Annotated in this window: 52 protein-coding genes and 1 pseudogene (2 of these 53 only partly in view); 29 read left to right on the forward strand and 24 right to left on the reverse strand. The window is 64.2% G+C overall.

Going from position 1 to position 55,918, the window contains the following annotated elements; translation table 11 throughout:
- Positions 1-450, reverse strand: the beginning of a protein-coding gene (locus J4D28_RS08435; protein ID WP_016702744.1) for a glucan biosynthesis protein D. 1,170 nt of this gene lie to the left of the window's left edge; 450 of the gene's 1,620 nt are visible here — the first part of the coding sequence; it begins with the start codon at positions 448-450; its stop codon lies off the left edge, out of view.
- A gap of 192 nt (positions 451-642) precedes the next feature.
- On the opposite strand from J4D28_RS08435, the gene J4D28_RS08440 reads away from it, so the two are divergent.
- A complete protein-coding gene (locus J4D28_RS08440; RefSeq protein WP_009047158.1) occupies positions 643-1,176 on the forward strand; it encodes a GNAT family N-acetyltransferase in 534 nt (177 codons plus the stop codon).
- 58 nt (positions 1,177-1,234) lie between these two features.
- On the opposite strand, the gene J4D28_RS08445 is transcribed toward J4D28_RS08440, so the two are convergent.
- Positions 1,235-1,546: a hypothetical protein gene (locus J4D28_RS08445; RefSeq protein WP_009047159.1), complete on the reverse strand. Its 312-nt coding sequence runs from the start codon at positions 1,544-1,546 to the stop codon at positions 1,235-1,237.
- Between the two features lie 166 nt (positions 1,547-1,712).
- On the opposite strand from J4D28_RS08445, the gene J4D28_RS08450 reads away from it, so the two are divergent.
- Complete coding sequence (locus tag J4D28_RS08450; RefSeq protein WP_223815552.1) at positions 1,713-2,141, forward strand: hypothetical protein; 429 nt, start codon at positions 1,713-1,715, stop codon at positions 2,139-2,141.
- 115 nt (positions 2,142-2,256) lie between these two features.
- Here the strand turns inward: J4D28_RS08450 and J4D28_RS08455 are convergent, their stop codons facing one another.
- The 7 genes from J4D28_RS08455 to J4D28_RS08485 all read right to left on the reverse strand — a co-directional run bounded on the left by J4D28_RS08455 (position 2,257) and on the right by J4D28_RS08485 (position 10,512).
- The gene (locus J4D28_RS08455) at positions 2,257-3,681 is read right to left on the reverse strand and encodes a gamma-aminobutyraldehyde dehydrogenase (protein ID WP_009047161.1); all 1,425 of its coding nucleotides are present in this window, start codon (positions 3,679-3,681) and stop codon (positions 2,257-2,259) included.
- A 77-nt stretch (positions 3,682-3,758) separates the two neighbouring features.
- Positions 3,759-4,586 (reverse strand): ABC transporter permease, encoded by an 828-nt coding sequence (locus J4D28_RS08460; protein ID WP_016702747.1) that lies wholly within the window; start codon positions 4,584-4,586, stop codon positions 3,759-3,761.
- On the reverse strand, positions 4,576-5,523 hold the full coding sequence (locus tag J4D28_RS08465) for an ABC transporter permease (protein WP_028681736.1): 948 nt from the start codon (positions 5,521-5,523) through the stop codon (positions 4,576-4,578). Before J4D28_RS08465 ends, J4D28_RS08460 begins: the two co-directional genes overlap by 11 nt.
- Position 5,524: 1 nt before the next feature.
- Positions 5,525-6,562, reverse strand: a complete 1,038-nt coding sequence (locus tag J4D28_RS08470) for an ABC transporter ATP-binding protein (protein ID WP_103330502.1) — start codon at positions 6,560-6,562, stop codon at positions 5,525-5,527.
- Positions 6,563-6,763: 201 nt separating this feature from the next.
- A complete protein-coding gene (gene ydcS / locus J4D28_RS08475; protein WP_009047165.1) occupies positions 6,764-7,915 on the reverse strand; it encodes a putative ABC transporter substrate-binding protein YdcS in 1,152 nt (383 codons plus the stop codon).
- Between the two features lie 87 nt (positions 7,916-8,002).
- The gene (locus J4D28_RS08480) at positions 8,003-9,493 is read right to left on the reverse strand and encodes a gamma-aminobutyraldehyde dehydrogenase (RefSeq protein WP_028681738.1); all 1,491 of its coding nucleotides are present in this window, start codon (positions 9,491-9,493) and stop codon (positions 8,003-8,005) included.
- Between the two features lie 104 nt (positions 9,494-9,597).
- Positions 9,598-10,512: a LysR family transcriptional regulator gene (locus tag J4D28_RS08485; RefSeq protein ID WP_016705278.1), complete on the reverse strand. Its 915-nt coding sequence runs from the start codon at positions 10,510-10,512 to the stop codon at positions 9,598-9,600.
- Positions 10,513-10,702: 190 nt separating this feature from the next.
- Between J4D28_RS08485 and J4D28_RS08490 the strand changes: the two genes are divergently transcribed.
- The 15 genes and pseudogenes from J4D28_RS08490 (at position 10,703) to J4D28_RS08560 (ending at position 27,080) form a co-directional block, all read left to right on the forward strand.
- Positions 10,703-11,428 carry a tellurite resistance TerB family protein gene (locus J4D28_RS08490; protein ID WP_103330500.1) on the forward strand — a complete coding sequence of 242 codons (726 nt, stop codon included), beginning with the start codon at positions 10,703-10,705 and terminating at the stop codon, positions 11,426-11,428.
- Positions 11,429-11,660: 232 nt separating this feature from the next.
- Positions 11,661-13,283, forward strand: coding sequence for a methyl-accepting chemotaxis protein (locus tag J4D28_RS08495; protein ID WP_016705280.1), 1,623 nt, complete (start codon positions 11,661-11,663; stop codon positions 13,281-13,283).
- Positions 13,283-13,819: a chemotaxis protein CheW gene (locus J4D28_RS08500; protein WP_028681739.1), complete on the forward strand. Its 537-nt coding sequence runs from the start codon at positions 13,283-13,285 to the stop codon at positions 13,817-13,819. The genes J4D28_RS08495 and J4D28_RS08500 overlap by 1 nt, the downstream gene beginning before the upstream one ends.
- Complete coding sequence (locus J4D28_RS08505) at positions 13,816-15,090, forward strand: protein-glutamate O-methyltransferase CheR (protein ID WP_028681740.1); 1,275 nt, start codon at positions 13,816-13,818, stop codon at positions 15,088-15,090. The genes J4D28_RS08500 and J4D28_RS08505 overlap by 4 nt, the downstream gene beginning before the upstream one ends.
- Positions 15,087-15,767, forward strand: a complete 681-nt coding sequence (locus tag J4D28_RS08510; RefSeq protein WP_009047172.1) for a chemotaxis protein CheW — start codon at positions 15,087-15,089, stop codon at positions 15,765-15,767. Before J4D28_RS08505 ends, J4D28_RS08510 begins: the two co-directional genes overlap by 4 nt.
- Positions 15,764-18,100 (forward strand): hybrid sensor histidine kinase/response regulator, encoded by a 2,337-nt coding sequence (locus J4D28_RS08515; RefSeq protein ID WP_103330498.1) that lies wholly within the window; start codon positions 15,764-15,766, stop codon positions 18,098-18,100. Before J4D28_RS08510 ends, J4D28_RS08515 begins: the two co-directional genes overlap by 4 nt.
- A pseudogene (locus tag J4D28_RS08520) lies at positions 18,097-19,009 on the forward strand (chemotaxis response regulator protein-glutamate methylesterase). Before J4D28_RS08515 ends, J4D28_RS08520 begins: the two are co-directional and overlap by 4 nt.
- A gap of 48 nt (positions 19,010-19,057) precedes the next feature.
- Complete coding sequence (locus tag J4D28_RS08525) at positions 19,058-20,059, forward strand: PleD family two-component system response regulator (protein WP_007927977.1); 1,002 nt, start codon at positions 19,058-19,060, stop codon at positions 20,057-20,059.
- Between the two features lie 108 nt (positions 20,060-20,167).
- Positions 20,168-21,263, forward strand: a protein-coding gene (gene prfB, locus J4D28_RS08530; protein ID WP_097305473.1) for a peptide chain release factor 2 whose coding sequence is annotated in 2 segments (ribosomal slippage) — positions 20,168-20,239 and positions 20,241-21,263 — 1,095 coding nt in all. Because the reading frame shifts where the segments join, the coding sequence is not laid out codon by codon here.
- A gap of 110 nt (positions 21,264-21,373) precedes the next feature.
- Positions 21,374-22,873, forward strand: coding sequence for a lysine--tRNA ligase (lysS, locus tag J4D28_RS08535; protein ID WP_103330496.1), 1,500 nt, complete (start codon positions 21,374-21,376; stop codon positions 22,871-22,873).
- A 101-nt stretch (positions 22,874-22,974) separates the two neighbouring features.
- Complete coding sequence (locus J4D28_RS08540) at positions 22,975-23,691, forward strand: TetR/AcrR family transcriptional regulator (RefSeq protein ID WP_009047176.1); 717 nt, start codon at positions 22,975-22,977, stop codon at positions 23,689-23,691.
- Between the two features lie 137 nt (positions 23,692-23,828).
- Positions 23,829-24,374 (forward strand): hypothetical protein, encoded by a 546-nt coding sequence (locus J4D28_RS08545; RefSeq protein WP_009047177.1) that lies wholly within the window; start codon positions 23,829-23,831, stop codon positions 24,372-24,374.
- Positions 24,375-24,407: 33 nt separating this feature from the next.
- Entirely contained in the window at positions 24,408-25,685 is a 1,278-nt protein-coding gene (locus J4D28_RS08550) for a flavohemoglobin expression-modulating QEGLA motif protein (RefSeq protein ID WP_009047178.1), read from the forward strand.
- Between the two features lie 154 nt (positions 25,686-25,839).
- On the forward strand, positions 25,840-26,757 hold the full coding sequence (locus tag J4D28_RS08555) for an alpha/beta hydrolase (RefSeq protein WP_103330494.1): 918 nt from the start codon (positions 25,840-25,842) through the stop codon (positions 26,755-26,757).
- On the forward strand, positions 26,754-27,080 hold the full coding sequence (locus J4D28_RS08560) for a hypothetical protein (protein ID WP_009047180.1): 327 nt from the start codon (positions 26,754-26,756) through the stop codon (positions 27,078-27,080). The genes J4D28_RS08555 and J4D28_RS08560 overlap by 4 nt, the downstream gene beginning before the upstream one ends.
- Before the next feature lie 108 nt (positions 27,081-27,188).
- On the opposite strand, the gene J4D28_RS08565 is transcribed toward J4D28_RS08560, so the two are convergent.
- From J4D28_RS08565 to J4D28_RS08575, 3 genes are all read right to left on the reverse strand, one after another.
- A complete protein-coding gene (locus J4D28_RS08565; protein WP_103330491.1) occupies positions 27,189-27,977 on the reverse strand; it encodes an OmpA family protein in 789 nt (262 codons plus the stop codon).
- Between the two features lie 53 nt (positions 27,978-28,030).
- Positions 28,031-28,444 (reverse strand): DUF4398 domain-containing protein, encoded by a 414-nt coding sequence (locus tag J4D28_RS08570; protein ID WP_009047182.1) that lies wholly within the window; start codon positions 28,442-28,444, stop codon positions 28,031-28,033.
- A 285-nt stretch (positions 28,445-28,729) separates the two neighbouring features.
- Positions 28,730-29,074 carry a hypothetical protein gene (locus tag J4D28_RS08575; protein WP_009047183.1) on the reverse strand — a complete coding sequence of 115 codons (345 nt, stop codon included), beginning with the start codon at positions 29,072-29,074 and terminating at the stop codon, positions 28,730-28,732.
- Between the two features lie 240 nt (positions 29,075-29,314).
- Here J4D28_RS08575 and ppc point away from each other — a divergent pair, with 240 nt between their 5' ends.
- The 7 genes from ppc (at position 29,315) to J4D28_RS08610 (ending at position 36,578) form a co-directional block, all read left to right on the forward strand.
- Complete coding sequence (ppc, locus tag J4D28_RS08580) at positions 29,315-31,945, forward strand: phosphoenolpyruvate carboxylase (protein ID WP_009047184.1); 2,631 nt, start codon at positions 29,315-29,317, stop codon at positions 31,943-31,945.
- 289 nt (positions 31,946-32,234) lie between these two features.
- Positions 32,235-32,882: an adenylate kinase gene (gene adk, locus J4D28_RS08585; protein WP_009047185.1), complete on the forward strand. Its 648-nt coding sequence runs from the start codon at positions 32,235-32,237 to the stop codon at positions 32,880-32,882.
- A gap of 98 nt (positions 32,883-32,980) precedes the next feature.
- Positions 32,981-33,655 (forward strand): tRNA (adenosine(37)-N6)-threonylcarbamoyltransferase complex dimerization subunit type 1 TsaB, encoded by a 675-nt coding sequence (tsaB, locus tag J4D28_RS08590; RefSeq protein ID WP_016705289.1) that lies wholly within the window; start codon positions 32,981-32,983, stop codon positions 33,653-33,655.
- 184 nt (positions 33,656-33,839) lie between these two features.
- Positions 33,840-34,142, forward strand: coding sequence for a hypothetical protein (locus J4D28_RS30410; RefSeq protein WP_009047187.1), 303 nt, complete (start codon positions 33,840-33,842; stop codon positions 34,140-34,142).
- Positions 34,142-35,002, forward strand: coding sequence for a DUF72 domain-containing protein (locus tag J4D28_RS08600; protein ID WP_016705290.1), 861 nt, complete (start codon positions 34,142-34,144; stop codon positions 35,000-35,002). The genes J4D28_RS30410 and J4D28_RS08600 overlap by 1 nt, the downstream gene beginning before the upstream one ends.
- Before the next feature lie 33 nt (positions 35,003-35,035).
- Complete coding sequence (locus tag J4D28_RS08605; RefSeq protein WP_016705291.1) at positions 35,036-35,863, forward strand: oxaloacetate decarboxylase; 828 nt, start codon at positions 35,036-35,038, stop codon at positions 35,861-35,863.
- Between the two features lie 16 nt (positions 35,864-35,879).
- Complete coding sequence (locus J4D28_RS08610) at positions 35,880-36,578, forward strand: extensin family protein (RefSeq protein ID WP_041985761.1); 699 nt, start codon at positions 35,880-35,882, stop codon at positions 36,576-36,578.
- Positions 36,579-36,592: 14 nt separating this feature from the next.
- Here J4D28_RS08610 and J4D28_RS08615 read toward each other — a convergent pair whose 3' ends face one another.
- Positions 36,593-37,213: a hypothetical protein gene (locus J4D28_RS08615; protein ID WP_028681751.1), complete on the reverse strand. Its 621-nt coding sequence runs from the start codon at positions 37,211-37,213 to the stop codon at positions 36,593-36,595.
- A 94-nt stretch (positions 37,214-37,307) separates the two neighbouring features.
- On the opposite strand from J4D28_RS08615, the gene J4D28_RS08620 reads away from it, so the two are divergent.
- A complete protein-coding gene (locus J4D28_RS08620; RefSeq protein WP_103330489.1) occupies positions 37,308-38,090 on the forward strand; it encodes a class I SAM-dependent methyltransferase in 783 nt (260 codons plus the stop codon).
- A 73-nt stretch (positions 38,091-38,163) separates the two neighbouring features.
- Here J4D28_RS08620 and J4D28_RS08625 read toward each other — a convergent pair whose 3' ends face one another.
- Positions 38,164-38,808, reverse strand: coding sequence for a TetR/AcrR family transcriptional regulator (locus J4D28_RS08625; RefSeq protein WP_009047193.1), 645 nt, complete (start codon positions 38,806-38,808; stop codon positions 38,164-38,166).
- A gap of 93 nt (positions 38,809-38,901) precedes the next feature.
- Here J4D28_RS08625 and J4D28_RS08630 point away from each other — a divergent pair, with 93 nt between their 5' ends.
- Both J4D28_RS08630 and J4D28_RS08635 read left to right on the forward strand, forming a co-directional pair.
- Entirely contained in the window at positions 38,902-40,002 is a 1,101-nt protein-coding gene (locus J4D28_RS08630) for an efflux RND transporter periplasmic adaptor subunit (protein WP_038630702.1), read from the forward strand.
- A 6-nt stretch (positions 40,003-40,008) separates the two neighbouring features.
- Entirely contained in the window at positions 40,009-43,074 is a 3,066-nt protein-coding gene (locus tag J4D28_RS08635) for an efflux RND transporter permease subunit (protein ID WP_038630704.1), read from the forward strand.
- Between the two features lie 115 nt (positions 43,075-43,189).
- Here J4D28_RS08635 and J4D28_RS08640 read toward each other — a convergent pair whose 3' ends face one another.
- From J4D28_RS08640 to plsB, 3 genes are read right to left on the reverse strand one after another with little or no spacing between them, the layout of a single operon-like run.
- Positions 43,190-43,879: a DUF4197 domain-containing protein gene (locus tag J4D28_RS08640; RefSeq protein ID WP_009047196.1), complete on the reverse strand. Its 690-nt coding sequence runs from the start codon at positions 43,877-43,879 to the stop codon at positions 43,190-43,192.
- A 27-nt stretch (positions 43,880-43,906) separates the two neighbouring features.
- Positions 43,907-44,305, reverse strand: a complete 399-nt coding sequence (locus J4D28_RS08645) for a YbaY family lipoprotein (RefSeq protein ID WP_038630706.1) — start codon at positions 44,303-44,305, stop codon at positions 43,907-43,909.
- A gap of 52 nt (positions 44,306-44,357) precedes the next feature.
- Positions 44,358-46,862, reverse strand: a complete 2,505-nt coding sequence (gene plsB, locus J4D28_RS08650) for a glycerol-3-phosphate 1-O-acyltransferase PlsB (protein ID WP_038630708.1) — start codon at positions 46,860-46,862, stop codon at positions 44,358-44,360.
- A 244-nt stretch (positions 46,863-47,106) separates the two neighbouring features.
- Between plsB and J4D28_RS08655 the strand changes: the two genes are divergently transcribed.
- Positions 47,107-47,316 (forward strand): cold-shock protein, encoded by a 210-nt coding sequence (locus J4D28_RS08655; protein ID WP_007927922.1) that lies wholly within the window; start codon positions 47,107-47,109, stop codon positions 47,314-47,316.
- Positions 47,317-47,410: 94 nt separating this feature from the next.
- Here J4D28_RS08655 and J4D28_RS08660 read toward each other — a convergent pair whose 3' ends face one another.
- From J4D28_RS08660 to J4D28_RS08675, 4 genes are all read right to left on the reverse strand, one after another.
- On the reverse strand, positions 47,411-47,788 hold the full coding sequence (locus J4D28_RS08660; RefSeq protein WP_007927921.1) for a hypothetical protein: 378 nt from the start codon (positions 47,786-47,788) through the stop codon (positions 47,411-47,413).
- 83 nt (positions 47,789-47,871) lie between these two features.
- Positions 47,872-48,681 carry a putative RNA methyltransferase gene (locus J4D28_RS08665; protein WP_038630709.1) on the reverse strand — a complete coding sequence of 270 codons (810 nt, stop codon included), beginning with the start codon at positions 48,679-48,681 and terminating at the stop codon, positions 47,872-47,874.
- On the reverse strand, positions 48,681-49,832 hold the full coding sequence (gene dapE, locus J4D28_RS08670; RefSeq protein WP_103330635.1) for a succinyl-diaminopimelate desuccinylase: 1,152 nt from the start codon (positions 49,830-49,832) through the stop codon (positions 48,681-48,683). Before dapE ends, J4D28_RS08665 begins: the two co-directional genes overlap by 1 nt.
- Before the next feature lie 233 nt (positions 49,833-50,065).
- On the reverse strand, positions 50,066-52,660 hold the full coding sequence (locus J4D28_RS08675) for a glycosyltransferase (protein WP_053268333.1): 2,595 nt from the start codon (positions 52,658-52,660) through the stop codon (positions 50,066-50,068).
- A gap of 263 nt (positions 52,661-52,923) precedes the next feature.
- Here J4D28_RS08675 and tcdA point away from each other — a divergent pair, with 263 nt between their 5' ends.
- Positions 52,924-53,739, forward strand: coding sequence for a tRNA cyclic N6-threonylcarbamoyladenosine(37) synthase TcdA (gene tcdA / locus J4D28_RS08680; protein WP_162098622.1), 816 nt, complete (start codon positions 52,924-52,926; stop codon positions 53,737-53,739).
- 99 nt (positions 53,740-53,838) lie between these two features.
- Here the strand turns inward: tcdA and J4D28_RS08685 are convergent, their stop codons facing one another.
- The 3 genes from J4D28_RS08685 to dapD form a co-directional block, all read right to left on the reverse strand.
- On the reverse strand, positions 53,839-54,243 hold the full coding sequence (locus J4D28_RS08685) for a SufE family protein (RefSeq protein WP_009047204.1): 405 nt from the start codon (positions 54,241-54,243) through the stop codon (positions 53,839-53,841).
- Positions 54,240-55,445: an aminotransferase class V-fold PLP-dependent enzyme gene (locus J4D28_RS08690; protein ID WP_103330486.1), complete on the reverse strand. Its 1,206-nt coding sequence runs from the start codon at positions 55,443-55,445 to the stop codon at positions 54,240-54,242. Before J4D28_RS08690 ends, J4D28_RS08685 begins: the two co-directional genes overlap by 4 nt.
- Positions 55,446-55,521: 76 nt before the next feature.
- Positions 55,522-55,918, reverse strand: the end of a protein-coding gene (gene dapD, locus J4D28_RS08695) for a 2,3,4,5-tetrahydropyridine-2,6-dicarboxylate N-succinyltransferase (protein WP_009047206.1). The gene runs 638 nt beyond the window's last position; 397 of the gene's 1,035 nt are visible here — the last part of the coding sequence; its start codon lies beyond the right edge, outside the window; its stop codon occupies positions 55,522-55,524.

The following is a 55,918-nucleotide window of genomic DNA, read 5'->3' on the forward strand; positions in this document are numbered from 1 at the left end:
GCCCAGGTCGCCCTTGAGCTGCGCGGTGTCGACGCTGGTGTTCTGGTAGTTGAACAGCGACGGGCGGAAATGCACTTCCCGCGCCTGACGGCTCTTGGCGTCGACGCTGTACATGCGCACCGGCTGCTTGAAGCCCATGCCGACATGGAAGAACTGCACGTCCAGCTGGCCGTTCAGCTCCTTCCACAGCGAGTGGTTGCCGTCGTACTGGATCGCGTTGAAGTTCTGCGGGGTCATGGTCGCCAGGGTCGGCGGCAGCACTTGCTTGGTATCCACGTAGGGCTTGCCGGCCAACTGCTTGGCCTGGGCCTTTAGAATCTCGAAATCGAAGGCCTGCGCTTCGCCGTCGGCGGCGCCCGCCCAGGCCCGGGTGGCCAACAGACCCGTGGCCGACAGGCCGGTGTAGGCTGCCAGCGCCATGGATGCTTTCAGAAGATGCCTGCGATGCATAAGTGAACCTTGTCAGGAGATCCCGAGCCCTTCCTGGCTGCGCTGGATCGGAAAATGGAGGTTCGGTCATGCCTTCGGCCAAACACAACGGACTTTTAACAGCTGGCGGATAGAATAATCGGTTCGCCCGGGGCAAAAAATGCCCCGCGTGTATCGATACGTAAAACCACGGACGGCTTCAGGAAACCCAAGATGCTCAATGAACGCCCTTTGACCCCGCAAGACATCCCGCTGTTCAAACTGATTGACCGCGCGGAACTGATCGAAGCGTTCTACCGCCTGCAGGACGGGCAACTGCTGTGTTATCCCCAGCGCGAAGTGGTGACCGGCTGGCCGCCTGGCGAAGCCGAGCATGACGCGCAGGTCTTGCAGGCGTGTGGACAGCGCGGCGGCTGGCTGTACGGGGTGTTCGACGAGCACCGGCTGGTGGCCGCGGCGGTGGTCGATTGCCTGGTTATCCACAGCGCCGGCTTGCAACTGCGGCAACTGAAGTTCCTGCATGTCAGCCAGGCTTATCGCGGGCGCGGCCTGGGCCAGCGGCTGTTCGGCCTGGCCGCCGAGCAGGCGCGGCGCATGGGCGGCGAAGGGCTCTATGTCTCGGCCACGCCATCGCGCAACACCGTGGATTTCTACCGCCGCCTGGGCTGCGAGCTGTTGTCGGCCCCCGATCCAGAGCTGCATCGCCTGGAGCCCGAGGACATCCATCTTTACCTCAGGCTGGCCTGATCTTCAGCGGGTTTTGCACCAGGTGAAGATCACCAACAGGCTGAACAGCCTCTGTGATTCATGGGCTGCTACTGATCAACGGCATGAGCCTCGGCACGGCATACAGCACCAGTACGCAACCCAGCCACAGGCCCAGCCAGCGATAGTGGGTAGGCATGCCGCAGGCGTGCCAGCCTTTGGCGGCGGCATACACCAGGGTGATCTGGATCAGCACCAGGGACAGGACCCCGGTGGGAGCCGCCACCGCCGAGACAAAGGGCGCGGCGACGGCGTGGGTCAGTACCAGGCCCAGTTGCAGGGCGGCGAACGGCAGCACCAGCCAGACGGCCACTTGCAGCATCAGGCTGACGATTCGGGAATGACGAGGCATGGGCGCATCCTTGCTGCCGGAGAAGTTTCCGCGCCGCGGGCGGGGAAACCAGGCGTTTTGTGGCGGCGGATGGTGCCGCAACTTGATCGGCTTGGCCAGGCCTCGTTCAATAGCCGCCTTTCAAGGAGATCGGGCAAATGAATTGCGGTTTTTCGGCGTGCGCGCGATGAAGTACAAGAAGACCCTGGCGGTCGTGGGGGGCCTGCTGGGAGCCTGTGTACTGGTGTTCGCCAGCGCGCTCTACACAGTGCTCGAACGCGAGCCCTATTCGGCGACCAGCCCCTCCGGTCGTTACCTGTTGCAGCATGCCTCGGCCGGCGGGCTGCTGGTGCCTTTCGGCGGCAAGGGCTATCTGCAGGTCATCGACCTTGAGGACCCGGAGCGGGTCTACCGCACGCCCTTGATCCGGGACTGGTCGCTGGACCTGCGGATGTACGAGGACGACAACAGCATCAGCATCTTTGGCCTGGAGTTCATCAAGGCCACCAAGACCTACATCATTCAGTGGCCGGATTGGCAGCATCACTGGCTCGATTGGTTCATCAGCAACACGCCCTATGAGTTCTGCGCTGAAACCGACGGTAATTGCTATTAGCAGGGCAGGCGGCCTTGCCACATCGTTCTCTGATTCGTGTCGCGACCATCGCGGGCAAGCCTCGCTCCTACGGATTTATACAGTCCGTAGGAGCGAGGCTTGCCCGCGATGCGGGTCAGTGCTTGAACATCACATGGCGCACGACGGTGTAGTCCTCCAGGCCGTACATGGACATGTCCTTGCCGTAGCCGGAGAGTTTCTGCCCGCCGTGGGGCATTTCGCTGACCAGCATGAAGTGGGTGTTGACCCAGGTGCAGCCATATTGCAGGCGCGCCGAGAGGCGGTGGGCGCGGCCGACATCGGCGGTCCACACCGAGGACGCCAGGCCGTAGTCCGAGTCGTTGGCCCAGCCCAGGACCTGGGCTTCGTCGGCGAAACGGGTGACCGAGACCACCGGTCCGAACACTTCGCGGCGGACGATTTCGTCGTCCTGCTGGGCGTCGGCCAGCACCGTCGGTTCGAAGAAGAAACCGTCGCCGTCCACCGTCTTGCCGCCGGTGACCAGACGGATATGCGGCTGGGCGATGGCGCGCTCGACGAAGCCGGCCACGCGGTCGCGGTGCTGGGCGCTGATCAGCGGGCCCAGCTCGGTGTCCGGGTCGCCCTGCAGGCCGTACTTGATGCTGGCGACCGCTGCGCCGAGCTTCTCGACGAAGCGTTCGTAGATGCCCTCCTGCGCATAGATGCGGCAGGCGGCGGTGCAGTCCTGGCCGGCGTTGTAGAAGCCGAAGGTGCGGATGCCGTCCACGGCGGCGTCGATGTCGGCATCGTCGAAGATGATCACCGGCGCCTTGCCGCCCAGTTCCATGTGCATGCGTTTGACGCTGTCGGCGGTGCTGGAAATGATGTTCGAGCCGGTGGCGATGGAGCCAGTGAGCGATACCATGCGCACCTTCGGATGGGTCACCAGCGGCTGGCCCACCGTGGCGCCGCGGCCGAAGACCAGGTTGAGCACGCCGGCGGGAAAGATCCCGGCTGCCAGTTCGGCCAGGCGCAGGGCGGTCAGCGGGGTCTGCTCCGAGGGCTTGAGCACCACGGTGTTGCCGGCGGCCAGGGCCGGGGCGATTTTCCAGGCGACCATCATCAGTGGGTAGTTCCACGGCGCGATGGAGGCGATTACCCCCACCGGGTCGCGACGGATCATCGACGTGTGGCCCGGCAGGTATTCGCCGCCGGCCGAACTGCTGAGGCAACGGCTGGCGCCGGCGAAGAAGCGGAACACGTCGGCAATCGCCGGGATCTCGTCGTTCAAGGCCGCGCTCAGCGGCTTGCCGCAGTTGTCCGACTCCAGCCGGGCCAGCTCTTCGCCGTGGGCTTCGATGCTGTCGGCCAGCTTGAGCAACAGCAGCGAGCGTTCTTTCGGCACGGTTTGCGACCAGCTCTGGAACGCCGCGTCGGCGGCGCGCACCGCGGCATCGACCTGGGCTTCGCTGGCCTCGTTGATGTCCACCAGCACCTTGCCCAGTGCCGGGTTGAATACCGGCTGGGCAGGGCCTTCACCAGTGACCAGTTGGCCGTTGATCAAGAGTTTGGTTTGCATGTTCGTGTCCTCTTCGAAGCTATTGTTTTTCTATGGAAACGAGCCTCGCTCCTACAGGCCCGGGTTCCAAGCCGGTTTTATTTGCCGCCGCTGCCCGCCACGCTCTCGCCGCCGCGGGTCAGGTAATAGGCGCCGAGGATCGGCAGCATGGTCACCAGCATCACCAGCATGGCGACGACGTTGGTCACCGGTACGTCCCGCGGCCGGCTGAGCTGGTTGAGCAGCCACAGCGGCAGGGTGCGTTCATGGCCGGCGGTGAAGGTGGTGACGATGATTTCGTCGAACGACAGGGCGAACGCCAGCATGCCGCCGGCCAGCAACGCCGAGCCGAGGTTCGGCAGGATGATGTAGCGGAAGGTCTGCCAGCCGTCGGCGCCCAGGTCCATCGAGGCTTCGATCAGGCTGTGGGAGGTGCGGCGCAAACGGGCGATCACGTTGTTGTAGACAATCACCACGCAGAAGGTCGCGTGGCCAACGATGATGGTGAACATCCCCGGCTCGATCCCCAAGGTCTTGAAGGTCGCCAGCAGGGCGATGCCGGTGATGATCCCCGGCAGGGCGATGGGCAGGATCAGCATCAGCGAAATGCCCTGCTTGCCGAAGAAGTCCCGCCGGTACAGCGCCGCCGAGGCCAGGGTGCCGAGGATCAGGGCGATCAGGGTGGCGATGGCGGCGATCTGCAGCGACAGCTTGATGGCCTCGAGCACGTCGGGGCGGGCGAAGGCCACGCTGAACCACTTCAGGGTGAAGCCCCGGGGCGGAAAGCTGAAGGCCGCGTCTTCGGTGTTGAAGGCGTAGAGGAAGATGATCAGGATCGGGAAATGCAGGAACAGCAACCCACCCCACGCGGCAAGGCGCAGGCCCAGTGAAGCTTGTTCTCCGTGCGTGGCTGAATCAGAGCGCATCGAAGGCCCCCAGGCGTTTGACGATGGACAGGTAAATGGCGATCAGCACGATCGGCACCAGGGTGAAGGCGGCGGCCATCGGCATGTTGCCGATCGCCCCTTGCTGGGCGTAGACCATGCTGCCGACGAAGTAGCCGGGCGGGCCCACCAGCTGCGGCACGATGAAATCGCCCAGGGTCAGGGAGAAGGTGAAGATCGAGCCGGCGGCGATGCCCGGCACCGACAGCGGCAGGATCACCTGCATGAAGGTCTGGCGCGGCTTGGCGCCGAGGTCGGCGGAGGCTTGCAGCAAGGACGGCGGCAGGCGCTCCAGGGACGCCTGGATCGGCAGGATCATGAACGGCAGCCAGATATAGACGAACACCATGAAGCGTCCCAGGTGCGAGGTCGACAGGGTGCTGCCGCCGACCCCGGGAATCCCCAGGATGAACTGCAATAGCGGCTCCAGCCCCAGGTGTTGGACGAACCACTGGGCCACGCCGCCCTTGGCCAGCAGCAGGGTCCAGGCGTAGGCCTTGACGATATAGCTGGCCCACATCGGCAGCATCACCGCGATATAGAAGAACGCCTTGGTCTTGCCGCTGGTGTAGCGCGCCATGTAGTAGGCGATGGGGAAGGCGACCACGGCGCTGGCAAGCGAGACGGCGATGGCCATGCTCAGGGTGCGCAGGATGATGTCGAAGTTCGACGGCTGGAACAGCGCGGCGAAGTTGGCCAGGGTCAGGTCCGGGGTGACCGCCATGGTGAAGTCGTCGAAGGTGTAGAAGCCTTGCCAGAGCAGGACCAGCAAGGAGCCCAGGTAGATCGCGCCGAACCAGAGCAGCGGTGGTACCAGCAGCAGCGCCAGGTACAGGTTCGGCCGCCGGTACAGCAGGTTGGAAAAGCGCCGCAGCGGCGAGCCGCCGGCGCTTTGGGGAGTGATTGCCAGGGTGTTCATGTCACACCCCGCTCGCCAGGGTATCGGCCAGCGGGATCATCGCCTCGCGGGCCCAGCGCGCGCTGATGCGTTGCCCGGTCTGGTGCTGGGCGCTGCTGTCCAGCCATTGGTCGTTGGCCTGGCTGATGCTGAGGGTCTGGCCGTTGTCCAGCTGCAGCTCGTAGCGGGTGGCGCTGCCCTGGTACTGGATATCGTGCAGCAGGCCGCTGACTTCGATCTCGTGGCTGGACAGCGGGCCTTCGGCGAAGCGCACGTGTTCCGGGCGGATCGAAAAGGGCCGCTGGCTGCCGCTCAGGCGCTCGGCCAGCTCGCCGCGAATCACGTTGGAGGTACCGACGAACTCGGCGACGAAGGTGGTGGCCGGTTTCATGTACAGGTTACGCGGGCTGTCGACCTGCTCGATGCGGCCCTTGTTGAACACCGCCACGCGGTCGGACATCGACAGGGCTTCGGTCTGGTCGTGGGTGACGAAGATGAAGGTGATGCCGAGCTGGCGCTGCAGCTTCTTCAGTTCGCCCTGCATCTGTTCGCGCAGCTTCAGGTCCAGCGCTCCCAGGGGTTCGTCCAGCAGCAGGACCCGCGGCCGATTGACCAGCGCCCGGGCCAGGGCCACGCGCTGGCGCTGGCCGCCGGACAGCTGCACCGGCTTGCGCTCGCCGTAGCCTTCCAGGGCGACCATGGCCAGGGCTTCCTCGGCGCGTTTGAGGCGCTCGGCCTTGACGACGCCTTTGACTTTCAGGCCGTAGGCCACGTTGTCGCGCACGTTCATATGGGGGAACAGCGCGTAATCCTGGAACACGGTGTTGACGTCGCGCTGGTAGGGCGGCAACCCAGTGGCTTCGGCCCCGTGGATGTGGATCGAACCGGCACTCGGCTGTTCGAAACCGGCGATCAGGCGCAGGCAGGTGGTCTTGCCCGAGCCGGAAGGGCCGAGCATGGAAAAGAACTCGCCGTCCTGGATATCGATGGAAACCCGGTCAACGGCCTTCACCTCGCCAAACTGCCGGGAAACGTTGGTGAACTGGACTGCAAGCGTCATGGTGCGGTGCTCCGGAAAAGCGCGCTGTCGAAATATGCGGGATCAGGTCTGGCGGCGAAGGCCGCTCCTGCCGGAGCGAACCTGGCGCAGGAACCTGTAGCCGCTGCCGCAGGCTGCGATCGCCCCGCAAGGGCGCGGCGATCCTCAGGGCGCACAAGGTCCTGCGGACTTGGCGCAGCCTGCGGCAGCGGCTACAGGGGCTCACCTGCCTCCCATGATCGCGATGTAATCCTGGGTCCAGCGGCTGTACGGCACGAACTTGCCGCCCTCGGCCTGCGGGGTTTTCCAGAAGGCGATCTTGTCGAACTGGTCGAAGCCGTTGGTCTTGCAGCCCTCGGCGCCCAGCAGTTCGCTTTCCTTGCAGGCCGCCGGCACGGCCGGCAGCGAGCCGAACCAGGCGGCGACGTCACCCTGGACCTTCGGCGTGAGCGACCAGTCCATCCACTTGTAGGCACAGTTGGGGTGCTTGGCCTCGCTGTGCAGCATGGTGGTGTCGGCCCAGCCGGTGGCCCCTTCCTTGGGAATGGTCGAGGCGATCGGCTGTTTCTCGTTGATCAGGCCGTTGACCTGATACGGCCAGGAGCTGGCGGCGACCACGCCTTCGTTCTTGAAGTCGCTCATCTGCACCGTGGTGTCGTGCCAGTAGCGGTGGATCAGCGGCTGCTGGGCGCGCAGCAGGTCGAGCACCGCCTTGTACTGGGCCTCGGTCAGTTCGTAAGGGTTCTGGATCCCCAGTTCCGGTTTCGCGCTCTTGAGGTACAGCGCGGCGTCGGCGATGTAGATCGGCCCGTCATAGGCTTGCACGCGGCCCTTGTTGGGCTTGCCGTCCGGCAGGTTCTGCGCATCGAACAGTACGCTCCAGCTGGTCGGCGCCTGCTTGAAGACGGTGGTGTTGTACATCAGCACGTTCGGGCCCCACTGGTAGGGCGTGCCGTAGGTCTGCTTGTCGACCACGTACCAGGGCGCGTCCTTGAGGCGTGGATCGAGGTTTTTCCAGTTGGGAATCAGCGCGGTGTTGATCGGCTGCACGCGCTTGCCGACGATCAGCCGCAGGGAGGCGTCGCCGGATGCGGTGACCAGGTCGTAGCCGCCCTTGGCCATCAGGCTGACCATCTCGTCGGAGGTGCCCGCGGTCTTGACGTTGACCTTGCAACCAGTCTCTTTCTCGAAGCCGGTGACCCAGTCGTAACTCTTGTCGCTTTCGCCACGTTCGATGTAGCCGGGCCAGGCCACGATATCCAGCTGACCTTCGCCGGCGCCGACGGCCTTGAGCGGTTCGGCGGCCTGGAGGCTGGCGCTGGCCAGCAGGGCGGTGGTGATTGCACTGAGCAGTGCGGTCTTGTGCACGAACATGGGGAAACCCTCTTCTTCAAATTATGGTCGGGGCAGTTGTGAACGTGGTGGAGCGCGCCCTAAGGGCTTGTTATTAGCTTAGTGCCGTTATTCCAGGTCATTGCCGTGGCGGGCCATGATGTGCCGCACCACGCTGTAGTCCTGCAGCGAATCGCTGGACAGGTCCTTGCCGTAGCCGGAGCGTTTCAAGCCGCCGTGGGGCATTTCGCTGGCCAGCATGAAATGGCTGTTGATCCAGGTGCAGCCGTATTGCAGGCGGGCCGCCACCTGCATGGCCTTGTCCAGGTTCTGGGTCCAGACCGACGAGGCCAGGCCGTATTCCGAGTCGTTGGCCCACTCCACCGCCTGCGCCAGCTCGTCGAAACGGGTGACGGTGACCACCGGGCCAAACACTTCGCGCTGGACGATTTCATCCTGCTGCCGGCAGCCGGCCAGCAGGGTCGGCTGATAATAGAAGCCGGCGCCCGAATGCACTGCGGCACCGGTCACCCTCTCGATATGCGGCTGGCCCAGGGCGCGTTCGACGAAGCTGGCCACGCGGTCACGCTGGCGGGTGCTGATCAGCGGGCCGATCTCGTTATCGGCATCGCGTTTGCCGGCGAACCGCAGGCTGCTCACGGCGGCGCCCAGCTCGGCCACCAGGCGGTCATGGATTCCGCCCTGGGCGTAGATCCGGCAGGCCGCGGTGCAGTCCTGGCCGGCGTTGTAGTAGCCATAGTTGCGCACGCCTTCGACCACGGCCTGCAGGTCGGCATCGTTGCAGACGATCACCGGGGCCTTGCCGCCCAGCTCCAGGTGCGTGCGTTTCAGGGTTTTCGAGGCGGCCTGGAGGATCTTCTGCCCGGTGACGATATCGCCGGTCAGCGACACCATGCGCACCTTGGGATGGCTGACCAGGTGGCTGCCGACGCCTTCGCCACCGCCGCAGACAATGTTCAGCACGCCGCGCGGCAGCAGTTCGGCCAGGGTCGGCGCCAGGGCCAGGATCGACAGCGGGGTGTGCTCCGACGGCTTGAACACCAGGGTGTTGCCGGCGGCCAGGGCCGGAGCGATCTTCCAGGCGGCCATCATGATCGGGTAGTTCCACGGCGCGATGGACGCCACCACACCGATGGGGTCGCGCCGCACCATGCTGGTGTAGCCCGGCAGGTACTCGCCGGCCAACTGGCCGGTCTGGCAGCGCACCGCGCCGGCAAAAAAACGGAACACGTCGACGGTGGCGCCCAGATCATCCTGGCGCGCCAGGTGCAGCGGTTTGCCGCAATTCAGCGATTCCAGGCGGGCCAGGTGGTCGGCCTGCTTTTCCACGGCATCGGCAATCGCCAGGAGGATGTTCGAGCGTTGCTGGGGCGTGGTGCGCGACCAGTCGGTAAAGGCGCGGTGGGCGGCGAGGATCGCGCCTTCCACCTGTTCGCTGCTGGCCTCGGCGATCTGGGTCAGCACTTCGCCGGTGGCCGGGTTGAGGATCGGCTCGACAAGCCCCTGGCCGGCGACCAATTCGCCATCGATCAACAAAGCGGTGGACAACGGAGTCTGCGCGCCAGCCATTTTCCGGGTTCTCTTTTCTTGTATGGCCATGGTGCTCTCCAGTGACGGAGGCCCGGCCCTCTCTGGACGGATGATCAGAGACTAGTGGCGGGGCCGGTGCTCGACAAATACTAAATACTGAATGCAGCGTTCGATTAAATAGATGGCTTGCGCCCGCCGTGGGGCTGTTCGCGGGCCACGGTCAGGAACGGGTCCACCAGCGTCGGGCGCGCCGCGCCACGGCGCCAGGCCAGGCCGACGTCGAGGGTCTGGCTGAGGTCGGCGATGGGCCGGGCTTCGATGATGTCGCCCTCCAGCGACCAGGGGCGATAGGTCATGTCCGGCTGGATCGACACCCCAAGCCCGGCCGCCACCAGGCTGCGCACCGCTTCGGTGGAGGCGGTGCGCAAGGTGATGCGCGGTTGCAGGCCGGCGCCGGACCACAGGCGCTGGGCGTTGCGGTCCATTTCATCGACGTTGAGCTGGATCAGCGGCTCGCGCGCGACATCCGCCAGGTTGATGCTGTCGTGTTCCAGCAGCGGATGCTGGGCGGGCAGCCACAGGCGGTGAGGGGAGTGGGTCAGCACTTCGGTCTGCAGGGCGTGGCGGTCCTCTAGGTTGGAGAGGATCAACACCCCGACGTCGATTTCGCCGCTGACCAGCAAGTGCTCGATGTACGGGCGCTCATCCTCCATCACGCGGATTTCCACATTGGGGTAGGCGCGCTGGAAACGCGTGAGCAAGTCCGCCAGGTAGTAACCGGCAACCAGGCTGGTCACGCCGACGATCAACTGGCCGGCCACCTGGTCGGTGCTCTGTTGCAGGCTGCGCTTGGCGTTGTCGACCGTGGCCAGGATCAGGTGCGCCTGGCGCAGGAACTGGTGGCCCTGGTGGGTCAGGGTCATGCCCTTGGCATGGCGGTTGAACAGGCTGACGCCGATTTCCTGTTCGAGCTGCTGGATCGCCAGGGTCAGGGTCGACTGGGAAATGAACACTGCCTGGGCGGCGGCCGAGATCGATCCGGTCTCGGCCACGGCGATGAAGTGACGGATCTGGCGCAGGGTCATCATGGGCAATCACCGGTCAGGCGTTTTTATCGACTTTTTCGAGTGTATATCTTTTTAATCGAACGACTGCCCAGGCGCATGGCCGAGTCCGGCGAAGCAACATCTGGAAGCACACTCGAGCCCAAGCGCTGGGCACTTCGATCTAGGCTGGTGGCCTTATTGATTCGATCAACTCAAATTGCTGGAGGTTTGGATGAACACCCGTGGATTGCTCGATCAATTGCTCAAGTCCGGCCAGGAGCTGTTGCAGAACAAGGCCGGGGCCCAGCAGAACAAGGCATCCGCTGCCGACAAGGGCGCGCTGGGCGGGTTGCTCGGTGGCGGGTCCGGTGGGCTCGGCAGCCTGTTATCCGGTGCTGGTGGCGGGGCGTTGGCGGCCGGCGCCATGGGCTTGCTGCTGGGCAATAAAAAAGCCCGCAAGTTCGGGGGCAAGGCGTTGACCTACGGCGGCCTGGCGGCATTGGGCGTGATCGCCTACAAGGCCTACGGCAACTGGCAGGCGCAGCAGGCCGGTGCGCCGAAAAGCGAGCCGCAGACCCTCGACCGCCTGCCCGCGCAGCAGGTCGAGCAGCACAGCCAGGCGATTCTCAAGGCGCTGGTGGCCGCAGCCAAGGCCGATGGCCATATCGACGAGCGTGAGCGCGCCCTGATCGAAGGTGAGTTCACCAGGCTGGACAACGACCAGGAGCTGCAGCACTGGTTGCACGCCGAACTCAACAAACCCTTGGACCCGGCGGATGTCGCGCGGGCCGCCGGCACGCCGGAAATGGCCGCCGAAATGTACGTCGCCAGCGTGATGCTGGTGGACGAGGAAAACTTCATGGAGAAGGCCTACCTGGATGAGCTGTCGCGTCAGCTCAAGCTGGAGCCGGGGTTGAAGCTCGAACTGGAAAAACAGGTGCGCCAGGCCAGTCTTTGACGCCAATCGGGCGTGCGCTGGAGAAAGCTTCGCACGCCCTCTTTGATGGCTGAAATACCCTCTGCTTGTGCCGGATCATCACTGGCGGCGCTCGAGCCATCTGGCGGAAAGTAGCCCTCCAGAGCGGACCCTGCCTTTCGCTCTGAGTGAGACGTGGTGCGCAACACGCTGATAAATGATGGTACGCCCTCGGCTATACTCCCCACCATTTGAATGGCCCCGAGGACTGACTGTGAAGAACTGGACGTTGCGCCAACGCATTTTGGCGAGCTTTGCGGTGATTATCACCATCATGCTGCTGATGGTCATAGCCTCGTACTCCCGCTTGTTGAAGATCGAGGCCGGCGAAGATCGCATGCGTTCCGATGCCATTCCCGGGGTCTATTTCAGTTCGATGATTCGCGGTTCATGGGTCGACAGTTTCCTGCATACCCAGGAAATCATCGGCCTGAACGAAGGCAAGGGCGTCAGTGCCAAGGATGAGGCGGACTTCAAAAGCTTCGAGCAACGCCTGCAGAAATACATGGCCAGCTACCAGGGAACGCTTCGCGGCGAGACAGACCGGCAGGAGTTCGACGAGTTTGAAAAGCGCCATCAGGAATTTCTCAGGATTCAGGCCACGGTCCTGGATCTGCATCGGCGTAATCAGGAAGCCGAGGCTGTCCGCGTATTCCATGAGCAGTTGACGCCCACCTGGATCGCCGGTCGGATGAAACTCAACGACATCATCGACGAGAACAAGGGGGTCGCCGATTCGGCCGCCTCGCAGATCGACGATGCGGTGGCCGAGGCCAAGGTCACCATGGGCGTTTCCCTCCTGGTGGCGGTGCTGGCGGCGGGCCTGTGCGGCCTGTTGCTGATGCGCGCGATCATGGCGCCGATGAACCGTATCGTGAAGATCCTCGACGTCATGCGCACGGGCGATCTGACCAGCCGCCTGAACCTGGAGCGCAAGGACGAATTCGGCGCCGTGGAAACCGGCTTCAACGACATGATGACCGAACTCAACTCCCTGGTGTCCCAGGCGCAGCGCTCCTCGGTCCAGGTCACCACCTCGGTCACCGAGATTGCCGCCACCTCCAAGCAGCAACAGGCCACCGCCACCGAGACCGCGGCAACCACCACCGAAATTGGCGCGACCTCCCGGGAAATCGCGGCCACCTCGCGCGATCTGGTGCGCACCATGACCGAAGTCTCCACCGCCGCCGACCAGGCTTCGGTGCTGGCCGGCTCCGGCCAGCAAGGCCTGGCGCGGATGGAAGAAACCATGCATTCGGTGATGGGCGCGGCCGACCTGGTCAACGCCAAGCTGGCGATCCTCAATGAGAAGGCCGGCAACATCAACCAGGTGGTGGTGACCATCGTCAAGGTCGCCGACCAGACCAACCTGCTGTCGCTCAACGCCGCAATCGAAGCCGAGAAGGCCGGCGAATACGGGCGCGGTTTTGCCGTGGTGGCCACCGAAGTGCGGCGTCTGGCGGACCAGACCGCGGTCGCCACCTACGACATCGAGCAAATGGTCCGGGAGATCCAGTCGGCGGTCTCGGCCGGGGTCATGGGCATGGACAAGTTCTCCGAAGAAGTGCGCCGCGGCATGGCCGAGGTGCAGCAGGTCGGCGAGCAGCTGTCGCAGATCATCCATCAGGTCCAGGCCCTGGCGCCGCGGGTGTTGATGGTCAACGAGGGCATGCAGGCCCAGGCCACCGGTGCCGAGCAGATCAACCACGCCCTGGTGCAACTGGGCGATGCCAGCAGCCAGACTGTCGAGTCGCTGCGCCAGGCCAGTTTCGCCATCGATGAACTGAGCCAGGTGGCGGTGGGGCTGCGCAGCGGCGTCTCGCGTTTCAAAGTCTGATGAACGAGCTCGCAGCGAAAGGCGGCGCAGGGACGGCGACCAAAGACGCGCTGTTCCTGGTGTTCCGCATCGGCATCGAACGTTACGCCTTGCAGGCCGTCGAGGTGGTCGAGGTATTGCCGCGCCTGCAACTCAAGCCGATTCCCCGGGCGCCGTCCTGGGTGGCCGGGGTCTTTGCCCATCGCGGCGCGGTGGTGCCGGTGCTCGACCTGAGCGCCCTGACCTTTGGCCAGCCGGCGCAGGAGCGCACCAGCACCCGCCTGGTGCTGGTGCATTACCGCCCGCAGGCGGCACAGCCCGCGCGGTTGCTGGGGCTGATCCTCGAGCAGGCCACCGACACCCTGCGGTGCAACCCGCAGGACTTCAAGGCCTACGGCCTGGATAACCGCAATGCGCCGTACCTGGGGCCGGTCCATGAAGACGCCCAGGGCCTGCTGCAATGGGTGCGGGTCGACGATCTGCTGGATGCCGAGGTGCGCGCGCTGCTGTTTCCCTCGCCGCCACTGGATCCGGCGTTGCTCGGGGAGTCGTCATGAGCAGCGACCAGCGATTTTTCGATTTTCTCAAGGAGCGCATCGGCCTCGACGTGGCCTCGGTGGGGCCGGCGATCATCGAGCGCGCGGTGCGCCAGCGCAGCATCGCCCAGCAGGCGCCCAGCACCGACCATTACTGGCAGACCCTGCAAGGCTCGCGCGATGAACAGCAGGCCCTGATCGAGGCGGTGATCGTCCCGGAAACCTGGTTTTTCCGGTACCCGGAGTCCTTCGCGACCCTGGCCAAACTCGCCCTCTCGCGCCTTGCCCAACTCAAGGGCATGCGCGCATTGCGCATCCTCAGCCTGCCGTGCTCCACCGGCGAAGAGCCGTACTCGATCGCCATGGCCCTGTTCGACGCCGGGCTCGCCCCCCATCAATTCAAGGTCGATGGCTTCGATGTCAGCCCGCTGTCGGTCGAGCGGGCCAGGCAGGCGGTGTACGGCAAGAACTCCTTTCGCGGCCAGCACAGCGATTTTCGCGAGCGGCACTTCACCGCCGAAGATGAGCGCTACAGCCTCAGCGAGCGGGTGCGCGAGCAAGTGCGCCTGCAGGTCGGCAACCTGCTGGACCCGACCTTGCTGGCCCATGAACCGCCCTACGATTTTGTCTTCTGTCGCAACCTGCTGATCTATTTCGATCAGCCGACCCAGCGCCAGGTGTTCGAAGTGCTCAAGCGCCTGACTCACGTTGAAGGCGTGCTGTTCATCGGCCCGGCCGAAGGCAGCCTGCTGGGCCGTTTGGGCATGCGTTCGATCGGTATTGCCCAGTCCTTTGCCTTCAGCCGGCATAACGAACCCGAGCCCGAACCCGCGCCGGCCTTCGTACCGAGCGCATTGCCGGCACGCCAGCCGGTGCGCAGCATCGCGCCGCCCGTGCGCAGCCGGCCGTTTTCCAGTGCCGCCGTGGCGAGCCAGCGCCCGGCGCCGACCAGGCCGGTCAGCGACGCCACGACCCTGCTGGCGAGCATCGCGGCCCTGGCCAACGAAGGTAAAAGCGCCGAGGCCCGGGCGGCCTGCGAGCACTACCTGGATACCCACGAGCCGGTGGCGCAGGTGTTCTATTGGCTAGGGCTGCTCAGCGACGTGGCGGGCAGCGCCCTGGAAGCCCAGGGTTTCTATCGCAAGGCCCTGTACCTGGACCCGCAACATGCCGAAGCGCTGGCGCACCTGGCCGCCTTGCTGGCTTCCCAGGGCGACGTCGCCGGTGCCCGTCGATTGCAGGAGCGTGCGGCCCGTAGCGGCCGTGCAGCAGACAGTGAGCGTAAATCATGAGCGGCTCTGTTTCGTTGAACGTGACCCACGAAGATGCGCAGGCCATCGACGATTGCTGGAACCGCATCGGTATCCATGGCGACAAGAGTTGCCCGTTGCTGGCCGGGCATGTGCATTGCCGCAACTGCTCGGTGTATTCCGCCGCGGCCACCCGTCTGCTCGACCGCTATGCGTTGCAGCAGGAGCGTCCTGAGCACACGGCCGAGGCCGATACGGATGTCGTCACCCGTTCGCTGTTGATGTTCCGCCTGGGCGAGGAGTGGCTGGGCATTGCCACCCGTTGCCTGGTGGAAGTGGCGCCGCTGCAACCGATCCATTCCTTGCCGCACCAGCGCTCGCGGGCCTTGCTGGGCGTGGCGAATGTGCGTGGTGCGCTGGTGGCCTGCCTGTCGTTGGTGGAACTGCTGGGGCTGGACACCAGCGGCACGGTCGTGTCGGGCGCGCGGGTCATTCCGCGCATGCTGATCATCGCCGCCCAGGGCGGCCCGGTGGTGGTGCCGGTGGACGAGGTGGAGGGTATCCATGCCATCGACGAGCGCACCCTGGACGCCGCCGCGGTTTCCGGCCAGCAGGCCAGTGCCAAGTACACCCGTGGCGTCCTGCAATGGAAGGGCCGCAGCCTGCGTTGGCTGGATGAAGAGCAGTTGCTGTCTGCCGTGACCCGGAGCCTGACATGACCCCCGATCAAATGCGCGACGCCTCGCTGCTCGAACTCTTCAGCCTGGAAGCCGAAACCCAGACCCAGGTGCTCAGTGCCGGCCTGCTGGCGCTGGAACGCAATCCGATCCAGGCCGACCAGTTGGAAGCCTGCATGCGCGCCGCTCACTCGCTCAAGGGCGCGGCGCGGATTGTCGGGGTCGACGCTGGCGTCAGCGTGGCCCATGTGATGGAAGATTGCCTGGTCAGCGCCCAGGAAGGGCGGCTGTACCTGCATCCCGAGCATATCGATGCGCTGCTGCAGGGCACCGATTTCCTGATGCGCATTGCCACGCCGGGCAGCCAGGTCGGTGATCAGGACATTGCCGCCTATGTGGCGCTCATGGAGCAGTTGATCGGCTCGTCGGGTGCGCCGGCTGCAGGCGCTGTCCTGCCCAGGGTCGAGCCAGGCCTGTTGCCTATGGCCGAGCTGCAGCTGGAGGCCCCGCGGGTCGAACCCGAACCGCCGGTCCCGCCGTTCGAGATGCCGCAGGAGGTACTGCAGGAAACCCTGCAAGAGACGGCCGCGGCGCTTGCGCAGAAGGGCAAGAAGCTCGCCGAGGGTGGCGAGCGGGTGCTGCGGGTCACGGCCGAACGTTTGAACAGCCTGCTCGATCTGTCGAGCAAGTCGCTGGTGGAAACCCAGCGCCTGAAGCCGTACCTGGCGGCCCTGCAGCGCCTCAAGCGCATGCAGAGCAACGGGCTGCGCGCCCTGGAAAACCTCAATGGGCATCTCAAGGAGCAGGTGTTGGGCCTGGAGGCCCTCGAAGCCCTGGAGGATGCGCGGCGCCTGCTGGCGGAGTCCCAGCAACTGCTGACCGAGAAAACCGCCGAGCTGGATGAGTTCGGCTGGCAGGCCAGCCAGCGTGCCCAGGTGCTCTACGACACCGCGCTGGCCTGCCGCATGCGGCCGTTCGCCGATGTGCTGATGGGCCAGGTACGGATGGTCCGCGACCTGGGGCGCAGCCTGGGCAAGCAGGTCCGCCTGGAAGTCGAAGGCGAGAAGACCCAGGTCGATCGCGACGTGCTGGAAAAACTTGAAGCGCCATTGACCCACCTGCTGCGCAACGCGGTCGATCACGGCATCGAAATGCCCGAGCAGCGACTGCTGGCGGGCAAGCCGGCCGAGGGCCTGATTCGCCTGCGCGCTTCCCACCAGGCCGGATTGCTGGTGCTGGAACTCAGCGACGACGGCAATGGCGTCGACCTGGAACGGGTGCGCCAGAGCATTGTCGAGCGCCAGCTGTCCCCGGCCGAGACCGCTGCCCAGTTGAGCGAGGAAGAACTGCTGACCTTCCTGTTCCTGCCGGGCTTCAGCCTGCGGGACAAGGTCACCGAGGTCTCCGGGCGCGGTGTCGGCCTGGATGCGGTGCAGCACATGGTGCGCCAGCTGCGCGGCGCGGTGCAGATGGAGCAGGTGGCGGGGCAGGGCAGTCGTTTCCACCTCGAAGTGCCGCTGACCCTGTCGGTGGTGCGCAGCCTGGTGGTGGAGGTCGGCGAAGAGGCCTACGCCTTCCCGCTGGCGCATATCGAACGCATGTGCGACCTGGAGCCCGATGACATTGTCCAGCTGGAAGGGCGCCAGCATTTCTGGCACGAAGGCCGCCATGTCGGCCTGGTCGCGGCCAGCCAGCTGTTGCAACGCCCGGCGGGGCAGAGCAACGACTCCACACTCAAGGTGGTGGTGATTCGCGAGCGCGACGCGGTCTATGGCGTGGCGGTCGAGCGTTTCATCGGCGAACGGACCCTGGTGGTGCTGCCGCTGGACGACCGCCTGGGCAAGGTCCAGGACATTTCCGCCGGGGCCTTGCTCGATGACGGCTCCGTGGTGCTGATCGTCGACGTCGAGGACATGCTGCGTTCGGTGGACAAGCTGCTCAATACCGGCCGGCTGGAGCGCATCGCCCGTCACAACCGCCATCAGGCCGAGACGGCGCGCAAGCGCATCCTGGTGGTCGACGATTCGCTCACTGTGCGTGAGCTGCAACGCAAGCTTTTGCTCAACCGTGGTTATGACGTAGCGGTCGCCGTCGACGGCATGGATGGCTGGAACGCCCTGCGTTCGGAAGACTTCGACCTGCTGATCACTGACATCGATATGCCCCGAATGGATGGGATTGAATTGGTCACACTCCTGCGCCGTGACAATCGCCTGCAGTCGTTGCCGGTGATGGTGGTTTCCTACAAGGATCGCGAAGAGGACCGGCGCCGTGGACTGGATGCCGGAGCCGACTATTATCTAGCCAAAGCCAGTTTCCATGACGACGCCCTGCTGGATGCGGTGGTGGAGCTGATTGGAGGAGCGCGGGCATGAAAATCGCGATCGTCAATGACATGCCCATGGCCGTGGAGGCCCTGCGTCGGGCCCTGGCCTTCGAACCCGCGCATGAAGTGGTGTGGGTCGCGACCAATGGTGCCGAAGCGGTCGAGTACTGCGCGCAGCTGACGCCCGACCTGATCCTGATGGACCTGATCATGCCGGTGATGGACGGCGTGGAGGCGACCCGCCGGATCATGGCCGAAACCCCTTGCGCCATCGTGATCGTCACGGTGGACCGCCAGCAGAACGTGCATCGGGTGTTCGAGGCCATGGGCCATGGCGCGCTGGACGTGGTCGATACACCGGCCCTGGGGGCCGGCAATGCGCACCATGGCGCAACGCCAGGGCCTGGTGGCGATCGGCTCGTCCGCCGGTGGCCCGGCGGCGCTGGAAGTGCTGCTCAAGGGGCTGCCCGCCCATTTTCCGGCCGCCATCGTGCTGGTGCAGCACGTCGACCAGGTATTCGCCGCGGGCATGGCCGAATGGCTCAGCAGCGCTTCCGGGCTGAAGGTGCGCCTGGCCCGCGAAGGCGAGCCACCGCAGAGCGGCACGGTGCTGCTGGCCGGGACCAACCACCATATCCGGCTGTTGAAGAACGGCACCCTGGCCTACACCGCCGAGCCGGTAAACGAGATCTATCGGCCATCGATCGATGTGTTTTTTGAAAGTGTCGCCAGTTACTGGAATGGCGATGCGGTCGGCGTACTGCTGACCGGCATGGGCCGCGACGGCGCCCAGGGCCTGAAGCTGATGCGCGATCAGGGTTACCTGACCATCGCCCAGGACCAGAATAGTAGCGCGGTGTATGGCATGCCCAAGGCGGCGGCTGCCATCGACGCTGCCACAGAGATTCGCCCACTGGACAAGATCGCTCCACGATTGCTGGAGATATTTGCCAAATGACCGACAAACGCAGCTGTCCTGGCCAGGTAGCAACTCAGGTGACAACCCATGAATGATTTACAGCTCGACGATTTTAAAACCGATGAAAATGCTGCGATGGTGCTGCTGGTCGACGACCAGGCAATGATCGGTGAGGCTGTGCGGCGTGGGTTGGCGAATGAAGAAAACATCGACTTCCATTTTTGTGCCGACCCGCACCAGGCCATTGCCCAGGCGATCCGCATCAAGCCGACGGTGATCCTGCAGGACCTGGTGATGCCGGGCCTGGACGGGTTGACGCTGGTGCGCGAGTACCGCAACCACCCGGCGACCCAGAATATTCCGATCATCGTGCTTTCGACCAAGGAAGACCCGCTGATCAAGAGTGCGGCCTTCGCGGCCGGGGCCAACGATTACCTGGTCAAGCTGCCGGATAATATCGAGCTGGTGGCGCGCATCCGTTACCACTCGCGCTCCTACATGACCCTGTTGCAGCGGGACGCGGCCTATCGCGCGCTGCGGGTCAGCCAGCAGCAGTTGCTCGATACCAACCTGGTGCTGCAGCGCCTGATGAACTCCGATGGCCTGACCGGCCTGTCCAACCGCCGGCATTTCGACGAGTACCTGGAGCTGGAATGGCGCCGGGCAATGCGCGACCAGACCCAGTTGTCGCTGCTGATGATCGATGTCGACTACTTCAAGTCCTACAACGACAACTTCGGCCACCTGGAGGGCGATGAAGCCCTGCGCAAGGTGGCGACGGCGATCCGCGAGGCCAGCAGCCGACCGTCGGATTTACCGGCGCGTTATGGCGGGGAGGAGTTTGCCCTGGTGCTGCCGAACACCTCGCCCGGCGGGGCGCGGCTGGTGGCCGAGAAGCTGCGCCAGACCGTGGCCGCGTTGAAGATTCCGCATATCGCGCCAACCGAAGGGGCCAGCCTGACCATCAGCATCGGTCTGTCGACCATGACGCCGCAGCCGAGCACCAGTTGCCGGCAATTGATCTCGGCCGCCGACAAAGGCCTGTATCTGGCCAAGCACAATGGTCGCAATCAGGTAGGGATCGAGTGAAAAAAACCGCCACCGCGGGGGCCTAAAGCCGCCAGGCGGGCTGCCGCGCCAGCTTGATTACGTTATACTCGCCGGCTTTCAAAAGTTCGCCAACGAGTGCTGCCTGCCATGGAAATCAACCCGATCCTTAACACTATCAAGGACCTGTCCGAGCGCTCCGAAACTATTCGGGGGTATCTTTGACTACGATCAAAAGCATGAGCGTCTGACCGAAGTCAATCGCGAGCTTGAAGATCCGAACGTCTGGAACAAGCCTGAATATGCCCAGGAACTGGGCCGCGAACGCGCTGCGTTGGCGCAGATCGTCGAGACCCTGGACGAGTTGTCCGGTGGCCTGGCCGATTGCCGCGATCTGCTGGACATGGCCGTCGAAGAGAACGATGAAGGCACAGTGGGCGACGTGGTCGCCGAACTGACCCGTCTCGACGAAGCCCTGGCCAAGCTGGAATTCCGTCGCATGTTCAGCGGCGAGATGGACATGAACAACGCCTACCTGGATATCCAGGCCGGCTCCGGCGGCACCGAAGCCCAGGACTGGGCCAACATCCTGCTGCGCATGTACCTGCGCTGGGCCTCCAAGCGTGGCTTCGACGCCACCATCATGGAACTGTCCGAAGGCGAAGTCGCCGGCATCAAGGGCGCCACCGTGCACATCAAGGGCGAGTACGCCTTTGGCTGGCTGCGCACCGAGATCGGCGTGCACCGCCTGGTGCGCAAGAGCCCGTTCGACTCCGGCGCCCGCCGCCACACCTCGTTCTCGGCCGTGTTCGTATCGCCCGAGATCGACGACAAGGTGGAAATCGAGATCAACCCGGCGGACCTGCGGATCGACACTTACCGTTCTTCCGGTGCCGGTGGTCAGCACGTAAACACCACCGACTCGGCCGTACGTATCACCCACGTACCGACCAACACCGTGGTCAGCTGCCAGAACGAACGGTCCCAGCACGCCAACAAGGACACCGCCATGAAGATGCTGCGGGCCCGGTTGTACGAGCAGGAGATCCAGAAGCGCAACGCCGCTTCCCAGGCGCTGGAAGACAGCAAGTCCGACATCGGCTGGGGCCACCAGATCCGTTCCTACGTGCTCGATGCTTCGCGGATCAAGGATCTGCGTACCAACATCGAACGCAGTGACTGCGACAAGGTGCTCGACGGCGACATCGACGAATACCTGGTGGCCAGCCTGAAGTCGGGGCTGTAAGCCGCGACACCCATGCCGCGGGCACGGCGCGCTTCTGTAGGAGCGCGGCCGGCCCGCGATCCCTTGCCACAGGCAAGGGGCAACGAACCTGTGATGGAAATTTTAAAGACATGAGCGACCTACAACTCGACCAGGCCCTGCAACAGGAAGAAAACACCCTGATCGCCCTGCGCAAGGAAAAGCTTGCTGCCGAGCGCGCCAAGGGTCAGGCCTTCCCCAACGACTTCCGCCGCGACAACTACTGCAACGACCTGCAGAAACAGTACGCGGACAAGACCAAGGAAGAGCTGGCCGAGGCGGCGATTCCGGTCAAGGTTGCCGGTCGCATCATGCTCAACCGTGGCTCGTTCATGGTGATCCAGGACATGACCGGGCGTATCCAGGTCTACGTCAATCGCAAGACCTTGCCGGAAGACACCCTTAATGCGGTCAAGACCTGGGACCTGGGCGACATCATCGCCGCCGAAGGCACCCTGGCCCGTTCCGGCAAGGGCGACCTGTACGTCGAGATGACCAACGTGCGCCTGCTGACCAAGTCGCTGCGCCCGCTGCCGGACAAGCATCACGGCCTGACCGATACCGAGCAGCGTTATCGCCAGCGCTATGTCGACCTGATCGTCAACGAAGACGTGCGCGAAACCTTCCGCGTGCGTTCCCAGGTCATCGCCCACATCCGCAGCTTCCTGATGAAGCGTGACTTCCTGGAAGTGGAAACGCCGATGCTGCAGACCATTCCTGGCGGCGCGGCGGCCAAGCCGTTCGAGACCCACCACAACGCCCTGGACATGGAAATGTTCCTGCGTATCGCGCCGGAGCTGTATCTGAAGCGTCTGGTGGTCGGTGGCTTCGAGAAAGTGTTCGAGATCAACCGCAACTTCCGTAACGAAGGTGTTTCGACCCGGCACAACCCTGAATTCACCATGTTGGAGTTCTACCAGGCCTACGCCGACTACGAAGACAACATGGACCTGACCGAAGAACTGTTCCGCGAGCTGGCGCAGCTGGTCCTGGGCAGCACCGACGTGCCGTACGGCGACAAGGTGTTCCACTTCGGCGAGCCGTTCGTCCGTCTGTCGGTGTTCGACTCGATCCTCAAGTACAACCCCGAGCTGACCTTTGAGGACCTGAACGACATCGACAAGGCCCGTGCCATCGCCAAGAAGGCCGGTGCCAAGGTGCTCGGCTTCGAAGGCCTGGGCAAGCTGCAGGTGATGATTTTCGAAGAGCTGGTCGAGCACAAGCTGGAACAGCCGCACTTCATTACCCAGTACCCGTTCGAAGTCTCGCCGCTGGCCCGTCGCAACGACGAGAACCCGAACGTGACCGATCGTTTCGAGCTGTTCATCGGTGGTCGCGAAATCGCCAACGCCTACTCCGAGTTGAACGACGCGGAAGACCAGGCCGAGCGTTTCATGGCCCAGGTGGCCGACAAGGACGCCGGTGACGACGAAGCCATGCACTACGATGCCGACTTCGTTCGTGCCCTGGAGTACGGCATGCCGCCGACCGCCGGTGAAGGTATCGGCATCGACCGCCTGGTGATGCTGCTGACCAACTCCCCGTCGATCCGCGACGTGATCCTGTTCCCGCACATGCGGCCGCAAGCGTAAATATGTTGAATAAAAAGCCGCCGCTAACAGGCGGCTTTTTATTGTCTGTGTGGCACTGACGTACTGCTTTTTTCATTTTTTATGTGAGAGGAATACCTGTCGTGAACCGTGCAATTGCTCAAGAAGGTGCAGCTGGCATCGCCACTGCGGTCGCTGAAAGTGTTCAGTACCAGGGCCGCAAGGCCAGCCGACAGGGCAGTGAGCAACGTCGCCAGGATATTCTCGACGCGGCCATGCGCATCGTCGTGCGCGATGGCGTGCGCGCCGTGCGTCATCGCGCGGTCGCCGCCGAAGCCGGTGTGCCGCTGTCGGCCACCACCTATTACTTCAAGGATATCGATGACCTGCTCACCGATACCTTCGCCCAATACGTCGAGCGCAGCGCCGCCTTCATGGCCAAGCTCTGGGCCAACAACGAAGGCCTGCTGCGGGAGATGGTCGCCTATGGCGACGGCAGCCCGGAGTCCCGCGCGCAACTGGCCGATGACATTGCCCGCCTGACCGCCGACTACGTGCAGCGGCAACTGCATAACCGCCGCGAGCATCTGATGGCCGAGCAGGCGTTTCGCCAGGAGGCGCTGCTCAACCCGCGCCTGGCGGTGCTGGTGCGCTCCCACCAGCAGATCCTGCTGCACGGCACCTGCCAGTTTTTCCAGGTATTGGGTTCCCGCGAGCCGCAACAGGATGCCAAAGTGTTGACGTCTATAATCGGACGGATGGAATATCAGGGCCTGCTCAACGGGGCAGAGCCGTTGGCCGACGAAGACATGCTGGGCATTCTTACCCGGTACATGCACCTGGTTCTGGCCTCGGTGTGATGCGTTCCCTGTAGCTGCTGCCGCAGGCTGCGATAAGGTCCGAAGGGCCTTCCTGCGGATTCCATGGGCGCTGGAGCGAACGCGGGCTTCATCAGCTGCTACGCGTGTTTGAGTCGACTGCCGATAGGGAGTGTTGAATGAAAGCCTGGCGCGTTGTGATCGCCTTGTCGTTCCTGCTGCTCAGTGGCTGCCTGGTGTCCTTCAAGGAACCCTTGCCGGCCGATCAGGCAGCGCCTGCGGCGTTGCTGGGCAAATGGACCAGCAAGAATGCCTGGGGCGAACCGCTCACCCTGCAGTTGAGCCGCATCGGCAACAACCGCTACAAGGCCGTCACTTCCGTCAAGGCCAGGCCGCAACAGCACGACACCTACGAGTTCACCGTTTCCCGCCATGGCAGCCGCTGGTATCTCTCGGCGGCGGTGCCCCAGGCGCTGGGTGGGCACTTCACCATCGCCGGTTTCGAGTTGACCGACGACCACGAACTGGTGCTCTACCAGCTCGATCTCGAGCAGATCAATCAGGCCCGCGGGCAGAATGCCCTGCGAGGCGAGCCGTTCGACACCAAGGACGGCGAGGGCGTGCTGATCGACAGCGCGCTACCACAGGTTTTCGCCTATCTGGACGACCCCGCCAACTCCGACGTGTTCGTCGAGGCGGCGCGCTTCCAGCGGGCGGGCAAGTAAACGCAGTACAGACGTTTTAACGGGAGTTTTGGGGTGGACGATTACCAGCAGACGATACGCACCTTGTCCGATCGCATTGTGCTGGCACAGACGCCGATCCGCGTACTGGATGCGGTGAAGTGGGACGACAACATCCGCAAAGGTTTCCTCAAGGCCAACGGTAAGGAAATGCCGGCGGTGGACCGCGCCTATTACGAAGGCCGGCCGCTGTCTTTCGACTCCAGCGCGGTGAAGCTGGAGTTCCAGAACATCGAGCGTGACATCACCCGGCAACTGGGCCAGTTCAACCCGGTGGGGCAGATCATGCGGCGCATGTGCAAGGAGTACCGCATGGTGGTGCGGATGCTCGAGGCCCGTGGCACCGAGGATTTCGGGCTGATATCCCAGGAGCTCTACGGCGCGGCCTCCGACGCTTTTCATGCCGGCGACCCGACCCTGGCCGACCTGGGCCTGATGCTCTCGGATTACCTGAACAACATCGACGGCCGTGGCGACCTCAAGGACGAACCCAAGACCCTGAGCGCCAAGGAAGCCGTGAGCCTGCTGCAAAGCCGGCTGAACAAGGTGTTCGGCGAGGCAGAGGAAACCATCCGGGTCTTCGAGTCCGACGGCATTGTCGCCGACGCGGCGGCCGGCGCCGACTACATCAAGATCCGCGCCGACGCCATGTTCAACGAGCGCGATGTGCGGGCCCTGGAAGTCCACGAAGGCTTGGTGCACGTGGGCACCACCCTCAATGGCCTGAACCAGCCGATCTGCACCTTCCTGTCCAAGGGCCCACCCTCGTCGACCGTGACCCAGGAAGGCCTGGCGATCCTGATGGAAATCATCACCTTTGCCTCCTACCCGAGCCGTCTGCGCAAGCTGACCAACCGCACCCGCGCCATTCACATGGTGGAAGAGGGCGCGGACTTCATGCAGGTGTTCGCGTTCTTCCGCGAGCAGGGTTTCGAAATGGCCGAAAGCTATGGCAACGCCAGCCGGGTGTTCCGTGGTTCGGTGCCGACGGGCCTGCCATTCACCAAAGACTTGTCCTATCTCAAGGGCTTCATCATGGTTTACAACTACATTCAGTTGGCCGTGCGCAAGGGCAAGCTCGAGCAGATCCCGCTGATGTTCTGCGGCAAGACCACCCTGGAGGACATGCGTACCCTGCGCCAGTTGGTCGACGAAGGCCTGGTGGTGCCGCCCAAGTACCTGCCGGACCAGTTCCGCGACATGAACGCGCTGTCAGCCTGGATGTGTTTCTCCAACTTCCTCAACCACCTGAGCCTGGACCGGATCGAGGCGGACTACTCCAACATCCTTTGACGCATACCCATGTAGGAGCGGCCGGTCGACGTTCGATTGCCCGCGATAAAGGCGCCGCGGTTTTTCTGAGTCACCGCGCCATCGGTTATCGCGGGCAAGCCTCGCTCCTGCAGAAGTATCCCTTTCCACCCCCCTGTCGTGAGGCTTCAAACGGATGCGAGTCCTCAGCATTGTCTGCGTGCTACTGGCCTTGAGCGGTTGCAGCTCGCTGCTGTTCTATCCCGAGCGCGGTTTGCCGTTCACCCCGGACAAGGCCCGGCTCGACTACCGCGACGTCACCCTGACCGCCGCCGACGGCACGCGCCTGCACGGCTGGTGGCTGCCGGCCAAGGCCGGGGTGCCGGTCAAGGGCACGGTGCTGCACCTGCACGGCAATGGCGGCAACCTGTCCGGGCACCTCGGCGGCAGTTGGTGGTTGCCGGAGCAGGGTTACCAGGTACTGCTGGTGGACTACCGTGGCTACGGGGTGTCGCAAGGCAAACCGAGCCTGCCGGCGATCTACCAGGACGTCGACGCGGCCTTCCAGTGGCTGGACCGGGCGCCCGAGGTCCAGGGCAAGCCGCTGATTGTCCTGGGCCAGAGCCTGGGCGGCGCCCTGGCCATCCACTATCTGGTGGAACAGCACCCGGAACGCCAGCGCCAGCTCAAGGCCATTGTCTTCGACGGGGTGCCGGCCAGTTACCGCGAGGTGGGTCGTTTTGCCCTGAGCACGTCCTGGATGACCTGGCCGTTCCAGGTGCCGCTGTCCTGGCTGGTGCCGGATGGCGACAGTGCGATCAAGGCCATCGCGCGCCTGGATGGCGTGCCCAAGCTGATCTACCACAGCATCGACGATCCCCTCGTACCGCTTTCCAACGGCATCCGTCTGTATCAAGCTGCGCCCCCGCCCAGGGTGCTGCAGCTGACCCGTGGCGGGCATGTGCAGACCTTCGCCGACCCGGTCTGGCGCCAGGTGATGTTGCGTTACCTTGAGGACCCGCAGCACTTCAACGGCCTGCGCCGCCTGGGCGAAATCCCGAATTACCCTGCACCTTTGAATCCAGTCGTAGAACCTCCAGAGAGTCCGCAATGAGCGAAGAACGTAACGCCATCCCCATGATCATCACCGGTATCTGCAGCATCCTCGGCACCGTGGCGTGCCTGTGGTACTACGGCTACCTGCATTTCGCCAAGCCGGAGGATGCGTTGCTGCTCAACGATTTCACCATGCTCAAGACCGTGCCCGGCGAGGACTACAAGGTGTCCCTGGAGCCGGCGGCCGAGGTGGCGCAGTGCATCGATGGCGTGTTGGTGCTGTTCGACACCGAGCAGAAAGGCCTGACCGGCGTACTGGTCAACAACAAGAAGCGCGCCGTGCGCTGCATGGGCCAGGAAACCCCGAAGCTGGAGCAGTGACCGAACGGCTTGCCAGCGCAAGCCGCGATCCGTTTGCCGCAATAAAAAAGCCCCGCCGATCAAGGCGGGGCTTTTTATTGGCTGCGCGGTTGAGTGCGCGGCCCGGGCTTAGTTGACGCTGACGGCCGAACGTGGCGCGACCGGCTGGTTGTCGTTGGAAATGGTGACTTCCACACGACGGTTCATGGCGCGCCCGGAAACGCTGCCGTTGTCGGCAACCGGGTATTGCTTGCCATAACCCTGGGCGACGATGCGTGCCGGATCGACACCCATCTTGATCAGGGCGACCTGTACCGAAGTGGCGCGACGCTCGGACAGCGACTGGTTGTAAGCCGCGCTGCCGGTGCTGTCGGTGTAGCCTTCGACAATCACCTTGCGGTCAGGGTTGTCGCGCAGGAACTGCGCCAGCTTGTTGATGTTGACCAGGCCGCTGGACTTCAGGTCGGCCTTGTTGGTGGCGAACAGCACGTCACCGAAGGTCACCAGGGTACCGCGGTCGGTCTGCTTGGCATTGAGGCTCGATTGCAGTTGCTTGATCTGCGCGTCGCGGGCATCGAGAAGCGCCTTGGCGCGCTGGTCGCCGGCGTCCTTGAGCTGGGTTTCCGCGGTGCGCAGGGCGATGGTCTGCTTGGCCACTTCAATCCGCTGGTTGGTCAGGTAGGCCAGTTGGTCGACCTGCTTTTCGTCCTCCTTGTTCAGGTAGGCCTTGTCGGCCTTGTCCAGCCATTCGCTGGCATCCTTGGTTTCCAGGGCCGCCACCTTGGTGGCCTGCGGATTGGCCTGCAGGGCGGAGTAGTTGGTCCGGGCGTTTTCCAGGTTGGCGTTAGGCGGGGTGGAGCATGCCGCCAGCGCCACGCTCAGGGCCAACAGGGCAGGGATCATCAGTTGTTTACGCATAATGGTTTCGTCCTTTTATCGATTGCGAATACGTGGGAATCGGCGCCCGCGGCTCATTGCACGCTGCGCATGCCTTCCTGACGTAGTTCCTGAACACCTTTCTGAGAGTCCTTCAATGCCTGTTCGGCCTTGGCTGCCTGAGCCTTGCGCTCGGCGACGCGGGCGTCCCATTCGGCCTGCTCGGCCAGGCGCCGGGCTTCGTCGTAGTTCTTGTCGTGCATGGCGAGCTCGGCTTGCTTGAGCTTGTCCTGAGCCGATTTCATTTCCACGGCGGCAAATTCGGTACCGCCTGCGCTGACTGCGCTGTTGACCGCAGATTGCGTCACCGCGTATTGCTCGCTTGGCGGATTACCGGCGCAACCGGCCAGGACCAGGCTGCTACCGAGAGCCAGCGCGGCCAGTTTCAGCCCGCGCAGAGGGGTGGACGAGGATTTGGCAGTGCTGATCTTCATGGTCTTCAACTCCATTGGATAACTCCTGAAAAACATCAAAATCCATCCCGGTTCCGACGCCGTAACGCTGAGTGACGACATGCTGAGGGCGTTGAAAATGAAACGGCCGTTCCAGTGATGGTTATTGGCTGTGACCCGAGGCTTTTTTGAATAGTTCAGAGAAGATGGCCAATCGCCCGGAAATTTTCTGACTGCGCGGACAAGGCTCTAAATAAGGAACTTTTGCCGTGCGCAGGGGTACTCCTGACCCGATCCGGGGTCAGGAATAACGCTTTTATCGGGGAAAAATGCGGGGATGGATCAGTGTTTCTGCTCGTCCGCCTGGGCCGACATATCGTGCAGATAACGCCGCGACAGGGCGAGAAAACGCGGGGTAGGGCCGATGTCTTCGTAGAGCGGATCGCCTTCCTCGTCGGTGGCGACCACATGCTGGCCCTGGACATAAGGGAAGCTGGTTTCGAGTTCCTCCAGGGCAGCCCCGATCAGTTCGCCGAGCAGTTCCTCGGTCCGGCGCTTGGGGTACATCTCGGAAATCGCCGCCAGGCGTGCGGCGGCTTCGACATCCAGGTAGATCGTGTAGCCGGTCTTGGTCAGGCGACCCTTGGCGTTTTCTTCCCAGTGTTGCGCGAGCTCACGGATTTTCATGGCAACCTCAATGAACACCTGCTTGTGGCAGGGCCTGGTGAGTGACCGGCCTGTGCCGGCGCTAAGCCGTTGTGCGGCTTACTCTTGAGACTAGCTCCATCGCGCAAGGTTTAAAGGCGCTTCGTCGTGCGCCGGCCTTGCCCGGAGCCGTTCGCGCCAAGACCGCCCTTGCTAATAGCCATGTGCTGGCGGCACTCTTGGGGCTTAGCAGGAGCCCCGAGTCCGCTGGAGAACAGGTAGATGACCGATATTGATGCGCGCTTGCGCGAAGATGTTCACCTGCTGGGTGAGCTGTTGGGCAACACCATTCGTGAACAGTATGGCGAGGGTTTCCTCGACAAGATCGAACAGATTCGCAAGGGCGCCAAGGCCGACCGGCGCGGTTCGCTGGATGCCGAACTCAGCGCCAGCCTCAACCAGCTCAGCGAGGACGAATTGCTGCCGGTGGCGCGGGCGTTCAACCAGTTCCTCAACCTGGCCAACATTGCCGAGCAGTACCAGTTGATTCACCGGCGCGAGGAGTCGCAGCCGGCGCCGTTCGAGTCGCGGGTGCTGCCGGAACTGCTGGCGCGCCTGCGGGCCGAAGGCCATGGCGCCGAGGCGCTGGCCCGGCAATTGGGGCGGCTGGAAATCGAACTGGTGCTGACCGCCCACCCCACCGAAGTCGCGCGCCGCACGCTGATCCAGAAATACGATGCCATCGCCGCGCAACTGGCCGCCCAGGACCATCGCGACCTGACCTCGGCCGAACGCGCGCAGATCCAGACCCGCTTGCAGCGCCTGATCGCCGAAGCCTGGCACACCGAAGAAATCCGCCGTACCCGGCCGACCCCGGTGGACGAAGCCAAGTGGGGCTTCGCGGTGATCGAACATTCGCTGTGGCAGGCCATCCCCAACTATTTGCGCAAGGCCGACCAGGCCCTGCATGCGGCCACCGGCATGCACTTGCCGCTGGAGGCGGCGCCGATCCGCTTCGCTTCGTGGATGGGCGGCGACCGTGACGGCAACCCCAATGTCACCGCGGCGGTGACCCGCGAGGTGCTGTTGCTGGCGCGCTGGATGGCCGCCGACCTGTACCTGCGCGATGTCGATCAACTGGCTGCCGACCTGTCCATGCAGCAGGCCAACGCAGCGTTGCGGACCCTGGCCGGCGACAGCGCCGAACCCTATCGCGCGGTGCTCAAGCAGTTGCGCGAGCGCCTGCGGGCCACCCGCAACTGGGCCCAGGCCTCGTTGAGCGGTAGCGTGCCGGCGACAGCCCAGGTCTTGCAGAACAACCGCGAGCTGCTGGACCCGCTGGAGCTCTGCTACGAGTCCCTGCACGAATGCGGCATGGGCGTGATCGCTGATGGACCGTTGCTCGACTGCCTGCGCCGCGCGGTGACCTTCGGCCTGTTCCTGGTGCGCCTGGACGTGCGTCAGGATTCCTCGCGGCACACCGCGGCCATGACCGAGATCACCGATTACCTGGGGCTGGGCCGCTACGGCGACTGGAGCGAGAAAGAGCGCATCGATTTCCTGATGCGCGAACTGGGCAGCCGCCGTCCGCTGCTGCCCGGTTACTTCAAGCCATCGGCCGATACCGCCGAAGTGCTGGCGACCTGCCGGGAAGTCGCCGCGGCCCCGGCGGCTTCGCTGGGTTCCTATGTCATCTCCATGGCCGGCGCCGCTTCCGATGTGCTCGCCGTGCAACTGCTGCTCAAGGAAGCCGGTGTGCTGCGGCCGATGCGCGTGGTGCCGCTGTTCGAAACCCTGGCCGACCTGGACAACGCCGGCCCGGTGATCGAGCAGTTGCTGCTTTTGCCGGGCTATCGCTCGCGCTTGCAGGGCCCGCAGGAAGTGATGATTGGTTATTCCGACTCGGCCAAGGATGCTGGCACCACGGCTGCTGCCTGGGCGCAGTACCGGGCCCAGGAAAAGCTGGTGGATATCTGCCGCGAGCAGCAGGTCGAGTTGCTGCTGTTCCACGGTCGCGGTGGCACCGTGGGGCGTGGCGGCGGCCCGGCCCACGCGGCGATCCTGTCGCAGCCGCCGGGATCGGTGGCGGGGCGCTTCCGCACCACCGAGCAAGGGGAAATGATTCGTTTCAAATTCGGCCTGCCGGACATCGCCGAGCAGAACCTCAATCTCTACCTGGCGGCGGTACTGGAAGCGACCTTGTTGCCACCGCCGTTGCCGCAGCCAGCCTGGCGCGACCTGATGGACGAGTTGGCCGACGATGGGGTGAAGGCCTATCGCGCGGTGGTGCGGGAGAACCCGCAGTTCGTCGAGTATTTTCGCCAGTCCACGCCGGAGCAGGAACTGGGGCGCCTGCCATTGGGCAGCCGGCCGGCCAAGCGCCGCGCCGGCGGCATCGAAAGCTTGCGGGCCATTCCGTGGATTTTCGGCTGGACCCAGACGCGCCTGATGCTGCCGGCCTGGCTGGGCTGGGAAACCGCCTTGAGCAAGGCCCTGGAGCGCGGGGAGGGTGAGTTGCTGGGGCAGATGCGCGAACAGTGGCCATTTTTCCGCACGCGCATCGACATGCTGGAGATGGTGCTGGCCAAGGCCGACGCGGATATCGCCCGTTCCTACGACGAGCGATTGGTCGAACCGGCGCTGCTGCCATTGGGTGCGCATTTACGCGACTTATTGTCGCAGGCGTGTTCGGTGGTCTTGGGGCTGACCGGCCAGTCGCAGTTACTGGCACATAGCCCTGACACCCTGGAGTTCATTCGCCTGCGCAATACCTACCTGGACCCGCTGCATCTATTGCAGGCCGAACTGCTGGCCCGTTCGCGGCGCCAGGACGGCGCGCAGGACAGCCCGGTGGAACAGGCGCTGCTGGTGTCTGTGGCGGGGATTGCCGCCGGTTTGCGCAATACCGGCTAAGGTAATTGCCGGGGTTTTCAGTGGCTTGGCGCGGTACTTCGAGCGCTGGCCCGAAAGGGCTGGCGACCGTCGCCAGGCGACACTTTGTTATGGGGTTGCGACCAGCAACACCCTGTCGCCAGGGCATAAAGTCGGCGGGTTGCTCCGACTTTCGGCTGCTTGTGTGCGCTGTGTCGGCTGTGTATCTTGATCAGCCTTTGGCCGTTTGGGCGGCCACTATCCCATTTCCGAGATTGGCCCCACGAGGCGAATCCGAGCGTTTCTAAATAAAAAATTGAGGAGCACATCGATGCGCGTAATTCTGCTGGGAGCTCCCGGGGCCGGTAAAGGTACTCAGGCAAAGTTCATCACCGAAAAATTCGGCATTCCGCAAATCTCCACCGGCGACATGCTGCGCGCAGCGGTCAAGGCCGGCACCGAGCTGGGCCTGAAAGCCAAGAGTGTGATGGACGCCGGTGGCCTGGTCTCCGATGACCTGATCATCAACCTGGTCAAGGAACGCATCAGCCAGGCCGATTGCGCCAAGGGTTTCCTGTTCGACGGCTTCCCGCGCACCATTCCTCAGGCCGAAGCGCTGGTCAAGGCCGGCGTCGAGCTGGATAACGTGGTCGAAATCGCCGTCGACGACGAAGAGATCGTCCAGCGTATCGCCGGTCGCCGTGTACACGAAGCCTCGGGCCGCGTTTACCACACTGTCTACAATCCGCCGAAAATCGCCGGTAAAGACGACATCACCGGTGAAGACCTGGTCCAGCGTAAAGACGACACCGAAGAAACCGTGCGTCATCGTCTGTCGGTCTACCACTCCCAGACCAAGCCGCTGGTGGAGTTCTACCAAGGCCTGGCCGCCAATCAGGGCAAGCCGAAATACAGCCACATCGCGGGCGTCGGTTCGGTCGAGTCGATCACCAGCAAGGTGCTCGAAGCACTGAGCTGACCAGTCGTACCGGCTTCATCTTCAACGGCCCGCTTGCGGGCCGTTGCTGTTTATAATGCGTCACTTTTTTCAACTCCCTCTGCCTTATGGAAACATCGATGAGCACCTTGCTGGCCCTGGACACCGCGACTGAAGCCTGCTCGGTTGCCTTGCTGCACGACGGCAAGGTGACGAGCCATTACGAGGTGATCCCGCGCCTGCATGCGCAGAAGCTGCTGCCGATGATCCAGACGCTGCTGGCCGATGCCGGCATCAGCCTGCAGGCCGTCGATGCCATTGCCTTCGGTCGTGGGCCGGGGGCCTTTACCGGGGTGCGGATCGCCATTGGCGTGGTGCAGGGCCTGGCCTTCGCCCTCGAGCGCCCGGTGCTGCCGGTGTCGAACCTGGCGGTGCTGGCGCAGCGGGCCTTGCGCGAACACGGTGCGACCCAGGTGGCCGCTGCCATCGATGCGCGGATGGATGAGGTCTACTGGGGCTGCTACCGCGAAGTGGCTGGCGAGATGCGCCTGGCCGGGGCCGAAGCGGTGTTGCCGCCGGAAGCCGCCGCATTGCCGGCGGACGCCAGCGGCGCCTGGTTCGGCGCGGGCACCGGCTGGGGCTATGCCGAGCGTATCGGCGTCGAACTCAGCGGCCAGGATGCGGGTATGCTGCCCCATGCCGAAGATTTGCTGACCCTGGCGCGCTTTGCCTGGGAACGCGGCGAGGCGATCCCGGCGGACGAGGCGCAACCGGTGTACCTGCGGGACAAGGTGGCGACGCCCAAGGCGCGCTGACCGCGCTCCAGGGCCGTCTGCCAGCATGAGTCCGGGCGATGAGCGTGCCAATCGTCAGGTTTTCGCGGCAGTTTCCGGCGGCTTTTAAACCTTTTGCATTTTCTGTGTTCTAGTTATCACTCGGGCATTTGCGTAGTCGGCTAGGTGCCGCTAAATTGCCATCATTGATATCGGGCATGTATTTATGCGCATAGACGGCATTTCCTCTCAGTCCTACCCCATCAAGCGCAAGCCTCGCAAAGGCAGTGTGCTGCTGGACGACTCCCTCGAGGACGCAGATGCCGTTGAAGTCCAACCCGAGACTCCTGCCCAGGCGCGCTCCCAGGCTTCTGCCGGGCGCACCAGCAATCTTCCCGCCCGTCCACAGGACATGATCTTCCAGCGCGCCATGAAAAGAAGCGTCGCCAACGCCCTGGCCAGCTACCTGACCACCGCCGGTTTCGTCGATTGGGATATGGAAGTGGTGGGTCTCGACCTGCACATCTGATGTTGTTGCCTTATTACCTCGGTTGTCCTTCCTGGAGCGAAAACGCCTGGCGTGAGTACCTGTACCCGGAAAGCGCGCGGCCGACGGATTTTCTCAGCCTGTATTGCCAGGTCTTCAATGCCGTGGAAGGCAACACCACCTTCTACGCGCGCCCCGCCGAGGCCACGGTGCAGCGCTGGGCGCAGACCATGCCGGAACATTTCCGCTTCACCGCCAAGTTTCCCGGCGACATCAGCCATGGCGGCGACCTGCGCGAGCAACTGGGCGCGGCCGAGAGCTTCCTGCAATTGCTCAGCCCGCTGGGCGAACGGGTTTCGCCGTTGTGGCTGCAACTGCCCGCGAGCTTCACGCCACAACGCCTGGCCGAGCTGTCGGGCTTTATCGACGGCCTGGAGCGGCCGTTGGCGGTGGAAGTCCGGCATCGGGACTTCTTCGCCAAGGGCGATGCCGAGCGCATGCTCAATCGCCTGCTGCTGGATCGCGGCGTGGAGCGCATCTGCCTCGACCCGCGCGCCTTGTTCAGTTGCACTTCCAGCGAGCCGTCGGTGCTCCATGCGCAATCGAAGAAACCCAAGGTGCCGCCGCGCCCGGCCGCCTTCACCCAGTTTCCCCAGGTGCGCTTTATCGGCCATCCACAGCTCGAGGCCAACGATCCGTTCCTGGTGCCCTGGATCGACAAGGTCGCCGGCTGGATCGAGGAAGGGCGAACCCCCTACATCTTCCTGCACACCGCCGATAATCGCCTGGCCGCCGAGCTGGCGCGGCGTTTCCATGCGCGCCTGATGCAGCGCCTGCCTGGATTGCCGGCCTTGCCTGAGCTATACAGAGAGCCCGCCGCGGAGCAACTCGGCTTGCTCTGAGGCGGGATCACTTCCCTGCCCAGGAGTCCGCCAATGGATGCGCAAACCCTTCGAGCCCAAACCTTCAAGGCCCTGCATGAGCGTGATCGGGCCTTCGTGATTCCCAACCCCTGGGATGCAGGCTCCGCCAAGATGCTGGTCAGCCTCGGCTTCGAAGCCCTGGCGACCACCAGCGCCGGTTTCGCGTTCTCCTTGGGCCGCCCCGACGCTGAAGGCGCCTTGTCCCTGGAGGACACCCTGGGCAACGTTCGCGCCATAGTCGGGGCCAGCGATCTGCCGGTGGCGGTGGACCTGGAAAACGGTTTTTCCGACAGTCCCGAAGGCTGTGCCCGGACCCTGCGCCAAGCGGCCGCCTGCGGAGCGGTGGGCGGCTCCATCGAAGACGCCACGGGCCGGGCCGATGCTCCGATCTACGACTTCAAGCTGGCGGTCGAACGTATCGAGGCCTCGGTCGCCGCGGTGCGGCAATTGCCTTTTCCCTTTGTGCTTACCGCGCGGGCGGAGAACCTGCTGCATGGCCGGCAGGATCTGCCGGACACTATTCGCCGCCTGCAAGCCTATGCCGAGGCCGGCGCCGATGTGTTGTATGCGCCCGGGCTGCGCTCGGCCGAGGAAATCATCGCGGTGGTCCGGGCGGTGGCGCCGAAGCCGGTCAACGTGCTGATGTCGGGCGGTCTGAAATTGACCGTGGCGCAACTGAGCGAGCTGGGGGTGAAGCGGATCAGCGTCGGTTCGGCCCTGGCGCGGGCCGCCTATGGCGCCTTCTATCAGGCGGCGCAGGAAATTCGCGACCACGGCAGCTTCCACTTTGCCGACCAGGCCTTGCCGTTCGCGCAGATCAACGGCTTGTTCAAGGGCTGAGCGGCCGGGAGCCAGTGTGCGAGCGGGCAGGCTGTTGTTGCTGTTTTCGTTGCTGGTCGCGGCCGGGCTGGTGAGTGTCTGGCGTGGCTGGCTGCCACTGTCCGCGGCCTGGAATCCCTGGGCGCCCTTGCAGGTCAGGGAGCCGCCCAATCTGTTGACCCGCTTCAAACTGATGCGCCTGCGCGCTGACCCGCAGTTGTGCGATCAGGTATTGCGCGACTCCGGCTTGCGGGTGGCCCGGCAGCAGGACAGCCGCCCGGACGCCGACTGCCCACTGCGCAATGTCCTGCGCGTGCAGGGCGGGGATATCGCCCTGAGCAGCAGCTTCCTCGCCAGTTGCCCGCTGGCCGTGGCCTTTGCCCTGTACCAGTACCATGCTTTGCAACCCGCGGCCCAGGCCGTTTACGGGCAGAGAATAAGCCGCATCGAGCATCTGGGCAGCTTTGCCTGCCGCAACATGTACAGCCGCGAAAACGGTTTCCGCAGCCAGCATGCGACGGCGGATGCCCTGGATATCTCGGGTTTTCGCCTGGCCGACGGTCGCCATATCAGCGTGCTCAAGGACTGGCCGGGGGAGGGGGCGGACGCGCGTTTTCTGCGCCTGGCCCGCGACGGGGCCTGCGATGCGTTCCAAGTGGTGCTGAGTCCGGATTACAACGCCGCCCATCGCAACCACTTCCATCTGGATGTGGGGCCCTGGTGGATCTGTCGATGAAACCGGCTTGAGGTTTAGGCGGCGATCCGCAGGTTCTGCAGGATCAGCGGACGCGCCCAGCCGGTATCGAAATCGAACTGTTTCTGCTGCTCGATAAGCTCTTCCGGCGGGAAGGGCGGAAAGGGTTTGTCCAGCAGGTCCATTTCGAATTCGGCGATCGGCAGGTGCAACGGCCGTGGTTGCGGCGCCGGGCTCGGCTCGGGCAGGGGCTGGCCGGCATTGAGGACAATGGGGCGTACCCAGCCGCTTTCGAAGTCTTGCTGGCGTTGCTGGGCGACGACTTCTTCAGGCGGGAAGGGCGGAAAGGGTTTGTCCAGCAGGTCCATTTCGAACTCGGCGATCGGCAGGAACAGCGGCTCCGGCGGGCGGATCTCGGTGTCCTGGACGTCGCAATGGCGCTGGGTAACGATTTGCGTCAGCAGGTCGCTGCCGCCATGGGGTTCGGTCGGGCCGTCCACCGCCACCAGAGAATTGTCGTCAGTGACCTTCGTGCCATCGCCGCGTTGCTCGGCCAGCGCCTGGGCAAAAAAATCCTGCCACAGATGGCTGACGCCGCTCAGTGCCTGGGAATTTTTGAGGCCGTAATCGCCGTGGGGCGATATGACGCCAATGGATAGGCTTCGAATGTCTGACATTTCTCTCGGGTCGACGCTCAGCTCTGGCAAAATGCCGGATAGTTCTTTTATCGGCAGTTTTTGCCGATCATTAATTTTTTGAGCGTGTTTTCAGATGAGTGAGCAACCAGCGGCCTGCCGCATCAAAGTCGAGGCCTTGGCCGAGGCATTCCAGCCGCAGGCGGCGCACTGGGCCGAGCGACTGGGGCTGCCATTGCAGATCGACGAGGCGGAGTTCGCCCTGCAGGTCGGCGAGCAGGGCTTGCAACTGCAGCAGCTCGGCGCCGACGCGCCAGGGCCGGTGCGCGTGGACTTTGTCGAAGGCGGCGCGGCGCATCGGCGGCTGTACGGTGGCGGTAGCGGGCAGATGATCGCCAAGGCGGTGGGGATCGCCCAGGGCGTGCGTCCGCGGATCCTGGATGCCACGGCGGGGCTGGGCAAGGATGCGTTCGTCCTGGCCAGCCTGGGCTGCGAGATGAGCCTGATCGAGCGCCAGCCATTGATCGGCGCCTTATTGGAAGACGGCCTGTCCCGGGCGGGAGAGGATTTCGAGGTGGCGCCGATCGTGGCGCGCATGCACTTGCTCAAAGGCAACTCGATCGAGGTGATGCGCAACTGGGAGGGCGAGCCGCCCCAGGTGATCTACCTGGACCCGATGTTCCCGCATCGGGAAAAGACCGCGCTGGTGAAAAAGGAAATGCGCCTGTTCCGCCCCCTGGTCGGAGACGATCCGGATGCCCCGGCGCTGCTGGAGGCCGCCCTGGCCCTGGCCAGCCACCGGGTGGTGGTCAAGCGCCCGCGCAAGGCGCCGTGCATCGCCGGCCCCAAGCCGAGCCATGCGCTGGACGGCAAATCCAGCCGTTACGATATCTATCCGAAGAAGGCGCTCAAGGCCTGATCTTCATCGGGGCTTTCGGGCCTTTATAGCGAGCAGGGACCGGGCGCCCCGCTCGCTGCGTCGCCACCCACCCTCAGGCCGACTCCGGCCGATACGCGCGCATGAACAACCCCACCACTTCCCGCACATGCTCCTCGGCGTCTTCATCGCTCAGCGGCTCGCCGCAGCCGTAGAGCAGGCGAAAGTTCGCCGTGCCCTTGAGCAGGCAGAAGAAATGCTCGGCGGCATTACGCGGTTTGTCGATGCTCAGGGCACCGCTCTGGTCGATCCGGGCCAACAGCCGCTCCATGCCTTGCAGCATGCGCAGGGGGCCGGCCTCGAAGAAGATCTGCGAGAGCTTCGGGTCCTGGCTGCCCAGGGCCAGCATCAGGCGATGCAGGTTCAAGGATTCTTCGCTGTTGATCAGCAGGTGAAAGCCCCGGGCGATGTTCAGCAACACGCTTTCGATCGGCATGCCGGCAGGCAGCTCGAAGATCAGCGTCGGCAGCTGCTCCTCGCACTTGGCCATTACCGCGGCGGAGAAGAGCGTCTCCTTGTCGTTGAAATGGCTGTACACCGTCAGCTTGGAAACACCGGCTTCGGCAGCCACCGCGTCCATGCTGGTGCTGGCGTAGCCATTGCTAAGGAACAGCGTTTTCGCGGCTTCGAGGATGGCCTGGCGTTTTGCCAGATCCTTGGGGCGGCCGGGGCCGTTTGAGGTGGAAAGATTGTCGGACATTCTTCGCTTTAATACTGGACTGGTGAGTTTGCTATTAATAACATACCCGCCAGTATAATTATTCGAAGCACCCTTAGCGAAAGGTCCCTCACCATGTTCCGCTATGCCTTACCCCTCGCGTTGCCCGTCAGCCTGGCCGTTCTGCTGTCCGCGTGCGGACATGAAGAAGCGGCGCAAACCACCGTTCGCCCAGCCATGGTGGTGCAGCCAGAGCCCGCGGCACAGGCCATGGACAGCTACCCTGGCGAGGTCCGCGCGCGTTACGAACCGGACCTGGCGTTCCGGATTGGGGGCAAGGTCAGCCGACGACTGGTCGATGAGGGGCAGCGGGTGAAAGCCGACCAGCCATTGGCCGAGCTCGATCCGCAGGACGTGCGGCTGCAACTGGAAGCCACCCGGGCCCAGGTGGCAGCGGCCGAAGCCAACCTGAACCTGGTGCGTTCCGAGCGCGACCGTTACAAGACCCTGATGGATCGGCAACTGGTCAGCCGTTCCCAGTACGACAACGCCGAGAACCTGTATCGCTCGGGCCTGGCCCGGCTCAAGCAGATCAAGGCCGAGTTCGACGTGGCCAGCAACCAGGCCGGCTACGCCGTGCTGCGCGCGCCCCAGGATGGCGTCGTGGCCCGGCGTACGGTGGAGGTCGGCCAGGTGGTTGCCGCCGGCCAGACCGTCTTTACCCTCGCCACCGACGGCGAGCGGGAAGTGCTGATCAGCCTGCCGGAGCAGGGTTTTGGCCGCTTCCACATCGGCCAGCCAGTGTCGGTGGAACTGTGGAGCCAGCCCGACCAGCGTTTCGCCGGGCAGATCCGCGAGCTGTCGCCGGCCGCCGACCCACGCTCCCGTACCTTCGCCGCCCGCATCGCCTTTACCGCCGGCAAGGTTCCGGCCGAACTGGGGCAGAGCGCCCGGGTGTTCATCCAGGCCGCGGCCAGTGTGCCGTTGTCGGTGCCGCTGTCGGCGGTGACCGCGGAAAACGGCGCCGCCTATGTCTGGCGGGTCGACGCCAACAACACCCTGAAAAAGACCCCGGTGCGTCTCGGTGCCTTCGGTGAGAAGAGCGTGCCGGTGCTCGAGGGCCTTGGGGTCAGTGACTGGGTAGTGGCGGCTGGCGTGCATGTGCTCCATGAGGGGCAGCAGGTGCGCCCGGTGGATCGCTCCAACCGCGTGGTCAATCTGGCGGCCAAGGAGTAATCCCCGATGGGTTTCAATCTTTCCGAATGGGCGTTGCGCAACCGCCAGATCGTGCTGTTCCTGATGCTGTTGCTGGCCATTGTCGGGGCGTTGTCCTACACCAAGCTGGGCCAGAGCGAAGACCCACCCTTCACCTTCAAGGCCATGGTGATCCGCACCAACTGGCCGGGCGCCACGGCCCAGGAGGTTTCCCGGCAGGTCACCGAGCGTATTGAAAAGAAGCTGATGGAAACCGGCGAGTACGAGCGCATCGTCTCGTTTTCCCGCCCGGGCGAGTCCCAGGTGACCTTCATGGCGCGCGACTCGATGCACTCGAACCAGATCCCCGAGCTCTGGTATCAGGTGCGCAAGAAGATCAGCGATATCCGCCATACCTTGCCGCCGGGTATCCAGGGCCCGTTCTTCAACGACGAGTTCGGCACCACCTTCGGCAATATCTATGCGCTGACCGGCGACGGTTTCGACTACGCGGTGCTCAAGGATTACGCCGACCGCATCCAGATCCAGCTGCAGCGGGTCAAGGACGTGGGCAAGGTCGAGCTGCTGGGCCTGCAGGACGAGAAAGTCTGGATCGAACTGTCGAACGTCAAGCTGGCGACCCTCGGTCTACCGCTGGCAGCGGTGCAGCAGGCCCTGGAGGAGCAGAACGCGGTGTCCACCGCCGGTTTCTTCGAGACCAGCAGCGAGCGCCTGCAATTGCGTGTGTCCGGTAATTTCCAGAGCGTCGAGCAGATCAGCAATTTCCCGATCCGGGTGGCCGACCGCACCTTCCGGATCGGCGATGTGGCGGACGTGCGCCGCGGCTTCAATGATCCGCCGGCGCCGCGCATGCGCTTCATGGGCCAGGACGCGATCGGCCTGGCGGTGGCGATGAAGGACGGCGGCGACATCCTGGTGCTGGGCAAGGCGCTGGAACTGGAGTTCGCCCGGATCCAGAAAAACCTCCCCGCCGGCATGGAGCTGCGCAAGGTCTCCGACCAGCCGGCCGCGGTGAAGACCGGTGTCGGCGAGTTCGTCCAGGTGCTGGTGGAAGCCCTGGCGATCGTGCTGCTGGTGAGCTTCTTTTCCCTGGGCGTGCGCACCGGCATGGTGGTGGCCCTGGCGATTCCGCTGGTGCTGGCGATGACCTTCGCCACCATGTATTACCTGGGGATCGGCCTGCACAAGATCTCCCTCGGCGCGCTGGTATTGGCCCTTGGCCTGCTGGTGGACGACGCGATCATCGCGGTGGAGATGATGGCGATCAAGATGGAGCAGGGCTACGACCGGCTCAAGGCCGCCAGCTACGCCTGGACCAGCACCGCGTTCCCGATGCTCACCGGTACCCTGATCACCGCCGCGGGTTTCCTGCCGATTGCCACGGCGCAGTCGGGCACCGGCGAATACACCCGTTCGATCTTCCAGGTGGTGACCATCGCCCTGCTGGCTTCGTGGATCGCCGCGGTGGTGTTCGTGCCCTATCTGGGCGAGAAGTTGCTGCCGGACCTGGCCAAGCTGCATGCGGCCAAGCACGGCAACGGTGACGGCCAGCCCGATCCGTACGGCACGCCGTTCTATCAGCGGGTGCGGCGGATGGTGGAATGGTGCGTGCGCCGGCGCAAGACCGTGATCGCCCTGACCGTGCTGCTGTTCATTGCCTCGGTGATGCTGTTCCGCTTCGTGCCGCAGCAGTTCTTCCCGGCTTCCGGGCGGCTGGAGCTGATGGTCGACCTGAAGCTGGCCGAGGGCGCGTCCCTGAGCAACACCGCCGATCAGGTCAAGCGCCTGGAGGCGATGCTCAAGGAGCACGCCGGCATCGATAACTACGTGGCTTACGTCGGCACCGGTTCGCCGCGTTTCTACCTGCCCCTGGACCAGCAACTGCCGGCGGCGAGTTTTGCCCAGTTCGTGGTGCTGGCCAAGACCATTGAGGAGCGGGAAAGCCTGCGCAGCTGGCTGATCGAAACCCTCGACGAACAGTTCCCGACCCTGCGTTCGCGGGTCACCCGCCTGGAGAACGGCCCGCCCGTGGGTTACCCGGTGCAGTTCCGCGTCACCGGCGAGCACATCGAAGAAGTGCGGGTCCTGGCGCGCAAGGTGGCAGCCAAGGTGCGCGAGAACCCCCATGTGACCAACGTGCACCTGGACTGGGAAGAACCGAGCAAGGTGGTCTACCTCAATATCGATCAGGACCGTGCGCGGGCCCTGGGCGTGAGCACGGCCAACCTGGCGAAGTTCCTGCAAAGCTCGCTCACCGGCTCCAGCGTCAGCCAGTACCGCGAAGACAACGAGTTGATCGAGATCCTGCTGCGCGGGACCTTGCATGAACGTACCGAGCTGTCGCTGCTGTCGAGCCTGGCGGTGCCCACCGACAACGGCAAGAGTGTGGCGCTGTCGCAGGTCGCGACCCTGGAGTACGGCTTCGAGGAAGGCATCATCTGGCACCGCAACCGCCTGCCGAACGTCACCGTGCGTGCCGACATCTATGGCAAGGAACAACCGGCGACCCTGGTGCAGCAGATCCTGCCGACCCTCGAGCCGATCCGCGCCGAATTGCCGGACGGTTACCTGCTGGACGTCGGCGGCACCGTGGAAGACTCGGCCCGCGGGCAGAACTCGGTGAAGGCCGGCGTGCCGCTGTTCATCGTGGTGGTGCTGACCCTGCTGATGCTGCAACTGCGCAGCTTCTCGCGCACGGCGATGGTGTTCCTCACCGCGCCGCTGGGGCTGATCGGCGTGACCCTGTTCCTGATGGTGTTCCGCCAGCCGTTCGGCTTCGTGGCCATGCTCGGGACCATCGCTCTGTCGGGGATGATCATGCGCAACTCGGTGATCCTGGTGGATCAGATCGAGCAGGACATCGCCGCCGGGCTCAAGCCGTGGCAGGCAATCATCGAAGCGACGGTAAGGCGCTTCCGGCCGATCGTGCTGACCGCGCTGGCGGCGGTGCTGGCGATGATCCCGCTGTCACGCAGCGTGTTCTTCGGGCCGATGGCGGTGGCGATCATGGGTGGGCTGATTGTGGCGACGGCGCTGACCCTGCTGTTCTTGCCGGCGCTGTATGCGGCGTGGTTCAGGGTCAAGAAAACCTGATTCGCCTGTAGGAGCGAGGCTTGCCCGCGATCTAGACGCCACGGTGTGCCAGACACACCGCGGTGAGGCCATCGCGGGCAATCGAGCGTCGACCGGCCGCTCCTACAGGTAGGGGTTACAGGGTACCAAACACCTTCTTCGCCAGGCTGGTGGCCGCTGCCGCCGGGTTCTCGCGAATGGTCGCTTCCTGCTTGCCGATCATCTCGAACAGGCCGTTGAGCGCCTGTTCGGTCACGTAGCCTTCGATATTCGCGTTCTTCGCATCCAGCACGCCGAGGGTGGCGGCCTGGCCGGCGAAGGCGTTGTACTGCTTGGCCAGGCCCACCTGGTCGGTGGCCTGCTTGACGATCGGCAGGAACTTCACGCGGATCTGCTCGCGGCTGGTCTTGCTCAGGTACTGGGTGGCGGAATCCTTGCCGCCGCTGAGAATGCCCTTGGCGTCCTCCACGCTCATCTTCTTCACCGCATCCACCAGCAGCGCCTGGGCCTGCGGCACAGCGGCCTCGGCGGCCTTGTTCATGCTGCTCTCGAGTTCTTCGACCTGGGCGCCCATGCCGAACTGCTTCATTTTCTTCGCCACTTTGCCGAGGTTGCCCGGCAACTCGATGCGCACGTCCGGGTTATTGCTGAAACCGCCGGCGGTGCCCAGCTGTTTGACCGCGACCTGGGCTCCCTGGGTCAGGGCGTCCTTGAGGCCGCCGGTGGCATCTTGCTGCGACAGGTCGCCGAGGGACAGCGCCAGGGCACTGGCGGAGATCAACAGGCCGGCGCACAGGCTGGTGAAGCGAAGGGAAGAACGGAGCATGGCAGCTTCCTTGTTCAAGAAAAGGGATTAACGAACCGCGTCGACGCGGATTTTCAGCGGTTGCGGGTCGCTGCCGTCGAGTTTCACCCCGTTGTGCTCGGTGGTGACGAACAGCAGTTTGCCGGCCAGCTCGATCCGCGCGCTGACCGAATAACGGTGCCCGGGTTTGACCTGGGCCGGGTCGTAGCTGAGGTGGAAGGGCAGCGGCACCTGGCCTTTGACCGGGCCTTTCTGTTCGGCCAGCACCACCGCGGGGGCGTCGGCCAGCGACACGTCCTGCAGGCTGACGCTGAGGGTGGCGGCTGGCGGCAGGGCGATGCGTTGCAGGTAGAAGACTTCGCCGTCGAGGCTGGCGTTGCTGGCAGGTTGCATGCTGTTACAGGCCCCGAGCAGGGTGGTAAGGGCGAGCAGGGTGAGCTTTTTCATGATGGATCTCCGTATCGGGAGGCGCCAGAAACCGCCTGGCGCCGATAAGAATCTAGTCGCTTTGTTGCGGGGCGGCGACCTGCTCGGCGGCATCTTCGCTGCGGTGCAGGGCCACCTGGCGGATCGACAGGCGAATCTCCGCCGGCAGCACGCGCTTGGCCGCGCCTTCGGCCAGTTCGCCGAGCAGTTCGTGGTAGCTCAGCTTGCCGGCTTCGTCGCGGCGTAGCACGTCCTGCTCCAGCAAGGTCTGGATGAAGTGGCGGAACAGGCTCTTGTCGAAGAACTCCGGGGCATTCAGGCCATGCAGGATCGACAGGCGCTGGGCCATGACCGTGCACAGGTCTTCCAGTTCTTCGGCGCTGATGCTGCGCTGGCCGCTGTTGAGCAGCAGCGAGATGGCCATGTAGAAGCGCTGCAGGGTCTGGGCGATGCTCTTGGACAGCAGGGTCAGCAGCACGAAGTGCCGTGAACTCGGCGCCGGACGCAGGTACAGGTCCTTCTCGAAGCGCAGCAGGCCTTGCTCGACGAAGGCTTCCAGCCACTGGTCGATCACCCCGTCCAGCTCGTCCAGGGACCAGCGGATGAACAGCTCCGACTGCAGGTAGGGATACAGCGCGCGGGTGTAGCGCAGGATCTGTTCGCGGCTCATGCGCGACGAACTCTGGAAGAAGCTCGCGAGCAACGCCGGCAGGGCGAAGATGTGCAGCACGTTGTTGCGGTAGTAGGTCATCAGGACGGCGTTCTGCTCGTCCAGGTAGAGGATCTTGCCCAGGGCATCGCTCTGCTCGGACAGCAGGTCCATGTCCTTCACATGTTCGATCAAGGCCCGGCCGTCGCCTTCCGGCAGGGTGGTGTGGGGCGAGTAGGGGACTTTGCGCAGCAGCGCCAGGTACAGGTCCAGGACCCGGGCCATGGCACGGTCGTCGAGGGCCAGGCGGCTGGTGGAGAGCAACGCCAGTGCCACCAGGTTGACCGGGTTGATCGCCGCCGCTTCGTTCAGGTGCTGGGCGACTTTTTCACCCAGGCGGTTGGTGGTTTCGTTGAGCCAGGCCGGCTTGAACTGCGGGCCCAGCTCCTGGGCGCGCCAGCCCGGCTGTTCCTGATCGAGAAACTCGGCCAGCTTGATCGGCTCGCCGAAGTTCACCGCCACCTGGCCGAAGCGCTGCTTGAGGGCGCCGATGACCTTGAAGATGTCGAAGATCGACTCTTTCTTCTTGCTCGCGCCGCGCAGTTCGCCCAGGTAGGTGCGGCCTTCCAGCACGCGCTCGTAGCCGATGTACACCGGCACGAAGACGATCGGCATGCGTGAGGAGCGCAGGAAGCTGCGCAGGGTGATGGCCAGCATCCCGGTTTTCGGTTGCAGCATGCGCCCGGTGCGCGAGCGCCCGCCCTCGACGAAGTACTCCACCGGGAAACCCTTGGTGAACAGGGTGTGCAGGTATTCGTTGAACACTGAGGTGTAGAGCGGGTTGCCCTTGAAGGTGCGGCGCATGAAGAAGGCGCCACCCCTGCGCAGCAGGCTGCCGATCACCGGCATGTTCAGGTTGATCCCGGCGGCGATGTGCGGCGGGGTCAGGCCGTTGCGGAACAGCAGGTAGGACAGCAGCAGGTAGTCGATATGGCTGCGGTGGCAGGGCACATAGATCACTTCGTGACCGGGGGCGACTTTCTGCACGCTTTCGATGTGGTTGACCTTGATCCCGTCGTAGATCTTGTTCCAGAACCAGCTCAGCACCACTTCGAGGAAGCGGATCGCGGTGAAGGTATAGTCCGAGGCGATCTCGTTGCCATAACGCAGGGCCACGGCCTTGGCTTTTTCCGGGGAGATCTTTTCCCGTTCGGCTTCCTCGAGGATCGCCTGCCGGACCAGTGGCTGGTTCAGCAGGCCCTTGACCAGGTTGCGGCGGTGGGAAATGTCCGGGCCGATCACCGCGGCCTTCAGGTTGCGAAAATGCACCCGCAGGATGCGCTGGGCCATGCGCACGGTGCGCTCGTGGCCCTTGTTGTGCTCGATCAGCTCGCGCAGGTGGATCGGCGCGGAGAATTGCACCCGGGTCTTGCGGCCCAAAATCATGATGCTCAGCAGCCGGCGCAGGCGCCCGGTGACCGCCCAGCTGTCGGCGAACAACAGTTTCCACGGGCTCGATTCGCTGTCTGGCGACTGGCCCCAGAACACGCTGACCGGAATGATCTGCGCGTCTTCGGCGGCATTCTGGCTCAGGGCGCTGACCAGGCGGGTCAGGGTCGGTGGCGCGCCGCGCTTGTCCTGGCGGCCGAGCCAGTCCGGGGCCGGGGTCAGGTAGAAGAATGCGGCGGGTTCCAGCAGGTTGCCCACCGAGACCGGCAGCACCGGGCGCGGCAACCCGGCCTTGGTGCACTCGGTATCGACCACGGCGAGGTCGGTGAGCGAAGGGTTTTGCAGGACGTAGAACACCGGACGACTGCGGTCGAGGTTGAGGGTGAAGGACGACTGGTTGATCGTCTCTGAGCGAACCCAGAGGTACAACAGTCGGCGCAAGGTGCCAAACACAAGACGGCGGAACGGGGAGCGGGTCATACGGCTTCTGCTTTAGTGGAAAAAACCGAGCAGTTGCTCGGGGCGGCTAGTGTGCCGGATTCACCGAAAATCGGCAAAAAAGCGGCAAACAAGATTGAGTTGAGAGTTTTTGTGCCTGTCATATACTCGCCCGACTGACGCCTGGGCATGTGGGCCCCATCAATAGAAACCCAGGTCCAGGCGAAAGTTCTCACGGCTTCGTTTCAGTAAGCCGACTGATAATAAAAAGACGGAGGATGGATTGATGGCAACTCGCGAGACCGGCAGCGTGAAGTGGTTCAACGACGCCAAGGGCTACGGCTTCATTCAGCGTGAAGGTGGTGCCGATGTATTTGTCCACTACCGTGCTATTCGTGGTGAAGGCCACCGCTCGCTGACCGAAGGGCAGCAGGTTGAATACGCCGTGGTAGAGGGGCAGAAGGGGTTGCAGGCTGAGGATGTAGTGGGCTTGTAAGCGTTGTGCCTTGTAGGAGCGAAGCTTGCTTGCGATAGCGTTGTGTCAGGTAAAACGCTATCGCGGGCAAGCCTCGCTCCTACAGTAATCGGAATCAGGCGGTACGCCAGGTAATCTCTTCTTCCCCGTCGGCACTGATGCGAATCCAGCGGTCGGCCGATTCTTCACCTTCTTCCTCGACCCAACTGCCCGGTGCGCAGCGCACTTCGACGTTCAGCGCGGCGAAGGCGGCGCGGGCACAGGCGATGTCGTCGTCCCACGGCGTCTGGTCGCTTTCCAGGTACAGGCTGTTCCACTTGCCCACGGCTTTCGGCAGCCAGGTCACCGGCACGCTGCCGGCCTTGCATTTGTAGGTCTGGCCTTTCTGCACCCAGTCGCTGCACGGGCCCAGGGCCGCGCCGAGCCAGGCGGCGATAGCCTTGTGGTCGACGTCGGCGTCTTTCAGGTAAATCTCGATATCCGGTTGGCGCATGGATGTCCTCACTGCGGGTCTGAAAAATCCATTCGCGGATTTATTCGGCCTCGAGTCGCTGCTCGAGGCCGTGGATTGATGGGTTATTGCAGAACGAAGTAATCGTAGCGCATCGACACGCTGACCTCGAAGGGCTCGGCCTGCTCGATCACGCTGGCTCGGCGTTCGGCACTGGCGCGCCAGCCGTGGGGCGTCATGGCCAGCAGGTTGGCGCGATCCTGCGGATTGCTCAACGTCAGCTTGAAGTCCAGGGTTTCACTGTGTTGCAGCGCCATGCCCGCGGGCACCAGCGCCAGGTGTTTGTCGTCGGTGTATTCGCGGACCTCGTCGTACAGGCGCTCGCGCAATTCCATCAGGTGACCGCTGGTCGGCCCGACCTTCATCAGGCCGCCGCCAGGGCTGAGCAGGCGCTTGGCTTCCTGCCAGTCCAGCGGGCTGAAGACACTGGCGAGGAACTGGCAGCTGGCATCGGCCAGGGGCACCCGGGCCATGCTGGCGATCAACCAGGTCAGCTGCGGGGCACGGCGACAGGCGCGCTTGACCGCTTCCCGGGAGATGTCCAGGGCATAACCGTCCGCCTGGGGCAGCGCTTGGGCGATCTGTGCGGTGTAGTAACCCTCGCCGCAACCGATATCGACCCAGTGCTGCGGGGCGCGCTCGGCGGCCAGTTCGGCCAGGCGCCTGGCCACCGGGGCGTAATGACCGGCATTGAGAAAGTCGCGGCGGGCTTCGACCATGGCCTGGTTGTCGCCCGGGTCGCGACTGTTCTTGTGCTGCACCGGCAGCAGGTTCAGGTAACCCTGGCGGGCGCGGTCGAAGCGGTGCCCGGCCGGGCACACGACACCGTTGTCGACGGCGCTCAGGGGCGCCGCGCAGATAGGGCAGGCAAGCATCAGGCGAGCAACTTGATCAGGGTCTGGTAGTAGATTTCGGTCAGCACGTCGAGATCGCTGGCCAGCACCCGCTCGTTGACTTGGTGGATGGTGGCGTTGACCGGGCCCAGCTCGACCACCTGGGTGCCGAGGGTGGCGATGAAGCGCCCGTCGGAGGTGCCGCCGCTGGTGGAAGCCTGGGTCTCGCGGCCGGTGACGTCCTTGATGCTGGCCGACACCGCGTCGAGCAGGGCGCCCGGCTCGGTGAGGAACGGCAGGCCCGACAACGCCCACTCCACATGCCAGTCCAGGCCGTGCTTGTCGAGGATGGTGGTCACGCGCTGTTGCAGGCCTTCAACCGTGGATTCGGTGGAGAAGCGGAAGTTGAACACTGCCACCAGCTCGCCGGGGATCACGTTGGTCGCGCCGGTGCCGGAATTCAGGTTGGAAATCTGGAAGCTGGTCGGCGGGAAGAAGGCATTGCCGTCGTCCCAATGCTCCGCAGCCAGTTCGGCCAGGGCCGGGGCGGCCAGGTGGATCGGGTTCTTGGCCAGGTGCGGGTAGGCCACGTGGCCCTGCACGCCGCGCACCGTGAGCTTGGCGCCGAGGGAGCCGCGACGGCCGTTCTTGACCACGTCACCGACCAGGCTGGTGCTCGACGGCTCGCCGACGATGCACCAGTCCAGGCGCTCCTTGCGCGCCGCCAGGCGCTCGACCACGGCCTTGGTGCCGTGGTGCGCCGGGCCTTCTTCGTCGCTGGTGATCAGGAACGCCACCGAGCCTTTGTGGTCCGGGTAGTCGGCGACGAAACGCTCGGTCGCCACCAGCATCGCCGCCAGGCTGCCTTTCATGTCCGCCGCGCCGCGCCCGCAGAGCATGCCGTGCTCGTCGATCAACGCGTCGAACGGGTCGTTCTGCCAGGCCTGGACCGGGCCGGTGGGCACCACGTCGGTGTGGCCGGCGAAACACAGCACCGGGCCTTCGTGCTTGCCGTGGGTGGCCCAGAAGTTATCCACATCCTCGATGCGCATCGGCTCCAGCTTGAAGCCGGCATCGCCCAGGCGCTGCATCATCAGCTTCTGGCAGTCGGCGTCGACCGGCGTCACCGACGGGCGGCGGATCAGGTCACAGGCGAGTTGCAGGGTCGGCGAAAGGTCGGCGTGGGCCGTCATGGGGAAACTCCGAAGCAGGGGCAAGGTCAGGCGCTGCTCTTTCTCCGTAGGAGCGAGCTTGCTCGCGATGGACGCAAGAGCGGCGCAGTGCATCAGGGGCTGCGCGTTATTCTTGATATCCATCGCGAGCAAGCTCGCTCCTACAGAGGCGGCGGCGGGCAAGGCGCGCAAAATGGCGGATATCTTAAAGCAAAACGGCGGCCAGAGGCCGCCGTTTAGTGCTTTGCCGCGATTTATGCCGCCGCCACCGGCGCGCTTTCGGCAACGGGTTTTGGCAGCGACGACAGGAAGGCCATGACCAGCGCCGCCACATACGGCAGCGACTGCACCAGCAGCATGGTCACCCAGAAGCGCATGTCGTTGCTCGGCAGGCCGCCCTGCACCAGGTAGATACCCAGCGCCGCGCCCCACAACAGCAGCATGATGAACAGCTCTTCCCGGGCTTCCGAGATCGCCACCCAGAAACCGTGGTTGTCGGCATTCTTCGGTGTGCGGAAGAACGGAATGCTGCTGGTGAAGAAGCCGTACAGCACCGCCTTGGCAATGGTGTGGGACAACGCCAGGCCCGCCACGGCCGCGCAGAACGCATCCTTGAGGTTGACCCCGACCGCCCGGCGGTAGAGGAAGATGATCTTGCCGACCTTGAACACGAACAGCGCCAGGGGCGGGATCGCGAAGATCAGCAACGGCGGGTCGACGCGCTGCGGCACGATGATCATCGCCGCCGACCACAACAGGGCGCCGAGGGTGAAGAAGATGTTCATGCCGTCCGCCACCCACGGCAGCCAGCCCGCGAGGAAGTGATAGCGCTGGCCACGGGTCAGCTCGGTGTCCTTGCCGCGCAGCAGGCTGGCAGTGTGGCGCTTGATGATCTGGATCGCCCCATAGGCCCAGCGGAAACGCTGTTTCTTGAAGTCGATGAAGGTATCCGGCATCAGGCCCTTGCCGTAGCTTTCGTGGTAGTACGCCGCCGACAGGCCTTTTTCGAACACCCGCAGGCCCAGCTCGGCGTCTTCGCAGATGCACCAGTCGGCCCAGCCCAGTTCTTCCAGGACCGAACGGCGGGTCATGGTCATGGTGCCGTGCTGGATGATCGCGTCACGGTCGTTGCGGGTAACCATGCCGATATGGAAAAAGCCCTTGTATTCCGCGTAGCAGAGCTTCTTGAAGGTGCTTTCGTTCTGGTCGCGGTAGTCCTGTGGCGATTGCACCACGGCGATTTTCGGGTCGGCGAAGTGCGGCACCATGTGCTTGAGCCAGTTACGGTCGACGCAGTAGTCCGAGTCGATCACCGCGATCACTTCGGCGTCCTTGGCGGTGTGCGGGATCAGGTAGTTCAGCGCGCCGCCCTTGAAGCCGGCCAGGGGCGCGACGTGGAAGAACTTGAAGCGCGGGCCGAGGGTCTCGCAATAGGCCTGCACCGGCTCCCAGACCGCCGGGTCCTTGGTGTTGTTGTCGATGATCAGGACTTCGAAGTCCGGATAGTCGAGGTTGGCCAGGGCATTGAGGGTCTGTTTGACCATCTCCGGCGGCTCGTTGTAGCACGGCACATGGATCGAGACTTTCGGCCGGTAACTGGAGTCGCCTTCGACCGGCAGGAACTCGCGCCGGCGCTTGTGCACCCAGACCGCCTCGGCCAGTTCATGGGCCTCGGTGAGCAACACGATGAACACCCCGAGCGCACCCAGGGCGAGCAGGAAGCCCACCGTCAGGCTGAACCAGGTGCTGTATTGCTGGCTGTAGTCGTAGCCGATCCACACCAGCACCGAACCGCAGAGGAAGGCGATGAAGGTCAGGAAGGTCCGGCCGCGCTGGCGCAGGGCCGAGCCGTCGATCATCAGCAGGGTCAGGGACAGCAGCGCCAGGACCACCGAGCCGATGGCCAGCACGCGCCACTGCGGGATCGCCACCACCGGGCCTTCGAAGTTGAACTTCTGCTGGCGCGCGGCGTTGAACACGCCCCAGTAGGCGCCCACCGAACCTTCGTCGCTGGCCTTCCACGGCTGGTCGAAGGCTTCGATCACGAAGTAGTTGTAGCCCTGGCGGTTGAGCTTGTTGACCAGGTTACGCAGGTAGATCGCCTGATCCGCCGGGCTGGCGTCGGCGCCGCCACGCATGCGGCCGTTGCTCGGCCAGCCCACCTCGGACAGCAGCAGCGGTTTTTTCGGGAACATCTTTTTCAGGTCACGGGCGCGGTCGAGGACGAACTGCCCGGCCTTGTCCATCGGGATGAATTCCCAGTAGGGCAGGACGTGGGCGGCGATCAGGTCGACGTGCTGGGCCAGTTCCGGGTGTTCTTCCCAGACGTGCCACTGCTCGGAGGTGGTGACCGGTACCTTGACGGCAGCGCGCACGCGATCGAGCAGGACGCTCAACTGGTCGGCGGTGATTTCCTTGCGGAAGATCGCTTCGTTACCGACCACCACGCGCACCACACTGCGCGAGTTGTTGGCGATGTCGATGGCGCGGGTGATTTCACGCTCGTTGCGTTCCAGGTCCGGGCTGATCCAGATCCCCAGGGTCACGCGCAGGCCGAACTCTTCCGCCAGCTTGGGGATGTTCTCCAGCGTGCCGTCGACCGAGTAGGTGCGAATGTTGTCGGTCAGCTTGCTCATGATCTCCAGGTCGCGACGCATTTCATCGTCGGTCGGAAACTGGTCTTTCTGCGGGAACTGGCCCAGCTGGAAAGGCGAGTAGGAAAAGCCGGAGATTTGTGCAGGCCAATTGGGGGCGGAGACCGGGCGGTTGACCAGTGCCCAGAAGCCGGTGAACAGGGCGGCGATTGCCAGAACCACCACCAGGTTGAGTCCAAATTTACGCGATGACATAGCTATTTCGGGTTCCAAAGGGTGTGGAACGGGGGAACGGTCGGCATGCGCCAAGCGGCGCGCATCCTACACTGGCCTTCGGCTGAGCGTACAGCGCACAGGAGAAGGCCGCAGGTTGGGCAATCCAACTCGATTTAAGTTCTCGGCGACGAAATTTTCAGATTGTTCCCTCATTAAAGCAGCCCTGACTGCCATTCATAGGGCAAAGATGCTCTTGGCGGACATCGGCCCTATAATGCGCGCCGGTTTTTGGGGTAATGGTCATGAGTACAGAAGATCCGCGGTTTGCTGGCGTCGCCCGTTTGTATGGCATCGAGGGGTTGGAACGCTTGCGCGCCGCCCATGTGGCGATCGTCGGGGTCGGCGGTGTCGGTTCCTGGGCGGCGGAAGCCATTGCCCGTTGCGGCGTGGGCGAGATCTCGCTGTTCGACCTGGACGACGTCTGCGTCAGCAACAGCAATCGGCAGCTGCACGCCCTCGACAGCACGGTCGGCAAGGCCAAGGTCGAGGTCATGGCCGAGCGCCTGCGCGGGATCAATCCGGCTTGCACCGTGCATGCGGTGGCGGACTTCGTCACCCGCGAGACCATGGCCGAATACATCACGCCGAACATCGACTGCGTGATCGACTGCATCGACAGCGTCAACGCCAAGGCGGCGCTGATCGCCTGGTGCAAGCGGCGCAAGATCCAGATCATCACCACCGGCGGCGCGGGCGGGCAGATCGACCCGACGCTGATCCAGGTCTGTGACCTGAACCGCACCTTCAACGACCCGCTGGCCTCGAAAGTGCGCTCGACCCTGCGTCGCGACTACGGTTTTTCCCGCACCGTGACCCGTCACTACAGCGTGCCTTGCGTGTTTTCCACCGAGCAACTGCGCTACCCGAAACCGGACGGCAGCATCTGCCTGCAGAAGAGCTTTGTCGGCGATGGCGTGAAACTCGACTGCGCCGGCGGTTTTGGCGCGGTGATGATGGTGACCGCGACCTTCGGCATGGTCGCGGCGACCAAGGCGGTGGACAAGCTGGTGGCTGGCGTGCGGCGCCCGGCGGACCGGGTCAAGCCCGCGGCCGTTTGACTCTGTAGGAGCGGCCGGTCGACGTTCGATTGCCCGCGAAATGCGGTGTGTCAGATAGACCGCTATCGCGGGCAAGCCTCGCTCCTACAGGGATGGGCGTCAGGCTGAGAGCTCGCGCATCCGCTGCAATACCGCATTCAGCCCATTGCTGCGCGAGGGTGAGAGCTGGCGCGACAGGCCGAGTTGATTGAACCAGTCCGGCAAATCCACCCGTTGCAGCTCCTCGGCGGACAAACCGTTGACCCGCGCCAGCAGCAGGGCCACCAGGCCACGGATCAGGCGCGCATCGCTGCTGGCGGCGAACTGCCAGTGACCGTCCTGCAAGGTCCCCACCAGCCAGACCTGGCTTTCACAGCCATGCACCCGATTGGCCTCGACCTTGTCGGCTTCAGCCAGCGGCGCCAGGCGTTCGCCCCATTGCATCAGCAGGCGTGCGCGCTGTTCCCAGCCGGGAGCGCCCTGGAAACTGTCGAGGGCGGCCAGGGCTTCGGCGGGCAGGCTCATCGCAACAGCTCCAGGGCCTGATCGAGGGCCTCGAAGAAGCGCTCCAGGTCCTCGGAGTCGTTGTACAGCGCCAGGGACACGCGGATCGCCCCGGCCAGGCCGAAGCTTTTCAGCAGCGGCATGGCGCAGTGATGCCCGGCACGCACGGCGATGCCCTGTTCGGTCAGCAGGTGAGCCAGGTCGGCGTTGTGCACGCCATCGACCACGAAACTGACCAGCGCCAGCTGCGGCTTGCCCAGCAGGCGCAGGCCTTTGCGGGCCAGCAGGCCATGCAGCAGGTAGTCGTGCAGCGCGGCTTCATGGGCGTTGACGGCGTCCTGGTCGAGGCCGCTGAGGTAATCCAGGGTCGCGCCCAGGCCGATCACACTGGCAATCGGCGGTGTACCGGCCTCGAAACCCAGTGGGGCGGGGCGGAAGCTGGCGTGCTGGTAGTCGGCCTGCTGGACCATCTCGCCGCCAAACTGCCAGTGACGCAGGCCTGGCAACGCCTCGTTGCGTCCGTAGAGCACGCCGACGCCGTCCGGACCGTAGAGCTTGTGGCTGGAGAACACATAGAAATCGCAGCCCAGCGCCTGCACATCGTGGCGGCCGTGGACCACGCCCTGGGCGCCGTCAACCACGGTCAGGGCATGGTGCGCCTTGGCCAGGGCCAGCAGCTGCGGCAGGGGTTGCCAGGCACCGAGCACATTGGACAGCTGGCTGACGGCCAGTAGCCGGGTGCGCGGACCGATCAGACGGGCCGCGGCGTCGAGGTCAATCAGGCCGTCGTCGTCCAGCGGCAGGACCACCAGGTTGAGGCCGCGACGGTGCGCCAGTTGCTGCCAGGGCAGCAGGTTGGCGTGATGTTCCAGGGCGCTGATGACGATTTCATCGCCTGGGTTGAATTGATGTTCCAGGCCATAGGCCAGGAGATTCAGCGCGGAGGTCGCGCCGTGGGTGAAGATGATCTGCCCGCTGTCACCGGCATTCAGCCACTGCGCCACTTTGTGCCGGCTGTTCTCGAATGCCTGGGTGGCGTGAGCACCGGGCAAGTGCTGCGCGCGATGCACGTTGGCCGCGCCATTGGCGTAGTAGTGCGCCAGGGCGTCCAGCAGGGCTTGGGGTTTTTGCGTGGTGGCGGCGTTGTCCAGGTAGGTCTGGTCCTGCCGTTGCAGGGCGGCGATGGCCGGGAAGTCGGCGCGCCAGGGGGAGGCTACAAGCATGGTGGCAGAACTCGTTTGAACAGGCCGGGCGCCGATGATAAGCGCCCGGCCGGTCGCAGTGGAACCGAATCGCTGCTTAGTTGTGAGCGTGCAGCGCTTCGTTCAGCTCGATGGCCGACTTGTGGGTCTTGCACTCCACGGCACCGGTTTCCGAATTGCGGCGGAACAGCAGGTCTGGCTGGCCGGCCAGTTCGCGGGCCTTGAGCACCTTGACCAGCTGGTTGTTCTCGTCCAGCAGCGCCACCTTGGTCCCGGCAGTCACGTACAGGCCTGATTCCACGGTGTTACGGTCGCCCAGCGGGATACCGATACCGGCGTTGGCGCCGATCAGGCAGCCTTCGCCGACCTTGATCACGATGTTGCCGCCGCCCGACAGGGTGCCCATGGTCGAGCAGCCGCCACCCAGGTCGGAACCCTTGCCGACGAATACGCCCGCGGAAACCCGGCCTTCGATCATGCCCGGGCCTTCGGTG

Origin of the sequence: Pseudomonas sp. GW531-T4 (assembly GCF_017349615.1) — a bacterium.
Lineage (GTDB): Bacteria > Pseudomonadota > Gammaproteobacteria > Pseudomonadales > Pseudomonadaceae > Aquipseudomonas > Aquipseudomonas chlororaphis_I.

Bases quoted from the DNA above. Each gene is read 5' to 3' on its own strand.
- J4D28_RS08455 (WP_009047161.1), bottom strand. From the start codon at position 3,681: ATGCAAACCAAACTCTTGATCAACGGCCAACTGGTCACTGGTGAAGGC.
- J4D28_RS08615 (WP_028681751.1), bottom strand. From the start codon at position 37,213: ATGTCAGACATTCGAAGCCTATCCATTGGCGTCATATCGCCCCACGGC.
- tsaB (WP_016705289.1), top strand. From the start codon at position 32,981: ATGAGCACCTTGCTGGCCCTGGACACCGCGACTGAAGCCTGCTCGGTT.
- J4D28_RS08515 (WP_103330498.1), top strand. From the start codon at position 15,764: ATGACCCCCGATCAAATGCGCGACGCCTCGCTGCTCGAACTCTTCAGC.
- J4D28_RS08440 (WP_009047158.1), top strand. From the start codon at position 643: ATGCTCAATGAACGCCCTTTGACCCCGCAAGACATCCCGCTGTTCAAA.
- J4D28_RS08510 (WP_009047172.1), top strand. From the start codon at position 15,087: ATGAGCGGCTCTGTTTCGTTGAACGTGACCCACGAAGATGCGCAGGCC.
- J4D28_RS08465 (WP_028681736.1), bottom strand. From the start codon at position 5,523: ATGAACACCCTGGCAATCACTCCCCAAAGCGCCGGCGGCTCGCCGCTG.
- dapE (WP_103330635.1), bottom strand. From the start codon at position 49,832: ATGACGGCCCACGCCGACCTTTCGCCGACCCTGCAACTCGCCTGTGAC.
- J4D28_RS08525 (WP_007927977.1), top strand. From the start codon at position 19,058: ATGAATGATTTACAGCTCGACGATTTTAAAACCGATGAAAATGCTGCG.
- J4D28_RS08620 (WP_103330489.1), top strand. From the start codon at position 37,308: ATGAGTGAGCAACCAGCGGCCTGCCGCATCAAAGTCGAGGCCTTGGCC.
- J4D28_RS08600 (WP_016705290.1), top strand. From the start codon at position 34,142: ATGTTGTTGCCTTATTACCTCGGTTGTCCTTCCTGGAGCGAAAACGCC.
- J4D28_RS08685 (WP_009047204.1), bottom strand. From the start codon at position 54,243: ATGAGCCTGCCCGCCGAAGCCCTGGCCGCCCTCGACAGTTTCCAGGGC.
- J4D28_RS08460 (WP_016702747.1), bottom strand. From the start codon at position 4,586: ATGCGCTCTGATTCAGCCACGCACGGAGAACAAGCTTCACTGGGCCTG.
- J4D28_RS08500 (WP_028681739.1), top strand. From the start codon at position 13,283: ATGAACGAGCTCGCAGCGAAAGGCGGCGCAGGGACGGCGACCAAAGAC.
- J4D28_RS30410 (WP_009047187.1), top strand. From the start codon at position 33,840: ATGCGCATAGACGGCATTTCCTCTCAGTCCTACCCCATCAAGCGCAAG.
- J4D28_RS08570 (WP_009047182.1), bottom strand. From the start codon at position 28,444: ATGGAGTTGAAGACCATGAAGATCAGCACTGCCAAATCCTCGTCCACC.
- J4D28_RS08575 (WP_009047183.1), bottom strand. From the start codon at position 29,074: ATGAAAATCCGTGAGCTCGCGCAACACTGGGAAGAAAACGCCAAGGGT.
- adk (WP_009047185.1), top strand. From the start codon at position 32,235: ATGCGCGTAATTCTGCTGGGAGCTCCCGGGGCCGGTAAAGGTACTCAG.
- J4D28_RS08605 (WP_016705291.1), top strand. From the start codon at position 35,036: ATGGATGCGCAAACCCTTCGAGCCCAAACCTTCAAGGCCCTGCATGAG.
- J4D28_RS08490 (WP_103330500.1), top strand. From the start codon at position 10,703: ATGAACACCCGTGGATTGCTCGATCAATTGCTCAAGTCCGGCCAGGAG.
- plsB (WP_038630708.1), bottom strand. From the start codon at position 46,862: ATGACCCGCTCCCCGTTCCGCCGTCTTGTGTTTGGCACCTTGCGCCGA.
- J4D28_RS08625 (WP_009047193.1), bottom strand. From the start codon at position 38,808: ATGTCCGACAATCTTTCCACCTCAAACGGCCCCGGCCGCCCCAAGGAT.
- J4D28_RS08555 (WP_103330494.1), top strand. From the start codon at position 25,840: ATGCGAGTCCTCAGCATTGTCTGCGTGCTACTGGCCTTGAGCGGTTGC.
- J4D28_RS08545 (WP_009047177.1), top strand. From the start codon at position 23,829: ATGAAAGCCTGGCGCGTTGTGATCGCCTTGTCGTTCCTGCTGCTCAGT.
- J4D28_RS08480 (WP_028681738.1), bottom strand. From the start codon at position 9,493: ATGGCCATACAAGAAAAGAGAACCCGGAAAATGGCTGGCGCGCAGACT.
- J4D28_RS08665 (WP_038630709.1), bottom strand. From the start codon at position 48,681: ATGCTTGCCTGCCCTATCTGCGCGGCGCCCCTGAGCGCCGTCGACAAC.
- lysS (WP_103330496.1), top strand. From the start codon at position 21,374: ATGAGCGACCTACAACTCGACCAGGCCCTGCAACAGGAAGAAAACACC.
- J4D28_RS08660 (WP_007927921.1), bottom strand. From the start codon at position 47,788: ATGCGCCAACCGGATATCGAGATTTACCTGAAAGACGCCGACGTCGAC.
- J4D28_RS08560 (WP_009047180.1), top strand. From the start codon at position 26,754: ATGAGCGAAGAACGTAACGCCATCCCCATGATCATCACCGGTATCTGC.
- J4D28_RS08505 (WP_028681740.1), top strand. From the start codon at position 13,816: ATGAGCAGCGACCAGCGATTTTTCGATTTTCTCAAGGAGCGCATCGGC.
- J4D28_RS08690 (WP_103330486.1), bottom strand. From the start codon at position 55,445: ATGCTTGTAGCCTCCCCCTGGCGCGCCGACTTCCCGGCCATCGCCGCC.
- ydcS (WP_009047165.1), bottom strand. From the start codon at position 7,915: ATGTTCGTGCACAAGACCGCACTGCTCAGTGCAATCACCACCGCCCTG.
- J4D28_RS08450 (WP_223815552.1), top strand. From the start codon at position 1,713: ATGAAGTACAAGAAGACCCTGGCGGTCGTGGGGGGCCTGCTGGGAGCC.
- J4D28_RS08655 (WP_007927922.1), top strand. From the start codon at position 47,107: ATGGCAACTCGCGAGACCGGCAGCGTGAAGTGGTTCAACGACGCCAAG.
- J4D28_RS08470 (WP_103330502.1), bottom strand. From the start codon at position 6,562: ATGACGCTTGCAGTCCAGTTCACCAACGTTTCCCGGCAGTTTGGCGAG.
- J4D28_RS08645 (WP_038630706.1), bottom strand. From the start codon at position 44,305: ATGAAAAAGCTCACCCTGCTCGCCCTTACCACCCTGCTCGGGGCCTGT.
- J4D28_RS08635 (WP_038630704.1), top strand. From the start codon at position 40,009: ATGGGTTTCAATCTTTCCGAATGGGCGTTGCGCAACCGCCAGATCGTG.
- J4D28_RS08640 (WP_009047196.1), bottom strand. From the start codon at position 43,879: ATGCTCCGTTCTTCCCTTCGCTTCACCAGCCTGTGCGCCGGCCTGTTG.
- J4D28_RS08675 (WP_053268333.1), bottom strand. From the start codon at position 52,660: ATGTCATCGCGTAAATTTGGACTCAACCTGGTGGTGGTTCTGGCAATC.
- ppc (WP_009047184.1), top strand. From the start codon at position 29,315: ATGACCGATATTGATGCGCGCTTGCGCGAAGATGTTCACCTGCTGGGT.
- J4D28_RS08445 (WP_009047159.1), bottom strand. From the start codon at position 1,546: ATGCCTCGTCATTCCCGAATCGTCAGCCTGATGCTGCAAGTGGCCGTC.
- J4D28_RS08565 (WP_103330491.1), bottom strand. From the start codon at position 27,977: ATGCGTAAACAACTGATGATCCCTGCCCTGTTGGCCCTGAGCGTGGCG.
- tcdA (WP_162098622.1), top strand. From the start codon at position 52,924: ATGAGTACAGAAGATCCGCGGTTTGCTGGCGTCGCCCGTTTGTATGGC.
- J4D28_RS08630 (WP_038630702.1), top strand. From the start codon at position 38,902: ATGTTCCGCTATGCCTTACCCCTCGCGTTGCCCGTCAGCCTGGCCGTT.
- J4D28_RS08485 (WP_016705278.1), bottom strand. From the start codon at position 10,512: ATGATGACCCTGCGCCAGATCCGTCACTTCATCGCCGTGGCCGAGACC.